Origin of the sequence: Pseudomonas sp. P129 (assembly GCF_020312195.1) — a bacterium.
Taxonomy (GTDB): Bacteria; Pseudomonadota; Gammaproteobacteria; order Pseudomonadales; family Pseudomonadaceae; genus Aquipseudomonas; species Aquipseudomonas fragariae.
Genome location: NZ_JAGPYS010000012.1, coordinates 1 through 57671, shown reverse-complemented (window position 1 = coordinate 57671; position 57671 = coordinate 1). Strand labels below are relative to the sequence as shown.

Annotated in this window: 52 protein-coding genes, 1 tRNA gene and 2 pseudogenes (1 of these 55 running past the window's edge); 29 read left to right on the top strand and 26 right to left on the bottom strand. The window is 58.3% G+C overall.

Going from position 1 to position 57671, the window contains the following annotated elements; translation table 11 throughout:
* The 5 genes from KBY02_RS21940 to KBY02_RS21920 all read right to left on the bottom strand — a co-directional run.
* Window positions 1-895, bottom strand: the 5' portion of a protein-coding gene (locus tag KBY02_RS21940) for a methyltransferase (RefSeq protein WP_225650746.1). The gene continues 377 nt to the left of window position 1, outside the view; the window shows 895 of its 1272 coding nt (coding positions 1-895); it begins with the start codon at window positions 893-895; its stop codon lies beyond the left edge, outside the window.
* Window position 896: 1 nt separating this feature from the next.
* The gene (locus KBY02_RS21935) at window positions 897-1586 is read right to left on the bottom strand and encodes an ABC transporter permease (protein ID WP_003318320.1); all 690 of its coding nucleotides are present in this window, start codon (window positions 1584-1586) and stop codon (window positions 897-899) included.
* Complete coding sequence (locus KBY02_RS21930; protein ID WP_003342249.1) at window positions 1583-2278, bottom strand: ABC transporter permease; 696 nt, start codon at window positions 2276-2278, stop codon at window positions 1583-1585. The genes KBY02_RS21935 and KBY02_RS21930 overlap by 4 nt, the downstream gene beginning before the upstream one ends.
* 66 nt (window positions 2279-2344) lie before the next feature.
* Complete coding sequence (locus KBY02_RS21925; protein ID WP_011269301.1) at window positions 2345-3109, bottom strand: ABC transporter substrate-binding protein; 765 nt, start codon at window positions 3107-3109, stop codon at window positions 2345-2347.
* A 13-nt stretch (window positions 3110-3122) separates the two neighbouring features.
* Window positions 3123-3896, bottom strand: a complete 774-nt coding sequence (locus KBY02_RS21920; RefSeq protein WP_004407276.1) for an ABC transporter ATP-binding protein — start codon at window positions 3894-3896, stop codon at window positions 3123-3125.
* A gap of 525 nt (window positions 3897-4421) precedes the next feature.
* Between KBY02_RS21920 and gabP the strand changes: the two genes are divergently transcribed.
* Window positions 4422-5813, top strand: coding sequence for a GABA permease (gabP, locus tag KBY02_RS21915; protein ID WP_225650745.1), 1392 nt, complete (start codon window positions 4422-4424; stop codon window positions 5811-5813).
* A 57-nt stretch (window positions 5814-5870) separates the two neighbouring features.
* Here gabP and KBY02_RS21910 read toward each other — a convergent pair whose 3' ends face one another.
* The 9 genes from KBY02_RS21910 to KBY02_RS21870 form a co-directional block, all read right to left on the bottom strand.
* Complete coding sequence (locus KBY02_RS21910; RefSeq protein ID WP_004407280.1) at window positions 5871-6356, bottom strand: hypothetical protein; 486 nt, start codon at window positions 6354-6356, stop codon at window positions 5871-5873.
* Window positions 6357-6499: 143 nt separating this feature from the next.
* Window positions 6500-7846, bottom strand: a complete 1347-nt coding sequence (locus tag KBY02_RS21905; RefSeq protein WP_225650744.1) for a methyl-accepting chemotaxis protein — start codon at window positions 7844-7846, stop codon at window positions 6500-6502.
* Between the two features lie 312 nt (window positions 7847-8158).
* Complete coding sequence (locus tag KBY02_RS21900; RefSeq protein WP_003318312.1) at window positions 8159-8437, bottom strand: lipoprotein; 279 nt, start codon at window positions 8435-8437, stop codon at window positions 8159-8161.
* A 266-nt stretch (window positions 8438-8703) separates the two neighbouring features.
* On the bottom strand, window positions 8704-9606 hold the full coding sequence (locus KBY02_RS21895; protein ID WP_024640511.1) for a hypothetical protein: 903 nt from the start codon (window positions 9604-9606) through the stop codon (window positions 8704-8706).
* A complete protein-coding gene (locus tag KBY02_RS21890; protein ID WP_223886377.1) occupies window positions 9599-10171 on the bottom strand; it encodes a DUF6932 family protein in 573 nt (190 codons plus the stop codon). Before KBY02_RS21890 ends, KBY02_RS21895 begins: the two co-directional genes overlap by 8 nt.
* Before the next feature lie 462 nt (window positions 10172-10633).
* Window positions 10634-10709: transfer RNA gene (locus tag KBY02_RS21885), tRNA-Phe, on the bottom strand.
* A gap of 101 nt (window positions 10710-10810) precedes the next feature.
* Window positions 10811-11083, bottom strand: a complete 273-nt coding sequence (locus KBY02_RS21880) for an oxidative damage protection protein (RefSeq protein ID WP_002555777.1) — start codon at window positions 11081-11083, stop codon at window positions 10811-10813.
* Window positions 11080-12147: an A/G-specific adenine glycosylase gene (mutY, locus tag KBY02_RS21875; protein WP_011269294.1), complete on the bottom strand. Its 1068-nt coding sequence runs from the start codon at window positions 12145-12147 to the stop codon at window positions 11080-11082. The genes KBY02_RS21880 and mutY overlap by 4 nt, the downstream gene beginning before the upstream one ends.
* Before the next feature lie 93 nt (window positions 12148-12240).
* Complete coding sequence (locus KBY02_RS21870; RefSeq protein WP_004407303.1) at window positions 12241-14466, bottom strand: AsmA family protein; 2226 nt, start codon at window positions 14464-14466, stop codon at window positions 12241-12243.
* Between the two features lie 498 nt (window positions 14467-14964).
* Here KBY02_RS21870 and KBY02_RS21865 point away from each other — a divergent pair, with 498 nt between their 5' ends.
* The 7 genes from KBY02_RS21865 (at window position 14965) to hisF (ending at window position 21266) form a co-directional block, all read left to right on the top strand.
* Window positions 14965-16626, top strand: a complete 1662-nt coding sequence (locus KBY02_RS21865) for an OFA family MFS transporter (RefSeq protein ID WP_011269292.1) — start codon at window positions 14965-14967, stop codon at window positions 16624-16626.
* 216 nt (window positions 16627-16842) lie between these two features.
* Window positions 16843-18042, top strand: a complete 1200-nt coding sequence (locus tag KBY02_RS21860; RefSeq protein WP_011269291.1) for an aromatic amino acid transaminase — start codon at window positions 16843-16845, stop codon at window positions 18040-18042.
* Window positions 18043-18135: 93 nt separating this feature from the next.
* On the top strand, window positions 18136-18729 hold the full coding sequence (hisB, locus tag KBY02_RS21855; RefSeq protein WP_002551454.1) for an imidazoleglycerol-phosphate dehydratase HisB: 594 nt from the start codon (window positions 18136-18138) through the stop codon (window positions 18727-18729).
* On the top strand, window positions 18729-19367 hold the full coding sequence (hisH, locus tag KBY02_RS21850) for an imidazole glycerol phosphate synthase subunit HisH (protein WP_003318304.1): 639 nt from the start codon (window positions 18729-18731) through the stop codon (window positions 19365-19367). Before hisB ends, hisH begins: the two co-directional genes overlap by 1 nt.
* A gap of 4 nt (window positions 19368-19371) precedes the next feature.
* A complete protein-coding gene (locus tag KBY02_RS21845) occupies window positions 19372-19632 on the top strand; it encodes a DUF2164 domain-containing protein (RefSeq protein ID WP_004407310.1) in 261 nt (86 codons plus the stop codon).
* 106 nt (window positions 19633-19738) lie between these two features.
* Complete coding sequence (gene hisA, locus KBY02_RS21840; protein WP_003372206.1) at window positions 19739-20476, top strand: 1-(5-phosphoribosyl)-5-[(5-phosphoribosylamino)methylideneamino]imidazole-4-carboxamide isomerase; 738 nt, start codon at window positions 19739-19741, stop codon at window positions 20474-20476.
* 19 nt (window positions 20477-20495) lie between these two features.
* Entirely contained in the window at window positions 20496-21266 is a 771-nt protein-coding gene (gene hisF / locus KBY02_RS21835) for an imidazole glycerol phosphate synthase subunit HisF (protein ID WP_002551458.1), read from the top strand.
* A 56-nt stretch (window positions 21267-21322) separates the two neighbouring features.
* On the opposite strand, the gene KBY02_RS21830 is transcribed toward hisF, so the two are convergent.
* Window positions 21323-22660, bottom strand: a complete 1338-nt coding sequence (locus KBY02_RS21830; RefSeq protein WP_318654157.1) for a serine protease — start codon at window positions 22658-22660, stop codon at window positions 21323-21325.
* 414 nt (window positions 22661-23074) lie between these two features.
* Between KBY02_RS21830 and KBY02_RS21825 the strand changes: the two genes are divergently transcribed.
* The gene (locus tag KBY02_RS21825; RefSeq protein ID WP_058399546.1) at window positions 23075-23830 is read left to right on the top strand and encodes a substrate-binding periplasmic protein; all 756 of its coding nucleotides are present in this window, start codon (window positions 23075-23077) and stop codon (window positions 23828-23830) included.
* A gap of 4 nt (window positions 23831-23834) precedes the next feature.
* Here the strand turns inward: KBY02_RS21825 and KBY02_RS21820 are convergent, their stop codons facing one another.
* From KBY02_RS21820 to gpmI, 6 genes are all read right to left on the bottom strand, one after another.
* The gene (locus KBY02_RS21820; protein ID WP_225650767.1) at window positions 23835-25337 is read right to left on the bottom strand and encodes a trypsin-like serine peptidase; all 1503 of its coding nucleotides are present in this window, start codon (window positions 25335-25337) and stop codon (window positions 23835-23837) included.
* Between the two features lie 197 nt (window positions 25338-25534).
* Window positions 25535-27358 (bottom strand): M60 family metallopeptidase, encoded by a 1824-nt coding sequence (locus tag KBY02_RS21815; RefSeq protein ID WP_225650742.1) that lies wholly within the window; start codon window positions 27356-27358, stop codon window positions 25535-25537.
* 251 nt (window positions 27359-27609) lie between these two features.
* Window positions 27610-28392: a divergent polysaccharide deacetylase family protein gene (locus KBY02_RS21810; protein ID WP_004407320.1), complete on the bottom strand. Its 783-nt coding sequence runs from the start codon at window positions 28390-28392 to the stop codon at window positions 27610-27612.
* Between the two features lie 3 nt (window positions 28393-28395).
* The gene (locus KBY02_RS21805; RefSeq protein WP_225650741.1) at window positions 28396-29733 is read right to left on the bottom strand and encodes a S41 family peptidase; all 1338 of its coding nucleotides are present in this window, start codon (window positions 29731-29733) and stop codon (window positions 28396-28398) included.
* 33 nt (window positions 29734-29766) lie between these two features.
* Window positions 29767-31092: a murein hydrolase activator EnvC family protein gene (locus KBY02_RS21800; protein WP_011269286.1), complete on the bottom strand. Its 1326-nt coding sequence runs from the start codon at window positions 31090-31092 to the stop codon at window positions 29767-29769.
* Between the two features lie 152 nt (window positions 31093-31244).
* Window positions 31245-32798, bottom strand: coding sequence for a 2,3-bisphosphoglycerate-independent phosphoglycerate mutase (gene gpmI / locus KBY02_RS21795; RefSeq protein ID WP_225650740.1), 1554 nt, complete (start codon window positions 32796-32798; stop codon window positions 31245-31247).
* 156 nt (window positions 32799-32954) lie between these two features.
* On the opposite strand from gpmI, the gene KBY02_RS21790 reads away from it, so the two are divergent.
* Genes KBY02_RS21790 through secB form a run of 3 tightly spaced genes read left to right on the top strand, consistent with a single transcriptional unit; the run spans window position 32955 to window position 34151 of the window.
* Window positions 32955-33368, top strand: a complete 414-nt coding sequence (locus KBY02_RS21790) for a rhodanese-like domain-containing protein (RefSeq protein ID WP_024642259.1) — start codon at window positions 32955-32957, stop codon at window positions 33366-33368.
* A gap of 2 nt (window positions 33369-33370) precedes the next feature.
* Entirely contained in the window at window positions 33371-33622 is a 252-nt protein-coding gene (grxC, locus tag KBY02_RS21785) for a glutaredoxin 3 (protein WP_225650739.1), read from the top strand.
* 40 nt (window positions 33623-33662) lie between these two features.
* Window positions 33663-34151: a protein-export chaperone SecB gene (gene secB, locus KBY02_RS21780; RefSeq protein ID WP_003372189.1), complete on the top strand. Its 489-nt coding sequence runs from the start codon at window positions 33663-33665 to the stop codon at window positions 34149-34151.
* A 61-nt stretch (window positions 34152-34212) separates the two neighbouring features.
* Here secB and KBY02_RS21775 read toward each other — a convergent pair whose 3' ends face one another.
* On the bottom strand, window positions 34213-34668 hold the full coding sequence (locus KBY02_RS21775; RefSeq protein WP_004407330.1) for a tRNA (cytidine(34)-2'-O)-methyltransferase: 456 nt from the start codon (window positions 34666-34668) through the stop codon (window positions 34213-34215).
* Here KBY02_RS21775 and KBY02_RS21770 point away from each other — a divergent pair.
* The 8 genes from KBY02_RS21770 to KBY02_RS21735 all read left to right on the top strand — a co-directional run bounded on the left by KBY02_RS21770 (window position 34667) and on the right by KBY02_RS21735 (window position 42895).
* Complete coding sequence (locus KBY02_RS21770) at window positions 34667-35107, top strand: hypothetical protein (protein ID WP_004407332.1); 441 nt, start codon at window positions 34667-34669, stop codon at window positions 35105-35107. The two genes, KBY02_RS21775 and KBY02_RS21770, sit on opposite strands and share 2 nt — an antisense overlap.
* 1022 nt (window positions 35108-36129) lie before the next feature.
* Window positions 36130-37482: an OprD family porin gene (locus tag KBY02_RS21765; protein WP_024640520.1), complete on the top strand. Its 1353-nt coding sequence runs from the start codon at window positions 36130-36132 to the stop codon at window positions 37480-37482.
* A gap of 168 nt (window positions 37483-37650) precedes the next feature.
* Entirely contained in the window at window positions 37651-38289 is a 639-nt protein-coding gene (locus KBY02_RS21760; RefSeq protein ID WP_003318285.1) for a peroxiredoxin, read from the top strand.
* 522 nt (window positions 38290-38811) lie between these two features.
* Window positions 38812-39777: a sulfonate ABC transporter substrate-binding protein gene (locus KBY02_RS21755; protein WP_004407337.1), complete on the top strand. Its 966-nt coding sequence runs from the start codon at window positions 38812-38814 to the stop codon at window positions 39775-39777.
* A gap of 28 nt (window positions 39778-39805) precedes the next feature.
* Window positions 39806-40603 carry an aliphatic sulfonate ABC transporter permease SsuC gene (gene ssuC, locus KBY02_RS21750; RefSeq protein WP_004407339.1) on the top strand — a complete coding sequence of 266 codons (798 nt, stop codon included), beginning with the start codon at window positions 39806-39808 and terminating at the stop codon, window positions 40601-40603.
* Window positions 40600-41412, top strand: coding sequence for an aliphatic sulfonates ABC transporter ATP-binding protein (gene ssuB, locus KBY02_RS21745; RefSeq protein ID WP_003427335.1), 813 nt, complete (start codon window positions 40600-40602; stop codon window positions 41410-41412). The genes ssuC and ssuB overlap by 4 nt, the downstream gene beginning before the upstream one ends.
* A gap of 26 nt (window positions 41413-41438) precedes the next feature.
* Entirely contained in the window at window positions 41439-41654 is a 216-nt protein-coding gene (locus tag KBY02_RS21740; protein ID WP_002555770.1) for a TOBE domain-containing protein, read from the top strand.
* 134 nt (window positions 41655-41788) lie between these two features.
* Complete coding sequence (locus tag KBY02_RS21735; RefSeq protein ID WP_225650738.1) at window positions 41789-42895, top strand: RHS repeat-associated core domain-containing protein; 1107 nt, start codon at window positions 41789-41791, stop codon at window positions 42893-42895.
* Between the two features lie 29 nt (window positions 42896-42924).
* Here KBY02_RS21735 and KBY02_RS21730 read toward each other — a convergent pair.
* Window positions 42925-43135 (bottom strand): annotated as a pseudogene (locus tag KBY02_RS21730) (TetR/AcrR family transcriptional regulator); the annotation flags it as partial.
* A gap of 103 nt (window positions 43136-43238) precedes the next feature.
* Here KBY02_RS21730 and KBY02_RS21725 point away from each other — a divergent pair.
* Window positions 43239-44318, top strand: a complete 1080-nt coding sequence (locus KBY02_RS21725; protein ID WP_225650737.1) for an RHS repeat-associated core domain-containing protein — start codon at window positions 43239-43241, stop codon at window positions 44316-44318.
* Window positions 44319-44360: 42 nt separating this feature from the next.
* On the opposite strand, the pseudogene KBY02_RS21720 reads toward KBY02_RS21725, so the two are convergent.
* Window positions 44361-44444: pseudogene (locus KBY02_RS21720) on the bottom strand (TetR/AcrR family transcriptional regulator); the annotation flags it as partial.
* 102 nt (window positions 44445-44546) lie between these two features.
* Here KBY02_RS21720 and KBY02_RS21715 point away from each other — a divergent pair.
* On the top strand, window positions 44547-45626 hold the full coding sequence (locus tag KBY02_RS21715) for an RHS repeat-associated core domain-containing protein (RefSeq protein ID WP_080278018.1): 1080 nt from the start codon (window positions 44547-44549) through the stop codon (window positions 45624-45626).
* Window positions 45627-45657: 31 nt separating this feature from the next.
* On the opposite strand, the gene KBY02_RS21710 is transcribed toward KBY02_RS21715, so the two are convergent.
* Together KBY02_RS21710 and KBY02_RS21705 are read right to left on the bottom strand one after the other, a co-directional pair.
* Entirely contained in the window at window positions 45658-46302 is a 645-nt protein-coding gene (locus tag KBY02_RS21710; RefSeq protein WP_024642508.1) for a TetR/AcrR family transcriptional regulator, read from the bottom strand.
* A 458-nt stretch (window positions 46303-46760) separates the two neighbouring features.
* Window positions 46761-48137 carry a glutamine synthetase family protein gene (locus tag KBY02_RS21705; RefSeq protein WP_003413528.1) on the bottom strand — a complete coding sequence of 459 codons (1377 nt, stop codon included), beginning with the start codon at window positions 48135-48137 and terminating at the stop codon, window positions 46761-46763.
* Window positions 48138-48731: 594 nt separating this feature from the next.
* Between KBY02_RS21705 and KBY02_RS21700 the strand changes: the two genes are divergently transcribed.
* From KBY02_RS21700 to KBY02_RS21670, 7 genes are all read left to right on the top strand, one after another.
* Window positions 48732-50090 (top strand): glutamine synthetase family protein, encoded by a 1359-nt coding sequence (locus KBY02_RS21700; protein ID WP_002555767.1) that lies wholly within the window; start codon window positions 48732-48734, stop codon window positions 50088-50090.
* Between the two features lie 68 nt (window positions 50091-50158).
* Complete coding sequence (locus KBY02_RS21695) at window positions 50159-51523, top strand: aspartate aminotransferase family protein (RefSeq protein WP_024659815.1); 1365 nt, start codon at window positions 50159-50161, stop codon at window positions 51521-51523.
* A gap of 143 nt (window positions 51524-51666) precedes the next feature.
* Window positions 51667-52764 carry a polyamine ABC transporter substrate-binding protein gene (locus tag KBY02_RS21690; protein WP_024659814.1) on the top strand — a complete coding sequence of 366 codons (1098 nt, stop codon included), beginning with the start codon at window positions 51667-51669 and terminating at the stop codon, window positions 52762-52764.
* 171 nt (window positions 52765-52935) lie between these two features.
* Window positions 52936-54030, top strand: coding sequence for a polyamine ABC transporter substrate-binding protein (locus tag KBY02_RS21685; RefSeq protein WP_004407351.1), 1095 nt, complete (start codon window positions 52936-52938; stop codon window positions 54028-54030).
* A gap of 55 nt (window positions 54031-54085) precedes the next feature.
* Window positions 54086-55228 (top strand): polyamine ABC transporter ATP-binding protein, encoded by a 1143-nt coding sequence (potA, locus tag KBY02_RS21680; RefSeq protein ID WP_011269271.1) that lies wholly within the window; start codon window positions 54086-54088, stop codon window positions 55226-55228.
* Window positions 55225-56145, top strand: a complete 921-nt coding sequence (locus KBY02_RS21675; protein WP_003372160.1) for an ABC transporter permease subunit — start codon at window positions 55225-55227, stop codon at window positions 56143-56145. Before potA ends, KBY02_RS21675 begins: the two co-directional genes overlap by 4 nt.
* Complete coding sequence (locus KBY02_RS21670; protein ID WP_004407356.1) at window positions 56142-57023, top strand: ABC transporter permease subunit; 882 nt, start codon at window positions 56142-56144, stop codon at window positions 57021-57023. Before KBY02_RS21675 ends, KBY02_RS21670 begins: the two co-directional genes overlap by 4 nt.
* Window positions 57024-57671 lie beyond the last annotated feature (648 nt).

Genomic DNA, 57671 nt, shown 5'->3' with positions numbered 1-57671 from the left:
TCGAGATGTCGCGTTGACGACGTACGCGCGCGCCGGCTGTCACGGTTTCACTGAGCGGCAGGCCGAGCTCGTCTCGCGACAGCTTCAGGCCGGACGCCTTGCCCTCGCTGGACAGCGCCTGATAAAGGTCGTGCCGGGTACGGTTGTAGCAGCACGGCGCAATCGCCATACGCCGACAGCCCGTCTGGCTGGCCAGCTCCATCAACTGAATGTGCAGGTCGCCGCAGGCATGCAGCGCCACAGGTGTATGTTCGGGTTGCAGGTAGCGCCATGTGTCGTCGGCCATGACATCCTGCTGCACATGTCTGGCGTCGATGCCTTGCCGCGTGCTCAGGGCCAGGCCTGCTTCGATCAGCGCCGGATCCTTCTCCAGGCAGGTCAGACGCTGGCCGGGCCCGGTCAGGCGGCGCCCCAGGTGGCCTTTGCCAGCGCACCAGTCCAGCCAGTGAGTCGCGCTGTCACGCATGTCCAGATGGCTGGCGAAGGCTTCGATCTGCTGCCACTTGCGCCCCGGCACATCGACGCTCATGCGCGCCTCGACTGGCTGCAGGGCGTGCACGGGCAGTTCGGCGACGTGGCTCAGCGCGACCGCTTCGGCGGCCAGTTGCTTGAACGGGAAGGGCGCGTCGAGGTGTTCCGGGTGATTGTGCGCGGCCTCGGCCTGTTCCAGCGTGCGTTGCCGCAGCCAGAGCGCGAGGTCCGGGTATTTGTCTTCCCAAGGCAGGGAGAGGTGCGTGAACGGCTTGGGCCGCCACAAGGCCTGATGCGCGAACAGGAAGCTGTCCAGCGCACCTAAGTGGCTGCCGAGGTGTTCATCCTGCAAGCGAGGTTCAGAGGGCATGGTGGCGGACTCGTATGGCAAGGTGCTGACTGGATCGACGCCAGCACCTTTCATATCAGCGCCCTTGGCTTGCGTCTACACGCAATAGTTTTTCCAGCAGCCGGAAGCCCTGCACCAGCACGAAGGTCATGACCAGGTAGAACATGCCGGCGGCGAAGAAGATTTCCACCGGCAGGTAGGTGCGGGCGATGATCGTGCGTGCCATGCCGGTCAGTTCCAGCAGGGTGACGGTGCTGGCCAGCGCACTGGCCTTGAGCATCAGGATCACTTCATTGCTGTAGGCCGGCAGGCCGATGCGTGCCGCGCGTGGCAGGACGATATAGAAGAGCGCCTTCCATTTCGACATGCCCAGTGCCCGTGCCGCTTCGACTTCACCTGGCGGCACCGCCTGCATGGCGCCGCGCAGGATTTCGGCGATGTAGGCGGCGGTGTGCAGGGTCATGGTCACCACGGCACACCAGAACGGGTCGCGCAGGTACGGCCACAACGCACTCTGGCGCACCGATTCGAACTGCGCCAGCCCGTAATAGACCAGAAACAGTTGCACCAGCAGTGGTGTGCCGCGGAAGAAAAAGATGTAGGCGTAGGGCAGGGCACGCACCGGCCAGTGACGCGATGCGCGGGCGATGCCCATCGGGATGGCAAGGATCAGCCCGGCGATGACGGCAATCGCCACCAGTTCCAGGGTCAGGGTTGCGCCCTGTGCCAGGCGTGGCAGCCACTTGATGATGACTTCCCAGTTCATGACGCGCTCCTCAGAAAGCCGCGACTGGCGCGTTTTTCAAGGAAGTACATGCCGGCCATGGCCAGCACGGTCAGGCCCAGGTACATGAAGGCCGCGACCATGTAGAAGGTGAACGCTTGCTTGGTGAAGCCCACGGCGATCTGCGCGTGGCGCATGATTTCTTCCAGGCCGATCACCGAGACCAGCGCGGTGTCTTTCATCAGAATCATGAACAGGTTGCCCAGGCCGGGCAGGGCGATGCGCCACATCTGCGGCAGGACCAGTTTGAAAAGGATGCGCGAGCGTGACATGCCCAGCGCGAGCCCGGCTTCGCGGTGGCCTTTGGGGATGGCCAGAATCGCGCCGCGAAACACTTCGGTCGCGTAGGCACCGAAGCAAATGCCCAGGGCGATGACCCCGGCAGCAAAGGCGCTGAGGGCCAGGTCGGGAATGTCGAACAGTTTGCCCAGGGCGCGCATACCGTTGACGGTGCCGAAGTAAATCAGCAACACCCAAAGCAGTTCGGGAATGCCGCGTACCAGGGTCGAGTAGGTACTGCCCAGCCATTGCAGCGGCTTGTAGGGCGAGGTCTTGGCCAAGGCGCCGAGCAGTCCGAGCACCAGCCCCAGGCACAGGGCCGAGAGAGCAAGCTGGACCGTCATCAGCGCGCCAGCCGCAAGGGCCGGGCCGAATCCGTGGAGATCAATGTTCATGGGCAGGCTTTGTCAGGGCCGGTCGCCGCGCTTCGACAGCAAGCGGCGGCGACGCGGTCAGGTGAATCAGAGGATGCTGAAAGGGAAATACTTGTCGTTGATCTTCTTGTAGGTGCCGTCAGCGATGATTTCTTTCAGGGCCGCGTTCAGGCGCTCGCGCAGGGCGTCGTCACCCTTGCGCACGGCGATGCCGATCTTGTCGTCTTCCACGACAGGCTCGCCCTTGAACTCGAAGTTCTGACCGGCTTCGCTTTTCAGCCATTCGAAGCTGACGTATTTGTCGGCCAGCATGGCGTCGACGCGACCGGAGGACAGGTCGAGGAAGGCGTTTTCCTGAGTGTCATAGAGTTTGGCGTCCATGATCCCGAGCTTGTCTTCCAGCCAGGTGGCGGCCAGCGTCGAGCGCTGTGCACCCACTGACTTGCCGGCAAGGCTCTCTTTGGCTTTTTCCACGCTCGATACGTCAATCGAGGAGGTTTTCGGCGCGATGAATTGCAGCTTGTTCGAGTAATACGGGTTGGTGAAATCGACCACCTGCTTGCGCTCTTCGGTGATCGACAGTGACGAGATCAGGAAGTCGAACTTGTTGGCCATCAACGCCGGGATGATGCCGTCCCAGTCTGACGTCACCGCTTCGCACTCGACTTTCATCTTGGCGCACAGGGCCTGGCCGATTTCATAGTCGAAGCCTACCACCTGGCCACTCGCGTCCTTGTTGTTGAACGGCGGGTAGGCCCCTTCGATGCCCATTTTCATGGTTTCAGCAAAGGCACTGCCGCTGAAGGCAAGGGTGGCCGCTGCGATCAGCAAGATCTTTTTGTACGATTGCATGGGTGTTGCTCCGTTAGCGGTGACTCGACATGAATTGTTTGCACCTTGCCGACAGCGGGTTTTCGAATACTTGCTGCGGTGTGCCCTGTTCTTCGACCATTCCCTGATGCAAAAACACCACTTCACTTGATACCTGACGTGCAAAATTCATTTCGTGGGTTACCAGCAGCATGGTCCGGCCTTCTTCGGCCAGTGCGCGGATGACGCCGAGTACTTCCTGAACCATCTCCGGGTCGAGGGCCGAGGTCGGCTCGTCGAACAGGATAACCCGTGGTTGCATGGCCAGCGTACGCGCAATGGCGGCGCGTTGCTGCTGCCCGCCGGAAAGTTGCGCGGGGTAGGCATGGCGCTTGTCGGCGATACCTACCTTGGCCAGCAGCTCTTCAGCCACCGCAATGGCCTCGGCCTTGCTCTGACCGAGGACGCGACGCGGGGCTTCGATGATGTTATCGAGCACGCTCATGTGCGGCCACAGGTTGAAATTCTGGAACACAAAGCCGATCTGGCTGCGCAGACGATTGATCTGCCGGTTATCGGCGGCAATCAGATCGCCATTGCGCGCTGCCTTGAGCTTCAATTCTTCGCCGGCCACCAGAATCTGGCCCTGATGCGGGTTTTCCAGCAGGTTGATGCAGCGCAGCAACGTGGACTTGCCGGAACCGGAGGAGCCGAGGATCGATATGACGTCGCCGTCGCGAGCCGTCAGCGAGATGCCCTTGAGCACCTCGAGCTGATCGTAGCGCTTGTGCAGGTTGCGGATTTCCAGGGCGGGCGTGGCCTCGGCCATGTGGGGTCCTCGTTGAAGTGTGCGCGCTGGCTGCCAGCGAACGCCAAGCTAGCACAGCGTTTAAAGGACAACCATCGACGTATTGTGTCCAGCGTGGAGGCGCTCGACGGGTTGTCTCATCTGGGCAGCGGACGGTCGCAAGAAGGCAAGCACGATGCCCTGTAAAACAGGGGCGTGCGCGAAAAAGGCGCGATGTTGCCAGCTTTGGCCGGGTGTTGGAAGTAGCATTTGCTGAGCGGCGGTCTGATTTCTGCACCATGTTTGCGCTTTGAGGAAGGTTTGGGGCATTTTTGGTGCGTGCATGTAGACGAATCTGAGGCGTTTGGTAACAAATCCTACAGACGGCGCAGAAAAGCCATCGTCCTGCAGGCTTCACGGGTCAAGCCACAGGCCTCGTATTCTCTAAGCGACGTCGTTTTCGAAATATTTTGGCGCAATTCTTGCGTCAAATATAAAGAACGGCACCGTAGGTTTCTTTTTACGTAACGCTCCGGTGTGCCTCGCTCGTCTTGCACAGGTGGTTTTATGAGCAGTACCGCTAACTCTTCCGAGCTCGAACAAGGGCTGAAACCTCGACACATTACGATGCTGTCGATTGCTGGCGTGATTGGCGCCGGGTTGTTCGTCGGCTCCGGCCACGCGATTGCCGAAGCCGGGCCTGCCGTGCTGCTGGCGTATGCCGCGGCGGGTACGCTGGTGGTACTGGTGATGCGCATGCTGGCCGAAATGGCCGTTGCCTCGCCGGATACCGGTTCGTTTTCAACCTATGCCGACCGCGCTATCGGTCACTGGGCCGGCTTCACCATCGGCTGGCTGTACTGGTGGTTCTGGGTGCTGGTGATTCCACTGGAAGCCAACGCCGCTGCAACCATTCTGCATGCCTGGTTCCCCAATATCGCGATCTGGGTGTTCACGCTGGTCATCACGCTGGTGTTGACGGCAACCAACCTGTTCAGCGTGAAGAACTACGGTGAATTCGAGTTCTGGTTCGCGCTGATCAAGGTGGTGGCAATCATCGCGTTTGTGGTGCTGGGTGTTGCGGCGATCTTCGGTCTGCTGCCCACCAGCAACGTCAGCGGTGTCAGCCACCTGTTCGATACCGGCGGCTTCCTGCCAAATGGTATGGGCGCGGTATTGGCGGCGATGCTGACCACCATGTTCTCGTTCATGGGCACCGAGATCGTGACCATCGCCGCGGCCGAGTCCAAGAACCCTGGCAAGCAGATCACCAAGGCCACCAATTCGGTGATCTGGCGGATCTTCCTGTTCTATCTGGTTTCGATCTTCATCGTGGTGTCGCTGGTGCCGTGGAACGATCCGCGCCTGGCCGAGGTGGGTTCGTATCAGACCGTGCTCGATGCAATGGGCATTCCGAACGCCAAGCTGATCGTCGACCTGGTGGTCCTGGTCGCCGTGACCAGCTGCCTGAACTCGGCCCTGTACACCGCTTCGCGCATGCTGTTCTCGCTGGGCAAGCGCGGCGATGCACCGTCCGTGTCCAAGCGCACCAGCAAGGGCGGTACGCCTCACTGGGCGGTGATCATGTCGACTGCGGCGGCTTTCCTGACCGTGTTCGCCAACTACATCGCGCCGGCGGCCGTGTTTGATTTCCTGCTCGCCAGCTCCGGTGCCATCGCACTGCTGGTGTACCTGGTGATCGCGGTGTCGCAGCTGCGTATGCGCCAGAAGCGCATTGCTGCGGGCGAGGCCATCGACTTCAAGATGTGGCTGTTCCCATGGCTGACCTGGGCAGTGATCGCGTTCATCGTCGCGGTGCTGACCATCATGCTGCTGCAGGAAGAGCATCGCCTCGAAATCATCGCCACCGGCGTACTCAGCCTGTTGGTGATCGGCGCTGGCCTGATCGTATCGCGTCGTCGCAAGGACGGTCGCGTGGGCGCTGCTGCGCTGGGTTGATCGCGCCCTTGGGCGCATGACCCTCGTGCCAATGCCGCGCATTGGCACGATCCTCAATCAGCGTGCGGCTCTGGTCTCTCTCTTCATCAGCAGGCCGGACGCCAGGGTGTAATCCTTCTGGAAGGCAGGGCTTTCGATCCACTCGATCGCGCTGTCTTCGTCTTCATCGTGGTACATGGCGCGGTACACGATAAGCAGGCCCATCATGAAGTCCGTGGCCGGGTCTTCGTCCTCTTCGGAAATCACCAGTGCCAGCACCGGGTACTGCAGGAAGACGACGCACAGCGCGAGCTGGCTGATGGCCTCGGCTTGCTTCATGGCCGTGAACAGGTCGTCGTAGTCGGCCGGGTCAAAACCGTTCTCGACAATGTCGCTGAAGTCGAAGGTATTGAGGTCGAGTTCAACGTCGTCGAACGGCTGGTTGACCAGCGCCGAGGCGAATACTGGATGAACCAGGCTGGTTGCAGCCTTGCCCGAGCGGTTCTGCTTGGCCTTGATCTTTGCGCGCTTGGCACGTTTTTGCTGCTTGTCTGGCGAGGCCATGAGCGGTCCTTTGGCTGGCGTGGGGTGCAATGGGCGCTATTGAAGCGCAGACGCGCCTGATAACCAAGGTTTGTGCAGTAATCAGCGGTCAATAAAAAACCCGCAGCGCGCGGGTTCTTGATTGGCGCGGCGCTACCGAAGCGTCAACGCTTGCCCGGTTTTGCAAACGCTTCAGCTTCGTCCATGCGCGTGGCGAACATGTTGACGGCCTCGACTGCATCGCTTGCGCCATCGCGGATCTGCACGATCACCTGGCCGGCCTGATCGGCCAGTGTCACACCACGAATGGCTCCTTCCTGCGTGGCGTCCATGCTCGCCACGGCTTCGCGTGTTTCGGCGAGGATCTTGCCAATCATTTCGGCAATCTCGGTGGTCGAGCCGCTGGTACGTCCCGCCAGTTGCCTGACTTCGTCGGCCACCACGGCAAACCCACGGCCCTGATCCCCCGCGCGTGCCGCCTCGATGGCCGCGTTGAGCGCCAGCAGGTTGGTCTGATCGGCGATGCCGCGAATGGTGTTGACGATGGCGGTGATCTGCTCCGAGCGATCGCCCAGTTGACTCACCAGCTTTGCCGATGCGCCGATGTTTTCGGAGATCTGACGCATTTCCCGCGCGGTTTCCTGAATGACCAGGGTTCCCTGTTCGGCCACTTTCTCGGTTTCTGCCGAGATGTGATAAGCGCGCGACGCACCGTGCGCGTCAGCTTCTTGTTTTTCGACGCGCTGGGTAATGTCGCTGGCGAACTTGACGATTTTGTAGAGTTTGCCGTCGACATCGAAAACCGGGTTATACGTCGCTTCCAGCCAGACAACCCGACCCTGTTTGCCGATACGTTTGAACTGGTCGCCGATGAACTCGCCGTGGTTCAGCTTGCGCCAGAACTCGTTGTATTCCGGACTGTTGACCAGTGTCGGCTCGCAGAACGAGCGATGGTGTTTTCCCTTGATCTCGGCCAGCGCATAGCCCATGACGTTCAGGAAGTTGTTGTTGGCGGTTATCACATTGCCGTTGGGTTCAAATTCGCAGATAGCCATCGCCCGGTCGACAGCGGCGAGCTTGCTGCTGGTTTCGTTCTCCAGCATCACGCGTGTGGTGACGTCCAGGGCGTACTTGACCACCTTGACGACGTTGCCCTGCGCATCCGTCACCGGGTTGTAGCTGGCTTCGAGCCAGACGCTGTGGCCATTCTTGCCGACGCGTTTGAAGGTGCCCGAGATGAATTTTCCGGCCTTCAAGGATGCCCAGAGATCCGCATACTCGCGGCTGCGGAGCATTTCCGGCTCGCAGAAGTCGCGATGTGTCTTGGTCGCCAGCTCTTCAGCCCGATAGCCCATCGCCGCGAGGAAGTTATCGTTGGCCCGGAGGATCTTGCCGTCGAGACCCAGCTCGACCACCGCCATCGATTTTTCCAGCGCGCTTGTCAGTCCTTTGAGTCCATCTACCTGGGCCTTCATGGCCGTCAGCTCAGCTTTGTTCTTATTTCCGAACATAACGTGCCCCTAGGTGTGTTTGCGGACTTACTGTGATGAGGCTATCGACACCAGAACCTGTGGCGTTAATGCATGAGTGCAATAATCCTATAAATAAATCAAGTGATTTTTTGGCGTCAGATATTGTGCGATTTTTTTAACGAGAACGGCGCGTCGGGAATGGGGATCGAATCTGTTCGAAAAGGGCTTTGCCCGTCAAATTCCGGGCAAAGAAAAGCCCGCGATGGGGGAGCGGGCTTAAGGATTCACACTTGGGAGCAGCTCTACAATGACGCGGCCGCTGTGAAAACTTTGTGAAGAGTTTTCACTGTTTTACTTTTTTTCAGGCTGAATGGTATTGGTCACTTCGGAGGTCGGCACGAAGGTCTTCGACTCTTCGGCAGCCGCTTCCTTGGACTCGGCTTTGTCCTTGGCCGCTTCGGTGTTCTCTTTGGCCGCTTCGTTCACTTTGTCCTGAGCAGACTCCATCTTCTCCTGGGATTTCTCCTGATGCGCCTGAGCGTCCTGTGCCTTCTGTTCGGATTTGCTGTCGCAGGCAGCCAGACCGAGAGTGGCGGCGAGGATGAGGGCGGAGGCAGTTAACTTGAGCACGGAATTTTCCTTGTGGAAGCAAATGTATGGCTTCGAGGGTGGGCAGGGAAAATTAGTTCAATGGGATGGAGGTGGCAGGGCTCTGGATGGCTGGTCTTGAGGCGGTCGAAGCATCGTTTCGCACCTGTGGCCGAGCGCTATCTGGAAGCGATTCTGGTTGATACCTTTCTTCGCAGATTGACTGTACATGACCTCGGCATGTCGATATTCAAGGATCGGATCAGGGAGGGAGAAATGAAAAGCCCAGCTGCAGGCTGGGCCAGTATTTACCAAGGAAGTTTGGAAATTGTGTATCTCGGCCTGCCATTTCCCACTGTTCTCGCGCTCACGCCAATAGTGAATGTCTGATTTAGCCGGGTGTTAATTATTGCCGGGTTCTCGATTGCGGCAGCAATCCGTCCGTGGATAATTGTGCCTTCCTGGGTTTTGAACTCGAAACGACGTTCGGCAGGAAAGGCGCCAAGAAATTCGCCACTGAACTCGATATCGGTTTCAGTGATGTTTTCCACGCTCAGGCGCGATCTGCTAATGCGAACCTGATCGACGCTGGTAAAGGAAAATACGTGGTCTCTGGTTGTTACGGAGCAGTAGGCTTCATAGGCTATTAGCTTGTCCAGATACTCTGAGACCGTGGCAATAGCCCTTGTACCAAGCCTCGACGCTGGCTCTGACAACTCCTCATCACCCTTGGTGGATGCTTCAAGAAGTTCTGCAACCAGCTCGAAAGCTTGCGAGACGGGCGTAGTCCCCTCCAGCGTGAGCTGAGGGTCACCACTTGGCGCTTCCTCAAATTCAAAACCAAATGAGCCCAGTGCCGTCCCTGTGATCAGTATCTGGTTTTGAGCTTTGTTTGGGATTGGCCCAAAGTCATTCAGAACGCCGCTTATAGAGGCTGCAATAGCCGATACCACATCGGAAAATTTTGTGGTTACCGCGGCCCCGAACTCAGCACCTATACCGTGTACTCCTCTGACTGGAGTTCCGCGGTAAGTAACCACTGCTTTAGCGGGTGAGAATGCGCCGCGGCCAGGCTCTCGAAGACTTGCGCCTACCTGATTCTTCCTGGCTTGCAGCGAAAGGCGTGAAAGGTTGCTCAGACCTGGCTTCTGCGCGATGCGGTCCAGGAAACCGATTTCTGCCTGTGCGTGAGTGAATTCAGTTCTATTCATTCTGGAGCTCCCGCTTTCGAATCCCCAAAAGGTCGGCCGCAGCTTGGTCATGCAATGGATCGAGTTTCACGCTCAGAAATCCTTTCCATTGCTGAGATCTTCTGTGCGACCACATACTGTACCAGTACGCCGCAAGCTCAATGAGTGTTTCGGGTGGGTCAGAGAGCAGATTTATATAAAAATCGACTCTATACGATGTCTTGATCCATTCTGTGTCTGTCAGCTTTTGAACATCATCAGCGGTCAATGATTGCTGAATGGCGGCTGACACATCGGCGAATGTCACAACATCCATATCATTGGGCGGACGGCCCTCCAGCATCTCCACGTTCTCCATGAAGCTGCCGTTAAGCCACTGAATGCCCGAAACGATACCCATGCGATGGATTTCAGATCGATGAGACAGGAAGCCCTCAAGCACCTCGCATCTTTCTAAGGTAGTCGAGAAGCGATCAATCAACCGCTTTACGTCTGTCGGATAGGGCGCTCGCTCAAAAGATGTCGGATTCCGCTCGTTGATCGGCGGAATTACCCCCTGATGATCCCATAGTGGTATCAACTTCACCTCCGTGTGCCATGGTCCAGCCGAGCAAGCCAGCTGCGTTGTCTATTGCAGTTCACACCCGCCGGTTCGTTGGCTTGCCGATACCCTTAGCGCGCCAGATGACTTGGCTTCCCCTTCGGGAGTGCATGTGTGCACTCTGTCATGCAGTGCAAAATGCGAGCAAGCGAAAACGTTGTACGCAAAGTTTCGAGCGCTCGCGCGTCAGCAGACTTTCAGGGCTGGATAGACGATGCCTGCTTCAGCGAGCATAGCCCCCAACGACCATAGGTATCAGCCGCTGCTCAGCAATTTAGCTACGTGCTGAATGATTGGCATCGTTCGGTGGTCGAGCTTGTCACTGGACGGGTTGTGTGCCGAACTTTGGGCATACGATGAGGGTTAGGCCCAGACAACAAAAAGCCCGCACGAGGCGGGCTTTTTGTGTGCTTTCAGGTGTGCTTGGCATCACCTGAAAACGGAAGGTGGTGCCCAGAGACGGAATCGAACCGCCGACACGGGGATTTTCAATCCCCTGCTCTACCGACTGAGCTATCTGGGCAACGGGGCGCATTAGACGTGTTTTTCAGGAGGTCGTCAAGCGTGTTTTTTAAAAAATTTGAATTATTACCGACGCTTACGACCTTCACTGCGTGAAACGCTTTATTTTTCGGGGGGAACGTAGCCTTCGGCCTGGGCGTATTCTTCGCCGGAGAGAAACTTGTCCATCTCGGTCTGGAGGAATTTACGGTCCTCGGCGTTCATCATGTTCAGGCGACGCTCGTTGATCAGCAGGGTCTGGTGTTTCTGCCAGTCGGCCCAGGCTTTCTGCGAGACGTGGTTGAAGATGTCTTCGCCCTTGGCTCCCGGATATGGGGCGCGTTCCAGGCCGGGCAGTTCTTCTTTGTATTTGCGGCACATTACGGTGCGGGTCATGACGACTCTCCTGCGTTCAATACGTCGGCTGCGCGTTTGAGCAGCTTTTTCACCGGGGCGGCAAGGCCCAGGCGTGGCGGGGTGGCGAGGTTATACCAGAGCCAGTCGGCCTCGGCCACGTGATCGGCGGACTCGCGGACCTTGACCAGCCAGGGTTCGATGCTCAACTGGAAGTGGCTGAAGGTGTGGATAAGTCCCGGCAGTTCATGGTGCTCGCCCAGTTGCAGCGCGTGTTGCGTGGCCAGGTGCTGAAGGTCATCGAAGTCGTCCAGTTCCGGCAGGCTCCACAGGCCACCCCACAAGCCACTGGAAGGGCGGCGATAAAGCAGGATCGCGCCGTCTTCGTTGGCGAGCATCGGCATGAGCGTGCGTTTCTGCGGCACGGTCTTGCGCGGCTTGGGGATCGGGTAGCGCGTTTCCAGGCCCAGCATGTGCGCCTCACAACTGCGCTCCAGCGGGCAGAGCAGGCAGCTGGGTTTGCTGCGGGTGCAGAGTGTCGCCCCCAGGTCCATCATCGCCTGGGTGTAGTTGTTGACCCGGCTGTGCGGCGTGAAGCGTTCAGCGGTGGCCCACAGCTGCTTGGCCACCTTCGGCTCGCCGGGGTAGCCCTCTTGCGCGGTGAAGCGCGCCAGCACGCGTTTGACGTTGCCATCGAGGATCGGCGCGCGAATGCCCATGCTCAGGCTGGCGATTGCGCCTGCGGTGGACAGGCCGATGCCGGGCAGCAGAATGAGCTTTTCGACATCACGGGGAAACTCGCCGCCATGCTCGGCGACGACGATTTTTGCCGTTTTCTGCAGGTTCCGGGCGCGGGTGTAGTAACCCAGCCCGGTCCACAGGTGCAGCACTTCATCCTCAGGCGCTTCGGCCAGCGCCTGCACGGTCGGCAGGGCCTCCATGAAGCGGTCGAAGTAGCTCAGAACGGTGCTGACCTGAGTCTGCTGCAGCATGATTTCCGATACCCAGACCCGGTACGGCGTGATGTCTTGTTGCCAGGGCAGGTCATGTCGGCCATGACGGTCGTACCAGTCCAGCACGGCGCTGGAGAATTGTTCGGGTTGCATGGCCTGGAGGGCTCTCGTCGAGATGTGATTCGGGATATGAAAGGGTGCGCCAACGGAGCGCCGCGAAGGCGCTCCTGAGCAGTCCACCTTGCCCTAGCGTTTGAACAGGCCCTTGAGGGCGTCCTTGAGCTCGGGGCTGACCTTGTCACCGAGTTTGTCGTTCAGCTTGTCCTCAAGCTTCTCGCTGATCCGGTCGCCCGCCAGTTTCGCAGCGATCTGGCCGACGCCTTCCTTGTCCAGACGGCAGGCCTTGGCACCCAGTTCCAGCGGGCCACGGCACTGCACCGGCCACTCGATGCCGACAAAGCGCGGGTTGACCTCGCAGGCCGGGTCCGGCATGTCGCTCTTGTCGCCTTCAACGATGATGCCGACGCGGTAGTTCATGCCCAGCACGCGCAGGTCGACGTCGCCGTTACCGTTGACGGCCATGCCAGGCGTGCGGACCTTGAGGTCCGGGTTGCTGGCGACGCCATTGCGTATCACCAGATTGCCGTTGAGCTGCTGGAAAGGGGTGTCCTTGGCACGCGGTTCGCCGCTGAGCGTCTTGCGGTTGAGGATCGAAATACCCTTGCACAGCTGCTGCTCCAGGTTGGCATTGACCAGTACGCCGTTATTGAGCGCAAAGCTGGCGGTGCCGTTCAGGCTGTCGATCAGGGCTTTTTCGCTGTTGCCTGTGCCAGTCAGGTTGCTGTCGAGGGTCAGCAGGCCGCGCACTGGCGGCGTCTGCCCCTGGCTTTCCAGAACGCGTTCGACCGGCACTTTGGCAATGCGCGTCTGCACCGTGGCCACAGGCGTGTCCGGACGCGCGTCCAGATTGCCCTTGACCTCGAAATTGCCGTTGTACAGGTCGCCACTCAGCGTATCGACTTTGATAACGCCACCGTTGGCCTGGGTCTTGAACGCTGCGTTGTCGATGGGCAGTTTGTTCAGGGTCAGTTTGCCGAAGCTCAGGTCAGCCTCGACATCCAGCGTACGCAAGCGCTCCAGCGGCAGCAGTTTTGCAGTGCTCCAGGCGGCCTTGGTCGGTTGTTCGGGCAGCGGCGAGTCGCCCGCAGCGGCGGCGGCTTCACCGGACTGCACCTCGGATTTGCGCGCGGCCTTGGCACCTTTGCTTTCTTCGCTTTCAGCCGGACGATAGCGGTCGGCGTCGAAGGTATCGCCCTTGAGCTGGACACGCAGCGCCTGTTTGGCGAAGTCGTCCACCGCGATGCGCCCCGTGAAGCTGCTGTCGTCGACTTTCAGGTTGAGGTTTTCCAGCGCAAGGCTGGTAGGCGTACCTGCCAGACGCGTGACCATTTCAACCTTGCTCAGCGCGCCCTCGGACATGGCTGGCAGCGGCTGGCCGATGTTTTCGAAGAACGCGCGCAGATCGAGCTGGGCAATGGACAGGCCGCCGCTGATCTGCGGTGTTTTGTCCAGATCGCGGGCACGCAGTTCGCCGAGTGCACGCAACTGGTTGGCCGATACTTTGAGGCTGTTCCATTCGGCGATATTGGCAGCCAGGTCGACGAGCAACTGGCCCTGCGCCGAGAAGGTCACGGTCTTGCCTTGCAGCGGCTCGCCGGCGACTTCACCGGACAGGCGCATGTCTTCGAATTGATAACGCTTGAGCACGCGGTCCATGCGCAATTCGCCGACCAGCTCGGTCTTGGCGCGCACGACGGGCTGGTTGGTGCTCAGGAACGCCGTCAGTTTGATCGGGATATCGGACGCCTCACGAATCGGCCCGGTACTCAACTGAATGCTCTCGGCCATGAAGGTCCGGCCTTTTCGGGCATCGCTGTAATCCACGCGGGCGTTGTTGACGGTCAGGCTGTCGATATCCAGGCGGATCGGCTGGGCAGGGCGATCCGCTTTGGGCGCGTCCGGAGCCGGGGCCGGTGTTGTCTCGCCAGGTGTTTCAGTGCTTGCCACGGCTGGCTTGCCGATGTCTTCCCAGTTGCCATGACCGTTTTCATCACGGTGCAGGGTCAGGTTCAGGCCTTCGACGCGAATGTCGCTCATCTGTACCTGGCGACGCAGCAGTGGCAGAACACGAACGGACAGGCCGAGCATCTGCACATCGGCGAACGGCTGATCGGGAGCGGTCAGGGTGGCGACATGGGCGTCGTGCAATTCCAGGCCGAGCCAGGGGAACAGGCTCCAGCCGATATCGCCATTGAGCGTCAGCTCGACGTTGGCCTTGTCGCGTGCCAGCTGGCGAATCTCGTCTTTGTAGTCGTTGGGATCAAACAGGTGGGTCAGGGCGAAGCCGAGAGCCACGATGATCAGCAACAACCCGAGAATAAACAGCCCCAGGATTTTGCCGAACGCTTTCATGGGCGAGTCCTTGTGTCGATGTTCAAAAATAGCCCACGAGTATACCGCTCTGACGAGCCGACCGGGCTGCGGATACCATTATTGCTGTCTGGCCTCCGGTTCGGGACGCTGGCGCCACGCGCCATTACGCCAGGGAGCAGATGAAAAAATGCGAGTCGTCTAGTCGCGATATATCTTCCAAGTCTTTTCAAGCCGGCCGAACGGCCACACAGGTGCTGGCCCAACTAAGCCCAAGGCAGGTTTTCGTGAGTGCTTAATTGATTGCATCTATGGGGCCATAGAGCACGTGGATTAGCGTATGAAAATAGATAATAAAAAGCATGTAGTGAGATGCTTATTTGCCATCAGACAGTGATAGTCTCCGTTTTTGCTGGCCAGGGTGCGTCTTTTTGTCACGTATCCGGAGAACCTGCCGATAAAACAGACATGGCCGCTCGGCACTGAGTCTGTGGCGGACCAGCGGACCATCTGCGAGCTTCACACATTGGGGTAATTATAATGAGCACAAGCACAGCCTTGGGCGGCGAAGCCGTTCAGCCTGCGTTCTTGTCCAAAGAGCGCATTATCGCCAAGCCAGGTTTCAACCGTTGGCTTGTTCCACCTGCAGCACTGGCCATCCATCTTTGTATCGGTATGGCTTACGGCTTCTCGGTATTCTGGTTGCCGCTGTCGAAGGCTATCGGTGTTACGGCACCTGTCGCTTGCACACCGGACATGGGTTTTTTCGCGCAGATGTTCGCGTCGACCTGTGACTGGCAGATCTCCATGCTGGGCTGGATCTACACACTGTTTTTCATCTTCCTGGGTTGCTCGGCTGCCATTTGGGGTGGCTGGCTGGAGCACGCAGGTCCACGCAAGGCGGGTGTGGTTTCGGCCCTCTGCTGGTGTGGTGGCTTGCTGATTTCCGCACTGGGCATTTATACGCACCAGATCTGGCTGATGTGGCTGGGCTCGGGCGTGATCGGCGGTATCGGTCTGGGGTTGGGCTATATCTCCCCGGTATCGACCCTGATCAAGTGGTTCCCGGACAAGCGCGGCATGGCGACCGGCATGGCGATCATGGGCTTTGGCGGCGGCGCGATGGTGGGTGCACCGCTGGCTACGGCTCTGATGGGGCACTTCGCTTCGGCTGAAAGCGTTGGCGTATGGCAGAGCTTCGTGGTGATGGCGGTGATCTACTTCATCTTCATGATCGGCGGTGCACTGGGCTACCGCGTTCCGCCAACCGGCTGGAAACCTGAAGGCTGGACCGCTCCGGCTGCCAAGGCCAAGAACTCGATGATCACCAACCGTCACGTGCACGTCAGCGTGGCCTGGAAAACACCGCAGTTCCGTCTGGTCTGGCTGGTGCTGTGCCTGAACGTATCGGCCGGTATCGGCATCCTGGGCATGGCCTCGCCGCTGCTGCAGGAAGTATTCGCCGGCAAACTGCTGGGCGTCGACCTGACCTTCAGCCAGCTCAATGCCGATCAACTGAAAGCCATTGCTGCGATTGCTGCCGGCTTCACCGGTCTGTTGAGTCTGTTCAACATCGGCGGTCGTTTCTTCTGGGCTTCGTGCTCGGACTTCATCGGTCGCAAGGCAACCTACTTCGTGTTCTTCGCACTGGGCTTCCTGCTTTATGCGTCGGTTCCGACCCTGAGCCATATGGGTAGCATCGCGCTGTTCGTGGCTGCGTTCTGTATCGTGCTGTCGATGTACGGTGGCGGTTTTGCGACGGTTCCGGCTTATCTGGCAGACCTGTTCGGTACGCAGATGGTCGGCGCGATTCACGGTCGTCTGCTGACTGCCTGGGCTGCGGCCGGTGTGCTGGGTCCGGTACTGGTCAACTACCTGCGTGAGTACCAACTCGCCCACGGTGTTGCACGTGCCGACGCCTACGACATCACCCTGTACATCTTGTCGGGCCTGCTGGTACTGGGCTTTATCTGCAACCTGCTGATTCGTCCGGTTGCCGACAAGTACTTCATGACCGACGCCGAACTGGCGGCTGAACAAGCCATCGGTCACGACAAGGGTGCCAACGCCACGACTTCACTGGAGTGGAAAGCCTCCGACAGCAGCAAGCCGCTGGTCATCGCCGCCTGGCTGGCCGTAGGCATCCCGCTGGCGTGGGGCGTCTGGATTACCCTGCAGAAAACCGCAGTGCTGTTCCACTAAGAGCCTGCCGGTAACTGAAAAGCGCTTGCACCTCGGTGCAGGCGTTTTTTTTTGCCTGGGTTTTGGGTGCACTGCGCTTTTGATCATCGCGCCCGGATTTTATTCGTCGCGATAGTCATATTCAGTTGACCCTATGTACTCGATGCACTGCCCGTTCCGGTGCATACGCTGCTACATTAGTCAGCCCTGATTTTATTGCCCGAAGGAGTTGTTTGCATGCTAGCCCACGTGGAGTCATACGCCGGTGATCCGATCCTTTCGCTGATGGAGACCTTTGGCAAGGACCCGCGTGCGGACAAGGTCAATCTGAGCATCGGCCTGTATTACGACGCACAGGGCCGCATTCCGCAGTTGGCATGCGTAGCAACGGCACAACAGCAGCTGGCCGAAGGCGAACAGGCAGCGTCCGTGTACCTGCCGATGGAAGGCCTGGCGGCGTATCGGCAGGCAGTGCAAACCCTGTTGTTCGGCGCCGATCACCCGCTGGTTCAGGCCGGCCGCGTCGCCACCATTCAAACCGTGGGCGGCTCGGGCGCGCTGAAGATAGGTGCCGATTTCCTCAAATATGCGTTTCCGGACTCGCAGGTCTGGGTGAGTGACCCGACCTGGGAAAACCATAACGCGCTGTTCGGCGGGGCGGGCTTCAAGGTCAATGCGTATCCGTACTTTGATGCCCAGACCGGCGGCGTCAGGTTCGAGACCATGCTCGACACGGTGCAGGGGCTGCCGGCGCAGAGCATCCTCCTGCTGCACCCGTGCTGCCATAACCCGACCGGTGCCGATCTGACGGTGGCGCAATGGGACCGCCTGATCGAAGTGATCAAGGATCGTCAGCTCATCGCCTTCCTGGATATCGCCTACCAGGGCTTCGGCAAAGGCATCGACGAAGACGTCTATGCCATCCGGGCGATGGCCAACGCAGGTATCACCACGCTGGTCAGTAACTCGTTCTCGAAAATCTTCTCGCTGTATGGCGAGCGGGTAGGCGGGCTGTCGGTGGTCTGTGAGGACACGACGTCGGCGGCCAATGTGTTCGGCCAGCTCAAGGCAACCGTGCGCCGCAACTACTCCAGCCCGCCTGCACATGGCGCGTTTCTGGTCTCGAAAGTGCTCAACACGCCGCACTTGCGCGAGCAGTGGCTGGGTGAAGTCGAGGCCATGCGCCTGCGTATCATCGACATGCGCACGCGGCTGGTCGAGGTGCTGGCGCAGAAGGTCTCCGGCCACGATTTCAGCTTTATCCTCAGGCAGAACGGGATGTTCAGCTACACCGGTCTGACCCCGCAGCAGGTCGACGAACTGAAAGATGTTCACGGCATTTACATGCTGCGCAGTGGCCGGGTGTGCATGGCAGGTTTGAATGAAGGGAATATCGACAAGGTATGTAACGCAATCGCGAGCCTCTTCGCCCGTTAAATACCCTGCTGGTCGTCTGTTTGCTTCATGGCGGGCGCTTCTGGGCCTATAATGCTCGCCTTTTTTTCGCCCAATGATTTTGCGGAGCTGGTGATGGCCGAACGTAAGGCGTACGTCGAGCGCAATACTCTGGAAACCCAGATCAAAGCCTCGATCAACCTGGATGGTACCGGAAAGGCCCGATTCGATATCGGCGTGCCTTTTCTTGAGCACATGCTCGACCAGATCGCCCGGCACGGGCTGATCGATCTGGACATCGAATGCAAGGGCGACCTGGCAATCGACGATCACCACACGGTGGAAGACGTCGGTATCACCGTGGGCCAGGCGTTCAGCCAGGCGATCGGCGACAAGAAGGGCATTCGTCGCTACGGCCACGCCTACGTGCCGCTCGACGAAGCGCTGTCGCGCGTGGTCATCGATTTCTCCGGGCGTCCGGGCCTGCAGATGCATGTGCCGTATACCCGCGCCACTGTAGGCGGCTTCGATGTGGACCTGTTTCAGGAGTTCTTTCAGGGCTTCGTCAACCACGCGAACGTGACGCTGCACATCGACAACCTGCGTGGCACCAACACTCACCACCAGATCGAGACCGTGTTCAAGGCGTTCGGTCGTGCGCTGCGCATGGCGGTCGAGCTGGATGAGCGTATGGCCGGGCAGATGCCATCCACCAAGGGTGTGCTCTGATGCAGACAGTTGCGGTCATCGATTACGGCATGGGCAACCTGCACTCTGTCGCCAAGGCGCTGGAGCATGTGGGCGCAGGCCGTGTGCTGATTACCAGTGACGCCAAGGTGATTCGCGAAGCCGATCGCATCGTTTTTCCGGGTGTGGGCGCGATTCGCGACTGTATGGCCGAGATTCGCCGTCTGGGCTTTGATTCGCTGGTTCAGGAAGTGAGCCAGGACCGTCCGTTTCTGGGTATCTGCGTCGGCATGCAGGCGTTGCTCGACAGCAGCGAAGAGAACGGCGGCGTGGACTGCATCGGCATGTTTCCCGGCCAGGTAAAGTTCTTCGGCAAGGACCTGCATGAAGAGGGCGAGCACCTGAAAGTGCCGCACATGGGCTGGAACCAGGTCGCTCAGGCGGTGGATCACCCGCTGTGGCATGACATTCCGGATCAGGCGCGTTTCTACTTCGTGCACAGTTTCTATATCGATGCCGCCAATCAGCGTCAGGTGGTCGGGCGTGGCCACTACGGCCTCGACTTCGCCGCTGCGCTGGCCGACGGTTCGCGCTTCGCCGTGCAATTCCACCCTGAAAAGAGCCATACCCACGGCCTGCAGTTGCTGCAGAACTTCGCCGCCTGGGATGGTCGCTGGTAAGCGCATGAGCAAAGCCAAGGGTAAACCGCCGATCCTGACCCTCTCGCCCGAGCACGAGCAACAGGCGATCGACAAGCTCAAGCGCCTGTTCGCAGAGCGCTTCGAGCTGGAACTGGGCTCGTTCGAAGTGGCTGAAGTCCTCGAGCTGTTCACTCGCGAGATTGCTCCGCATTACTACAATCGCGCCATTTTCGATGTTCAGCAGCAGCTCAAGGAGCGCTTCGAGAGCATCGAAAGTGACGTGTGGGCACTCGAAAAGAATTAGATAAAGCAGCTTCAAGCGTTGAGCTTCAAGCCGCAAGAATCAGTGAGTACGCATACTTGCAGCTAACCGCTTGCAGCTTGCCGCTCTTTCAGACCAAGGAATAAGCATGCTGATTATCCCCGCTATCGATCTCAAGGACGGCGCTTGCGTGCGTCTGCGTCAGGGCCGGATGGAAGATTCCACGGTGTTCTCCGATGACCCGGTGGCCATGGCCGCCAAATGGGTCGAAGGTGGTTGCCGCCGTCTGCATCTGGTCGATTTGAACGGTGCGTTCGAAGGTCAGCCGGTCAACGGTGATGTGGTCACGGCCATCGCCCGACGCTACCCGAACCTGCCGATCCAGATCGGCGGCGGCATCCGTTCGCTGGAAACCATCGAGCATTACGTCAAGGCGGGTGTGAGCTACGTCATCATCGGCACCAAGGCCGTCAAAGAGCCCGAGTTCGTGGCCGAAGCCTGCCGTGCGTTCCCCGGCAAGGTGATTGTCGGTCTGGATGCCAAGGACGGTTTCGTCGCCACCGACGGCTGGGCTGAAGTCAGCTCGGTGCAGGTCATCGATCTGGCCAAGCGTTTCGAAGCCGATGGCGTGTCGGCCATTGTCTACACCGACATCGCCAAAGACGGCATGATGCAGGGCTGCAACATTCCGTTCACCGCGGCATTGGCGGCTGCCACGCGGATCCCGGTGATCGCTTCGGGTGGCATCCATAACCTGGGCGACATTCAGGCGCTGCTGAATGCGAAGGCTCCGGGCATCATCGGTGCAATCACCGGCCGTGCGATTTACGAAGGCACGCTGGATGTGGCCGAAGCTCAGGCGCTCTGCGACCGCGAACAACGCTGAACAGCTGGAGATTGACCCTGTGGCCCTAGCCAAACGCATCATCCCTTGCCTGGACGTCGACAACGGTCGAGTGGTCAAGGGCGTCAAGTTCGAGAACATCCGCGACGCAGGCGATCCGGTGGAAATCGCTCGTCGTTACGATGAGCAGGGTGCCGACGAAATCACCTTCCTCGACATCACCGCCAGCGTCGATGGCCGTGACACCACGCTGCATACCGTCGAGCGCATGGCCAGTCAGGTGTTCATCCCGCTGACCGTCGGCGGCGGCGTGCGTACCGTGCAGGACATCCGCAACCTGCTCAATGCCGGTGCCGACAAGGTCTCGATCAACACGGCCGCGGTGTTCAACCCCGAGTTCGTCGGTGAAGCCGCCGCGCGTTTCGGGTCGCAGTGCATCGTGGTCGCTATCGACGCCAAGAAGGTCTCCGGTCCGGGCGAAACCCCGCGCTGGGAAATCTTCACCCACGGCGGGCGCAAACCCACCGGGCTGGACGCGGTGCTCTGGGCGAAAAAGATGGAAGACCTGGGCGCTGGCGAGATCCTGCTGACCAGCATGGACCAGGACGGCATGAAGAACGGCTTCGATCTGGGCGTCACGCGCGCTATCAGTGATGCACTGGGTATTCCGGTGATTGCTTCGGGTGGCGTCGGCAACCTCGAGCACCTGGCTGCCGGTGTCATCGAGGGTCACGCCAGCGCTGTGCTGGCGGCGAGTATTTTCCACTTTGGCGAATACACGGTTCCCGAGGCCAAGGCCTACATGGCCAGCCGCGGGATTGTCGTGCGCTGAGTCGCCATAGCGGTCAGACGAGCGCACCTTTTTCATCGTTGGTGCGCTCGTTTATTTCAGCCTTCCGAAGCCTGTTCTTCTGACGCCTGTTCCTGTAGCAGGTCCGTGCGCGGTGCGGACGGATGACCCGCTTCGTCCCTGGCCATCGTGCAGAGCTTGATCGGAAGCAGTTTCGGGCTGATGCTGAAGTTGTAATAAACCGTTTTGTAGCCTGATAAATCGGCGCAATCCGTGAGTTCGGGGGCGCCGAATTTGTAGGCGTGATTGGCGTGTGTCGGCAAGCCAGAAATGAAGTTTATCTGGTGCTTGCCGTTATCCAGCCGTTCGATGTTTACATGGGGAGCAGGCGTTTGATCTGCCTCGACCAGTTCGACGGTATGGATGAACGCATTTTCCCTGACACCCGGTGCTGCCCCCTGATTACCATTGTGGCCCGCAATGCACAGCGAATAAATGCCGGGCTCTGTGCCGATAACAGCATTGATATGCGCGGTACGGGCATCCCTGGAGCTTTTATAACCGTCCGGTTCGCGACACTCAGCGGGATTACGCGTGGCCTTGAACTTGAACATCGAGGTATTGACGGTGAACGCCATGTTCCAGCGCGGGGCAATCACGTCCCCGTTCTTATCGCGTTCGAGCCTGATGTAGTGCTTGCGATAGTCCGGATTTGCCAGCGTCAGTTGCGCCGCGGATTGTAGCGTGCACGCGGGGCGGTTAATGTCGAAAACCCCGTCGGCAAAGCAGGCAGACAGCGAGTCTATCGGGCTTGCATAGTTGGTATCGACACGCCACGAAGCCTGTCCGTCATTGACCTCGCACGGCGAGTCGGTGAAGCAACGGCTTTGCTCCGCAGCACCTCGGGTGGTGGTGCCCATGATGCCGATGATCCTGTTTGTATAGCGGTCTACGAGGGGGCTGCCCGAGCTTCCCGGTAACACGTCTTCGCATCGATTGCTCAGGTTGGCATTCCAGGCGTAAGGGTGTTCGACGATGTTTACCACCGATTCCAGTTTGCAGGCGGACAAACGCAGCGTATAGCCGGTGGCTGTCAGAGGGGCGCTGACAGACAGCACGTCCATGCCGACGGTAGGCGCCTGTTGCGCCAGTGCCAGCGGTTTAATGCCGTCCTTGAACAAGCGGGACAACGTTGTGTCCAGTTCCAGCAGAGCGAGGTCTGTACCGCGCAGGCTGCTCCATTTGATTCTCTTCAGCGCATAGCTCTTGCGATTTCTGGATATGCCCTTGAAATAATTGAATTCGACATGCCCCTCTATTTCCAGATCAACACCCAACTGGCCTGGCTGGGTGTAAGTGCAATGGCCACTGCTCAATACGTAGGCGGGTACATCAGGGCTGTCGACCTGAGGGTTGCCACGAGAATCGATGAGCACTGCAGTGCACATGCGGTTTCCCCGACTTTCCATACGGCCTATGCCATTCCAGTGATCAAACCTGCCATCCTCGTTCTCCAGCAGCAAAGAGGGTGTGAAGGATGCCATTCCCTGGCCGTAGTCGATGTGTTGTGCAGACGCGACGTTCGTCATCGAGACCGCAAGTACAGCCAGAAAAACCCGTCTTTGAATATCCATCATCATTCCTTGATAAGTGGTGTCAGGTGCCTGTCATTCAATGAAATTCTGCTGTGCCGCGTGAGGTAAATAGTTATTGAGCCTGAGGGGCTTCACGACGGTGCGGATAGCGCTCATACCGAAGTTGTCCATAAGCGACATCGCGAAGTACCGGGCTAGACAGTGCGCCGGGTTCACGGCACTCTGCATGCGTCGTTCACGATCGAGTGCCGGAACATGTTCAAACGCCTACTGCTTGCACTGATCGGGATCGGTGTCTTGTCGAGTGAAGGTGTCCGGGCCAGCGAGTCGACGCCTTATTCCATGGTGTTGCTGACCGAGAACTTCCCGCCGTTCAACATGGCGGTCGACGGCAAGAATTTCGCTCAGGAAAACAACATCGACGGTATCGCCGCCGAGGTGGTGCGCGAGATGTTCAAGCGCGCCAATATCGGCTACAGCATGACGCTGCGCTTTCCGTGGGACCGGGTCTACAAACTGGCCCTGGAAAAGCCCGGTTACGGCGTGTTTTCCACGACCCGCCTGCCCGAACGGGAAAACCTCTTCAAATGGGTCGGCCCGGTAGGTTCCTACGACTGGATCATGTTGGCGCGCGGCGACAGCCCGATCACCTTGACGTCGCTGGAGCAGGCCAGGGATTACCGTATCGGTGCCTACAAGGGCGATGCGATTGGCGAGCGTCTTAAAACCATGGGCTTGAATCCGATTCTGATGTTGCGTGACCGCGACAACGTGAAAAAGCTCGCCAACGGCCAGATCGATCTGTGGGCGGTGGGTGATCCAGTGGGCCGCTATCTGGCGAAGCTGGAAGGCGTCACGGGCTTCAAGACGGCGCTGCGTTTCAACAGCGCCGAACTCTACCTGGCGGTCAACAAGAGCACCCCTGACGAGGTTGTCAGGCGCCTGCAAAAGGCCCTCGATCAGATGCGCGCCGAAGGCTGGGTCGATGCCGTCAAGGCGCGCTATCAGTAATCGCTCAGCCTGCTGCGGGCGACGGGATGATGTCTTCGCGCAAGGCGGATGGCTGACCGTTGATATCGTGGGCGTAGGTGCAGATCTTCAACGGCAACGACTTCGCGCGTAATGTCAGATCGCGAAATTGTGGCTTGAAGCCTTCAGGGGCAGAGCAGTCGGTGGTTTCCGGCTTGCCCATTTTGACCGTGTAGTAGTCGATCAGCCGGTGCTCGTGCGACCAGACGACCGATGTCGCGCCAGATCGATTTGTGCCGATCTCCATTTGCGGTGCCGGCGTGGGGCCTGCCGGTTGCAGCTCTATGCCAAGCGTCAGTGCGTTGCGCATCAGACCGATGCTGGAGCGTTGTTCGGCCGAAGACACACCTACCATGCACAGCCAGTTGATGCCGATCTGTTTGTCCACAGGGTCATCGATGGTCGCGTCCTGCGAGCTGATGGTATGGCTGTAACCCACCGGGTCTTCGCACTGCATGGCCGAATCGACCTTCTTGTAGCGATACAACGGCGTGTTGACCATGAAGCGCAAGTCCCAGGATGGATAGACATTCCTGCCCTCGGCATCCAGTTGTACTCTGGCATGCTGCGCGGGCTGCCGGCCCAGCGTTTCAAAATCGACCGAGAAGGCTGGAAACAGATCGCAGGTCGCCGGGTCCGTACTCAGCGTGCCGCTGACAAAGCACTTCTTCAGCAGCGTGACCGGGTTGCCATAGTTGCTGTCGGCGATCATTGGCGGAAAGCCGGGTATTTCTTCACTGAGGTCTTCGCTCGGGTTATCCGACGAGGCCTGATTGGTGAGGTTCATCACCGCATAGAGCTCGCCGCTGTCGCGGGTCAGCAGCGGACTGCCGGACGCGCCCGTACCGACATCCCGGCACTGATTACGGACGGTATGACGCCAGACCCAAGGCGGCTCCATGATCACCTCCGATGTCTGGTGAACACAGGCCGCCATGCGCAGATGCCCGGTCTCCTTGTCGAGCGGTGCGCCCACCCACAAGATAGCGCGACCCTGTTCGGGCATTTCCGCGGCGAGCCTGATGGGTTGAATGCCGTCGTTGACGAGCGTTTCAAGCGTGGGCTGCAGCTCGACAATCGCCAGGTCCACACCCTGCATGCTGCTCCAGTTGACCCGCTTCAATGGATAGCTGCGGGCGGTGCTGTCGGTGAAAAAATTGAACTGCACGCTGCCTTCGATTTCGCCATCGGTGATGATCACGCCATTCTGGCGATTGATACAGTGGCCGCTGGTGAGTACGTAGGCGGGCGCGTCAGACGGGCTGTCGACGCTTCGGCTATCGATCAGCGTCGCCGTGCAGTTTGACCCTGACCTGCTGTTGATACGGCCGATGCCGTTCCAGTGGTCGCGTGAGCCGTCGGCGTTGAGCAGGGCTATCGAAGGTGCGAGAGCCATCAGCCCTTCGCCCAGGTCTGCAGGTGTGGCGTGGATGGAAAAAGGCAGCAGTGCGGCAATGCAGCACGCCCCCGTCATCATGGTCGGTTTCATCATCAATCCCTGATAAATGTGTCTGGGCCCCCATCATGGGAACACCTTCCTTTAAGCCGGAATTGACACGTTTATCAAGGCTGAGACGGTGGTGGACACGGAAAGCAGATTTGGCTTACGTCTGGTCTTGAACCTGCCGACGCAATCCGGGCGTATTCATGTACTTACCTCTGCCAAGCCGAGCTGATCCATGACAGTCAAACCCGATTCAAGTAAGGCCTGATGGCAGCCAGCCGCTGTGACGGGTAAGGAAATCCAAGGGCGTTCACGGCAATCCATACGTCGGTATCCGTGAGTTTGAGTAAGCCCCAATCGGCAAAAAACTCGGTCAGGTTACGTTTGGCGGCGATAGACGCAGTCAGTACGAAGTATTTAAGACCCAGGGCCTCGCCTGGATGTTCTCTGATGTAACGATGCCAGTCTGGCAGGAAGTCCTCGCCTAATCCCTTGCGAAGCTGTTCAAACATTGCCAAAGGGTCGGATTCAGGCGCCCCGTAGATTTTTTCAGTGCGTGGTAACGCCAGCCAATTCACGGTGCCATTCCACCGCTCTGGAAGTACATAGGTGTATTCGTTGATGTAGTGTCGTCCTACAGCAAGGGCATAAAGATTGACGGTGATTTCGCCAAACAGGCCGTATGAGTTGTAAGAGGTTTGATAATGGTGTCCGTACTCGTGCAGCGTGACCCATCGCTCAGCGGCCAGCCCTCCGAGTAGAGCCTCATTGAACTCACCGATCGCTTCTCTGTAGGGCAAGGCAATGCAACCTGTGGTCGCATGGGGAATTTTGCTGGCGGAGCCTTCCACCGCATAGATCAACAAGCGAGACCTTGTGTGAATGGGTGCAGAACCGTCGAACCCGCTGACTTCTGCCTCCAGCCGCATGACTTCTTCGTGAGAATGCACTATGGCACTGGGTTCGACATCAGAAAACTTGAGCGCCGTGCTTCGAAATGCTGCCACTACTATGTGCGTACCCACTAGCTCGACCTCAGGCGCCTTGGTGAGTAGAAGCATTTTTCGCCACTGGGTCGCTGTAATCCCATTGACATAGTAGGGCATCGGAATGGCGCCACTTCCGAAGATAACCCTTGCTACGCCCGGCCTGGAGCCGATCAGGTTACGGATGTGAATGGCACCTCCCAAGGGGTCTCGAATAATGTTTATTCCTCGGGTCAGAGGCCGCGCTCGCATGTTCTCGGACTGCTCTGACGGATCGTCGCGGTCAGCCAGGCCTTGTGTACCGACCAGCAAGGTCAGATTATCGACGTTGCCCCATACCCGTACCTCGAACTCTTGTCCTGCGAGCGCAAAGTAGCCGGTTGGCTGATAGTCCGCCTTGCGTATTCTCCAGGACATTGCCGCCTGCTCGGCAGCAGCGTCCTGCATTGGTTGAATAAGCACGGAGCGCGGGTGAGGGAACTCGAGCGTTGAATCCAGTGCATAAGAGCAAATATTTTTATCATGGCTGCATATTCGAACACGCAGGGTATCGGCGGTGTGCAGATAAGCAGACGGTACGGCCGGGTTGGAAAAGACCCCGCCGCTGACGATACCGATGCCTTTCCATTCCGAATCGGAAAACGCTTCCACCAGCCCCGACTGCATAGTGGTAGAGCCGCTGACTGACAGGCTGCCGTCGTTGTTCTTGTGCGATGACAGGCGGGTCAGTATCGGACGGACTCGAAACGTGGTGTCAGAGTCTGGAAAGCCGGCGACACGCAGGCGAATGTGGTCAGGGTCTAAGAGATAACTTGCAGGCACATCCGGATTGAGTATGCCCATGGCAACCGAGCCGATGGAGGCCCAGGTGCCATCGGCTCTAAGCGCCTCTACCGTCGCCCCGTTTGCGCCGTAGACCATGACGATGACCTCGACGCGATCATCTGAAACTGCCGTTATGTCGACTGCGACAATTGAAACGGCTTGAGTTGCCTGCGGTTCGGAATCCTCTATGGAGGTGCCGCAGATGAAGCCCTGCAGCGCCCTTGCGCCAGCGACGGCTGAAGTGAAATCGTTCATCGAATGATTACCTGTTGCTGCTTGAGCGCTTAATGCTCAAGCGAGAAATAGTGAGCAGATACGGGCTTGGGCGGCGATGCCGCCAGGCTCGTGCCTGCGATCTCTCGTACAACAGCTGGAGTAGCGAATGCAGTCAGACACTCTCTGCGGTCGCATGGCCGTCCTGCTCAAACCGAGTAAGCGCAGTGTGGGCCTGTCCTTGCTTGGAAGGTACTGACAGAACTGACAGGGCGGTGCAGTGGTTTGCTGCGTCAGCGATAAATCCCGTTCTTGCCATGCGCCGCACTCGCCTGATTGCCGCGTTCGCCGATCATGCTGCGCAGGTCGATCCATTCGACGCCTTGTGCCTTGAGGTTGGGCAGTTCGCGTTCCAGTACGTCCAGCGTGACAGGGTAGGGGTGTCCGATCACCACGGCAGAACCATATTTGCGGGCGATTTTTATCGCGGTCTGCAATTGGCGGGTGATGGCTTCTGCGGTGCGTTCGTCGTCCAGGAATACGTCACGCGAGACGCTGGCCAGACCGATGCGCTGCGCTTCGGCGGCCGCCACGGTTTTCGCGCTGGTGCGGCTGTCGACGAAAAACAGGTGACGACGCTGTAGCTCGGCCATCAGCCAGGTCATGGCGACCGGCTCGGCGGTCATCCGGCTGCCCATGTGGTTGTTGATGCCGGCTGCGTACGGCACTTTCAGCAGGGCAGCATTGAGACGGCTTTCCAGCTCAGGCAGTGGCAGCTCGGGGTGCCAGGCGTAAGGACCGGTCGCGGGGTCCATGGGCATGTGCAGCATGACCGTTTTGCCTGCGCGATGAGCCTGGCGGGCAAACTCGGTGGCATGCGGGGTGTCGGGCATGATTGCCAGGGTGACCGGGCCGGGAAGCGCCAGTGTGCGGCTGTCGCGCTGCGGATTCTGGCCCAGGTCATCGATGATCAGGCTCAGGTAGGCCTTGGACGGTTTGCCGCTGTTCTCGGCTGGCGCTGCATGGGCAGCGCCAGTGATCGAGAGGGTCAGCAATAACAAAGTTAGAAAGCGCATCCGTCAGTTGCCGCGGGTGATACTCAGCCCCTTGAGCAGGCTGAGCGCCTGGCTGAGCTGGAAGTCGTCATCCTGCGGACGCGCCTTGGCGGCTGCGCCACTCTTGACGGTCGGTTTGTCTGCGCCGCCGTTGCCATTGCCCAGGTGACCCAGCAGGTCGGCTTCCTTGTAGTTCTCGCCGTCCGCTTCGTTGGTGACCTTGGCCCGACGTACCACGATGTCCGGGTTGATGCCCTGGGCCTGGATCGAGCGGCCGTTCGGCGTGTAGTACAACGCGGTAGTGATCTTCAGGGCGCGATCGTTGTTCAGCGGCAGGACGGTCTGCACCGAGCCTTTGCCGAAGGTGTCAGTGCCCATCAGGATGCCGCGTTTCTGGTCTTGCAGGGCACCGGCAACGATTTCCGATGCCGAGGCGCTGCCGCCGTTGATCAGCACCACCAGTGGCACGCCTTCGCTGGCGTCTGCCGGGTCTGCCGAGAAGCGCAGTTCGGAGTTAGCAATGCGGCCTTTGGTGTAGACGATCAGGCCTTTGGTGAGGAAGTGATCCGCCGCCTGCACGGCCGATTGCAGCACGCCGCCCGGGTTGTTGCGCAGGTCGAGAATCAGGCCGCTCATCTTCTTGCCGTTGTCCTTGCGGAATTTGGCCAGCGCCTTGCCGACTTCGTCACCGGTCTTGACCTGGAACTGGGTGATGCGGATATAGCCGTAGCCATTTTCCAGCATCTGCGCCTTGACGCTCTTGACCTGAATGGTTGCCCGCGCCAGGGTCACGTCAAACGGCGTGCCGCCATCGCGGACCAGCGTCAGGGTGATCTTTTCGCCGATCTTGCCGCGCATCTTGTCGACCGCTTCCTGCATGTTCTGGCCCTGGGTCGGCGTACCGTTGATCTTCACGATCAGGTCGCCTGCCTCGATGCCAGCCTTGGAAGCCGGTGTGTCGTCGATGGGCGAAACCACCTTGACGAAACCGTCCTCGACGCCGACTTCGATGCCCAGCCCACCGAACTCGCCGCTGGTGCTTTCCTGCAGCTCCTGGAAATCTTCCGGGCCGAGGTAGGCAGAGTGCGGATCAAGGTTGCTGAGCATGCCTTTGATGGCGTTCTCCAGCAGAGTCTTGTCGTCGACCGGCTCCACGTAGGCCGCCTTGACCCGGTCCATGACCTCGGCAAAGGTGCGCAACTCGTCGAGCGGCAGCGGCGGCTTTGCGGCGGCGTTGGTTTTGGCGGGCGAGACTGCTGCAGGCGTGGCTGGCGCGGTCTTTTCGGCAGCTTGCGCCAGAGGCGCGCCGATAACGATGGCAATTGCCAGGGCCAGCGAGGTGAGGCGGGACAAATGCAGCATGTCTAACGAACTCCTACAGATATTGACGCCGACTTATCCTTGAGTGCGGCACCATTGGGCCGGATCGCTGGGGCGACCCTGCTGACGAATAGCAAAGTACAACGCTGCCGTGTCCTGACCGCCACTATTGCCGACCGTGGAAATCGCTTCACCGGCTTTTACAATGTCGCCTGCCGACTTGAGCAGGCTCTGGTTGTGCCCGTAAAGGGTCAGATAACCGTTGCCATGGTCGAGAATGACCAGAAGCCCGGCACCGCGCAACCAGTCGGCGAACACCACTCGTCCGCCATGCACGGCACGTACCTGGCTTCCGGCTGCGGCGCTGATCATGACGCCGTCCCATTTGGTCCGTTCGTCATCACCGCGGGCTTCACCGAAACGCGCAAGCAGTCGACCATCGATAGGCCATGGAAGTTTTCCCTTGGCCTCTGCAAACGGTCCGCCGTAGGAAACACCGGCACTGGAAACGACTGCGCCGGGGGCTTTGACCGGGCGACGCGGTGCCGGTTCATCATCGCTTTTTCTACTGCTGTTGTTGCTGTTGTTGCGGGCGACGGCTTCAGCTTCGCGCTGACGCTTCTCTTCCGCCTCGCGGGCTGCGACCAGCGCCTTCTGGCGAGCTTCTTCGGCTTCACGTGCCTGGCGGGCCAGGGTTTCTTCGATGGTCTTGAGGACTTTGGCCAGGTCGGCCTGATCCTGCTGCCGCGCCTGCATTTTCTGATCGCGGGCCTTGTAGTCCTGATTCAGCTTGGCCAGTGCCTGCTGACGTTCCTGACGAACCTTGGCCAGTTCTTCGCTCTGGCTGTCCAGGTTGCTTTTCTGCACCAGCAGCTGGGCCTGTTGCAGGTCGATGTCTTTTTCGACATTGGCCAGCTGGCGCAGGGTTTCGTTGAAATTGCGTAGCTGCTCCAGGCGCGCCTGGCTCAGGTAATCGTAATAGGTGAGGGTTCGCGCGAACTTCTCGGGATGTTGCTGGTTGAGCAGCAGCTTGAGGTATTCCTGACGGCCACTCTGGTAGGCGGCGCGGGCCTGGATGGCGATCAGGCGTTGCTGTTCAACGCGGGCGCTGTTGAGTTTCTTTTTTTCACTGTCGAGCTTTTGCAGCTCGGTTTCCGTCTTTTTTAGTTCCTTTTGCAGGACCTCGACCTGCTTTTCCAACTTGCCCATTTCGGTTTCAGTGGTGCGCAGGTCCTTCTGGACGCCTGCACGTTCTTCCTGAAGCTTGCCCAGGACTTTTTGCAGCTCCGCCACATCCTGACGCGCAGCATCTATCTGTTTTTGGGTTTGCACACGCTCGTCTTCGGCAAACGCCGGATTGAGCAGGCAGATCAGAGCAAGGGCAATCAAGGCGCGAAGCATGTGGGTGGGCGATACCGAGGAATTGTGAGAAAAAATGTCAGGCCTAGTATGCCCGCCATGCGCTGCAAAAAAAACGCCTCGCAGCCACTGCTTTGAGGCCTGAAACATAAAAAACCGGCCTTGCCTGATGGCTAAAGGCCGGTTTTTCCGGATTACTCGGCCACGAGGATCGAGTGACCAGTCATCTCTTGCGGTTTCTCCATGCCCAGCAGGTGCAGCATGGTCGGCGCGACATCGGCCAGAACGCCGCCTTGGCGAACTTTCAGCTGACGTTTGCCGACATAAACGAACGGCACCGGCTCGGAGGTATGCGCAGTGTGCGCCTGTCCGGTGGAGTCGTCGGTCATCTGCTCGACGTTGCCGTGGTCAGCGGTAATCAGCGCCTCACCACCGACTTTCTCCAGCGCCTCGGCGATGCGCCCGACACACACGTCCAGGCATTCCACAGCCTTGATCGCGGCTTCCATGATCCCGCTGTGGCCAACCATGTCGCCGTTGGCGTAGTTGACGACGATCACGTCATAACGCTGATGTTCGATGGCATCGACAATTTTGTCGGTCACTTCCGGTGCGCTCATCTCCGGCTGCAGGTCGTAAGTGGCGACTTTCGGCGACGGGATCAGAATGCGCTCTTCACCCGGGAACGGTTCTTCTCGGCCGCCGGAGAAGAAGAAGGTGACGTGGGCGTATTTTTCGGTTTCAGCGATGCGCAGCTGGGTCTTGCCGTTGTCCGCCAGGTACTCGCCCAGCACGTTTTTCAGGCTGCCCGCAGCAAAAGCGGACGGTGCAGGAATGCTCGCCGCGTACTGGGTCAGCATCACGTAGTTGACCTTCGGCTGACGGGCGCGCTCGAAGTCCTTGAAATCGTCTTCGACGAACACACGAGTCAGTTCACGAGCGCGGTCGGCACGGAAGTTCATGAACACCACCGCGTCGCCATCTTCCACGCGGGCGGCTTCGCCGATGCGGGTGGCTTTGACGAACTCGTCGTTCTCGTCGCGTGCGTAGGCGGCTTCGAGCCCGGCAACGGCGCTGTCGGCGTGGAAATCGGCGGTGCTGTCGACGATCAGGTTATAGGCAGAGGAAACCCGGTCCCAGCGGTTGTCACGGTCCATGGCGAAGTAGCGACCGACGATCGTAGCAGTGCGACCGACGATCGTAGCAGTGCGACCCTTGCCCAGACGGGCAAAGGTTGCGTCCATCAGCTCGAGGGATTTCTTCGCGCTGCGCGGTGGCGTGTCGCGACCGTCGAGGAAGGCGTGCAGGTAGATTTTTTCTGCACCGCGTTTGACCGCCAGTTCTGCCATCGCAACCAGATGGTCCTGGTGGCTGTGTACGCCGCCATCGGACAGCAGGCCCATGATGTGCACGGCCTTGCCGGCGCTGACAGCTTTATCCACAGCGGCGCAGATGGTCGGGTTTTCGAAGAACTCGCCATCGCGAATCGCTTTGGTCACCCGAGTGAAGTCCTGATACACCACGCGGCCGGCACCCAGGTTCATGTGCCCGACCTCGGAATTGCCCATCTGCCCGTCCGGCAGACCGACGTCCATGCCCGACCCGGAAATCAGGCCATTGGGCATGGTTTGGTAGAGACGATCCATGACCGGCATCTTCGCGGCCAGAATGGCATTGCCCTTGTGGCTTTCGCTGTGTCCGAAGCCATCCAGGATGATAAGAACCAGAGGTTTTGGCGTGGCAGTCATAGAACCCACTCGATGCTGATTGGATAAAGAGATGAACAAAGTACAAGGGAACGGCATTTTAAGGACAAGTTCAAACGGCGTCACTGTCGTACGGACTTTGGCCGACCTTGGCTGCTGTGTATACTGGCCGACATTTTAACGCCCTGGAACCTACTGATGGTTGCTCACCTGCTTGAATTCGCCACTAACCACTATTTGATCACCGGTGCCTTCGTCATTCTGCTGGGACTGCTGATTGCTTACGAAATGAGCAAGGGCGGCGCCAGCCTGAGCACTCGCGAGCTGACCGCGCTGGTCAACAGCGATCAGGGCGTGGTCATCGACGTGCGCTCGAAAAAGGATTACGCCGCAGGGCACATCGTCGGCTCCCTGAATTTCCCGCAGGACAAGGTACTGACCCGTACCGCCGAACTGGAGAAATACAAGGACAAGACGTTGATCATAGTCGATGCAATGGGGCAGCATGCTGGCACCACCGCCCGCGAGCTGCTCAAGTCCGGCTTCAAGGCGGCCAAGCTGTCCGGCGGCATTTCCAGCTGGCGCGGCGATAACCTTCCTCTGGTGAAGTGAACATGGCTCAAGTCATCGTCTATTCCAGCGACTACTGCCCGTATTGCATACGTGCCAAACAGGTTCTGCAGAGCAAGAGCGTGGCCTTCGAGGAAATCCGGGTCGACGGCAAGCCGCAGCTGCGTGCCGAAATGACCCAGAAGGCCGGTCGTACTTCCGTACCGCAAATCTGGATCGGTTCGACCCACGTGGGCGGCTGCGATGACCTGTTCGCTCTGGAGCGTGCCGGCAAGCTCGATGCGCTGCTGGCCTGATACCCCTTAATCTTTCAGCCTAATCTGACAAGGATCCGAGATGACCGATCAACCGAACAACGACGCCGTTGCCAACGAAGAAAACGGCCCACAATTCTCCCTGCAGCGTATCTACGTTCGCGACCTGTCGTTCGAAGCGCCAAAAAGCCCGGCAATCTTCCGCCAGGAGTGGACGCCGACCGTCAGCCTGGACCTCAACACCCGTCAGAAGCAGCTGGAAGGCGATTTCTACGAAGTCGTGCTGACCCTGTCCGTGACCGTCAACAATGGCGACGAAGTTGCCTTCATCGTTGAAGTGCAACAGGCCGGTATCTTCCTGATCAAGGGCCTGGACGACGGCGCAATGAGCCACACCCTCGGCGCATTCTGCCCGAACATCCTGTTCCCTTACGCTCGCGAAGCCATCGACAACCTGGTCGTACGTGGCTCGTTCCCTGCGCTGATGCTGGCTCCGGTGAACTTCGACGCCCTGTACGCGCAAGAACTGCAGCGCATGCAGGAAGCTGGCGAAACGCCGACTGTTCAGTAAGCGTTACCGCTGCAAACAAAAAGCGCCTTTCGGGGCGCTTTTTTGTGCATGGTCGCTCGGTCTAGGCAAACCCGTGCTGACGCCATGCTTCATAGACAGCCACGGCCACCGTGTTGGACAGATTAAGGCTGCGGCAGCCTTCGCGCATGGGCAGTCGCAAGCGATGCTCGCTGCTCAGCGAGTCAAGAATATCGGCGGGCAGGCCACGGCTCTCCGGACCGAACAGAAAGGCATCGCCTGGCTCGAAGCTCGCATCATGAAAAGGCCGAGAGCCTTTGGTGGTGAAGGCGAACACCCTCGGGTTGCCGATCTTCTCCAGACAGCTTGCCAGGTCAGCATGTGTCTGCAGCGTGGCATACTCGTGATAGTCGAGCCCGGCACGACGCAGGCGCTTGTCGTCCAGCTCGAAACCCAAGGGTTCGATCAAATGCAGGGTGCAGCCACTGTTGGCGCATAGCCTGATGACATTGCCGGTATTCGGCGGAATTTCTGGTTGAAAAAGGATGACGTGAAACATGCACGGCTCCGAACGAAAGGACGGGATGCATTCTACCCTTGAAGAGGACCCGAGACCGAAGCTATGGCCGCGTGTTCTTGGCTCCATGGCGATTGTCGGGTTTACCGTGGGCACGATTATCGGCCGCCTGCAGCAGCCTGACCCGGTCGAACTGGAGCAGATCGAAGAATTGCCTGCCGGTCTGGCGCTCTGGTTCAACGAAGAACCGAAGTATCGCGGCGCGACAGTCGATGGTGCAGTGGTACTCAACGTCGATGCGTCAGGACAGCCGTGGACGGGCCAACTGAGGTTCGACAACAGGATTGCGCGCTGGAAGGTAGAACGTGGAGAGAAGGGGTTGGTGCTGACGCTCCTGGCAGCCCGTCCACTTCATGGCGACTGGCGCACTGAGAAGGTGGACGGGCGCTGGAGACTGGAGGTCAGTCTCCGGGAGGAATAAAAGAGGGGAATCCCCGGCCTGCCTGTACCAAGGTCCCCAAAACTGGCGATGTAATACCTATTGCAGGGGGCGTGCCAGTTTTCAAATCGTTTCAGAAAAAACGTGTTCGCGTGAGAAGCGGATCCTCCCTGCGTGAGGCCATGCTTTATTCCTGCAACACATAACTCTTTGAATTATAAATATTTATACATGTTGCTCGTGTGCCGGAAGTGATTTGGCTATAGAGTGGAGTCGTAGTGCCGCGTCGTTCCTCCTTGATAACGCAGTACACGTTCCAGCCTTCCGGTTTTCCAGAAGCGCACTCAATTTGCGCACCACTAGCGTGCAGAAACCCATACTGATGCACTCGTCCATCCGAACTCGATGATGGATCTTCGCCCCTCACGTGCACAAATGAGCCGTTTGCGCATTGGCCAATCGGCTGGCTGCCATGGCGCCCGACACCAGAATTGCCTTTTTGTTCACATGGACTACAGTGAGGGACGGCTCTGAAGGCCGAAAAATGCTTGAAAATGGCCCAAAAAAGCAAAGTGAAAAAAATTTTTTGTGCTTGAACACGGTGCGCCGTCAAAGTGATGACAACTGTCACATTAACTGACTAATCTCCCCGAAGTTCCCGTAATACAAGGCTTTCGCCAGTTTTGCATCAGCACTCTGCTGGCGGGGATCGAGGCCGGTGAAGGTGCATTTTTCCGGTCGGGGGCACGAAAACGATAGATCTGACGAACGGTACCAAAATAAGTTTTGGGAAATGGGTAGTCAGGTCGATACACTCCGTGACGTCTTTGCTGACACGAGTTGTGACATATGACTGGATGTTCTCAAGATTCCAGCAACGGTTTCTTCAGCGCATAAAAACATTGCACCGACGTGTTGGCATCGACCAAAGCGGTCTAGTCAAAAGTCAGGGCGAACAGAATCCATTGATCTCGGATCGGGACTGTCGCCTATCGCTAATCCGTGGGTCAGGGCCAAGCCCGGCACCATGGATATAAAAAATTAGATTCACGAGGAGCGTAGTAATGAAGAAGTCCACCCTGGCTTTGGCCGTCACCGTTGGTGTATTGGCTCAGCAGGCCAGCGCAGCTGGTTTCCTGGAAGACAGTAAAGCGTCCGTCAGTTCTCGTACCCTGTATTTTGACAACGATTTCCGCGAAGGCACTACCCACAACAACCGTGAGACGGCCACTGGCCTGAAATTCGACTACCTGTCGGGCTTCACTCAGGGCACCGTTGGTTTTGGTCTGGACCTGCAAGGTCTGGTCGGTGTTCACCTTGACGGCGGCCGTGGCGCCCACTCCGGTGCATTGAATGGCGGCATTCTGCCTACCGACAGCGATGGTTCTGCTGTCGACGAGTGGAGCCGTCTGGGCGCCAACGGCAAGGTACGCTTCTCGAAAACCGAGCTGAAAGTCGGTAACGCACTGGCACCTAACCTGCCAATTCTGGTCAGCAACGACGGTCGTCTTCTGCCTCAGGCGTTCCAGGGCGGCATCCTGACGTCCAAAGAGCTGGACAACGTGACCTTCACTGCTGGTCAATTGAGCAAGTCCATCGGTCGTGCTTCGAGTAACTGGACTGATCTTTCAGTTAACGGCGCTTCTCAGTCCAGCGACGAATTCCGTTTTGCTGGTGCTGACTGGAAAGTCACCAAAGACCTGACCCTGCAGTACTACTACGCCAATCTGGAAGACTTCTACAAGCAGCACTTCCTGGGTTTGGTTCATGTTTACCAGATCGACAGCAATCAATCGTTCAAGACTGATCTGCGTTACTTTGACAGCAGCTCCGACGGTAAGAACAGCAGCGGCGCTGCTGGTTATGGCTTCAACAACAACAGTGGTTACGCCAAGACGCCTGGTGAAGTTGACAACCAGACATGGTCTGCCATGTTCACCTACTCTCTGGGCGGTCACGCACTCATGGTCGGTCACCAACAAGTTGGTGATGACGGCGGTTTCGTGAACTTGAACCAAGGCGCTGTCGTAAACGGTCACAACCGCGCAGAAGGCAATGGCGGCGCTAGCTTCTATCTGTTCACTGACTCGATGATCAACAGTTTCAACCGTGCCGGTGAGAACACCACGTTCGGTCAATACTCGTATGACTTCGCCAAAGTCGGCGTTCCAGGCTTGAAAGCAGCTATCGCTTACCTGCACGCAGACGACATCCGTGACCGCACTACCGGTAAAGAAGAATACTCGGAGTGGGAAACCGACATGCGCGTTGACTACGTGATCCAGAGCGGTCCGATGAAGGGCTTCGGCACTACATTGCGTCATGGTACCTACCGTGGCGATAACGACCTGAACGCTTCCACTACCAACATCGACCAGACCCGTCTGATCTTCAACTACACCTACAACTTCATGTAGTGTATTGAGGCTTAAAGGAACCCCGCCCTATGCGGGGTTTCTTTTGCCTGTTTTTTGATATTCCTGGCAGGTCTATCGGGTGCATTATTTATTCTTTTTAACTTCTCTCGACAGGGCGCACAGTGGTGCTATACCAAGGCCTTCCCGATACAGACAAGGAGCAACACCATGACACTGCGACTTGGCGACATAGCCCCTGATTTCGAACAGGAATCCAGTGAGGGGCGTATACGTTTTCATGAATGGCTCGGCGACAGCTGGGGTGTGTTGTTTTCTCATCCGGCTGACTTCACGCCGGTGTGCACCACAGAACTGGGCTTCACTGCCAAATTGAAAGACGAGTTCGCCAAGCGTGGCGTGAAAGCCATTGCGCTGTCGGTGGACCCGGTCGATTCGCACATCAAGTGGATCGATGACATCAACACCACGCAAAACACCCTGGTCAACTTCCCGATTCTGGCCGATGCCGACCGCAAGGTTTCCGACCTGTACGACCTGATTCACCCCAATGCCAACGACACACTGACTGTGCGCTCGCTGTTCGTGATCGATCCGAACAAGAAGGTGCGTCTGACCATTACCTATCCGGCCAGCACCGGGCGTAACTTCCACGAGATTCTGCGCGTTATCGACTCCCTGCAATTGACCGACAACTACAAGGTCGCCACGCCCGCCAACTGGGTGGACGGTGATGACGTAGTGATCGTGCCGTCGATCAAGGACGAAGCCGAGATCAAGCAGCGCTTTCCCAAGGGCTACAAGGCGGTCACCCCTTATCTGCGCCTGACACCACAGCCAAACCGCTGATTTTCGATCTACCAAGCGTGGGGTTATTCGGGCCGATTTATCGGCCCTTTTTTATTGCGCCCTCATAGCCGCCTGCTACGTCGCTCGATCAAGCGCGGACGCAGAGCGTCCAGAACGGCATACCCACGCGGAGCATGGGTACGATAGTTACAGGGTTATCGTTCCTCACGCTCCAGCGTGGGAATGCCTGTCGTGACGCTCTGCGTCACAAATCTTCGTCGCGCTGCAGAATCAGGATCGGACGCGGAGCGTCCAGAACGGGCATACCCACGCGGAGCATGGGCACGATAGTTGGGATTATCGTTCCTCACGCTCCCGTGGGAATGCCTGTCGTGACGCTCCGCGTCACAGGTTGCCAACGTACAAGAACGAACACTTTTATATATTCATTTATGGAATAACTAAATGAATAAATAAGATTTATAGATATAAAAAAGGGCTGTTAATGTCGTGCCTATTCCCACCTTGCTCCTTCGTAACCGGTCGAGCAGGGGATCACCCCAAATAGGTAAAGGAGCGCATATGCGCACTGTCATTTTGCGTCGAGGCCTTGTTGCGCTGTTTGCTGCTGCGGTCGCTCTTGGTGCGGTCACTCAGGCCCAGGCGGAAGATCTGCGCATCGGTTACCAGAAGTACGGCACGCTGGTGCTGCTCAAGGCCAAGGGCTCGCTGGAGAAGCGTCTGGCCGAGCAGGGCGTGAAAGTCCAGTGGACCGAGTTCCCTGGTGGTCCTCAGCTGCTTGAAGGCCTGAACGTAGGCTCCATCGATTTCGGCGTCACCGGCGAAACGCCGCCGGTCTTCGCTCAGGCCGCGGGCGCGGACCTGCTGTATGTGGCCTACGAGCCGCCAGCACCGACCAGTGAAGCCATTCTGGTCCCCAAAGACTCGCCGATTACCTCGGTCAAGGACCTGAAGGGCAAGAAAGTCGTCCTCAATAAGGGCTCGAACGTCCATTACCTGCTGGTCAAGGCACTGGAAGATGCCGGCCTGAAATACACCGATATCCAGACCGTCTTCCTGCCTCCGGCCGATGCGCGTGCGGCTTTCGAGCGTGGCAGCGTGGACGCCTGGGTCATTTGGGACCCGTACCAGGCCGCTGCTGAAAAGCAATTGCAGGCGCGCACCTTGAAAGATGGCACCGGTATTGTCGACAACCATCAGTTCTATCTCGCCACCAAGCCGTACGCACAGAAAAACCCCAAGGTCATTCAGGCCTTGGTCGAGGAGGTCCGTGCGGTGGGGGAATGGTCCAAGGCCAACCCCGATGAAGTGACCCAACAGGTCGCACCGTTGCTGGGGCTGCCGGCCGACATCACCCTGACCTCGGTGAAGCGTCAGGGCTACGGCGCGCAGTTCCTTACCCCGCCGGTAGTGGCGGCACAGCAGAAAATCGCCGACACCTTCTACCAGCTCAAGCTGATTCCAAAGCCGCTCAGCATTGCTGACGTAGTCTGGACACCTCCTGCTGCTGTTGCTCAAGCACAGTGATCGTCAGGCCCTTCGAGGAGACAACTCCATGAGCCTCAGTGCTTCGCAACGCATCGTTCACCGACTGGCGCCCTGGGCACTTCCAGTCCTGTTGCTGGCAGTCTGGCAGCTGTCGGTCAGCGCCGGCTGGTTATCCACACGCATTCTGCCCGCGCCCAGCGCGGTCATCGAAGCCGGCATAAACCTGGTCGCCAGCGGCGAAATCTGGACCCATCTGGCAATCAGCGGCTGGCGCGCCGGGATCGGTTTCGCCATCGGCGGCGGCATCGGTCTGGCGCTGGGCTTCATTACCGGCCTGAGCAAATGGGGGGAGCGTCTGCTGGACAGCTCGGTGCAGATGATCCGCAACGTGCCGCACCTGGCGCTGATCCCGCTGGTCATCCTGTGGTTCGGCATCGACGAGACCGCCAAGATATTCCTCGTTGCGCTGGGCACCCTGTTCCCGATTTACCTGAACACCTACCACGGCATCCGCAACATCGATCCGGCGCTGGTAGAAATGTCCCGCAGCTATGGCCTGTCAGGTTTCAGCCTGTTTCGTCATGTGATCCTGCCGGGCGCCATGCCTTCTATTCTGGTAGGGGTGCGCTTTGCACTGGGCTTCATGTGGCTGACGCTGATCGTCGCGGAAACCATTTCTGCCAGCTCCGGCATCGGCTACCTGGCGATGAATGCACGGGAATTTCTGCAAACCGACGTCGTGGTGCTGGCCATTGTGTTGTACGCCGTACTCGGCAAGCTGGCCGATCTGGCGGCGCGAGGCCTGGAACGTGTCTGCCTGCGCTGGCACCCGGCCTATCAAACGAGCAAAGGCGGTGCCGCATGACCAGTCTGAAACAGCAACCTCCACACTTGCTGCGTGGCATCCCGCTGGCGGTACGCAAACTGAAAAAAGCGTTCGGCGCCCGTGAAGTGCTCAAGGACATCGACCTGCACATTCCGGCCGGTCAGTTCGTCGCCATCGTCGGCCGCAGCGGTTGTGGCAAAAGCACCCTGTTGCGCCTGCTCGCCGGCCTCGACAAACCAACGCAAGGCCAGCTGCTCGCCGGCTCTGCGCCACTGGACGATGCCCGCGAAGATACGCGCTTGATGTTCCAGGAAGCGCGCTTGCTGCCCTGGAAAAAGATCATCGACAACGTCGGCCTCGGCCTGAGCGGCGACTGGCGGGCGCAGGCCCTAGAAGCGCTTGAAGCCGTCGGCCTTGCCGAGCGCGCCAACGAGTGGCCTGCCGCATTGTCCGGTGGTCAGAAGCAACGCGTTGCCCTGGCCCGCGCGCTGATTCACAAGCCACGCCTGCTGTTGCTCGACGAGCCGTTGGGTGCGCTGGACGCCCTGACCCGGATCGAAATGCAGCAACTGATCGAAAAACTGTGGGGCCAGTATGGTTTCACGGTGCTGCTGGTGACCCATGACGTCAGCGAGGCCGTGGCCATTGCAGACCGTGTGATCCTGATCGAAGAAGGGCAGATCGGCCTTGATCTGCTGGTCGACCTGCCACGCCCGCGTGTTCGTGGTTCGCATCGCCTCGCGGCGCTGGAGGCCGAAGTGCTCAACCGCGTGCTGGCCCTGCCGGGTTCGCCACCTGACCCGGAACCGTTTTCGCCACTGCCCACGCAATTACGCTGGGCAAATTAACCCTGATCCCCAAAGGAAGACATGCCATGACTATCAAAGCCATCAACGTTCGCAACCAGTTCAAAGGCACCATCAAGGAAATCGTCCACGGCGATGTACTGTCGGAAATCGACGTACAGACCGCATCGGGCGTCGTGACCTCGGTCATCACCACCCGCTCGGTCAAGGAGCTGGAGCTGGTCGTCGGCAGCGAAGTCATCGCCTTCGTGAAGTCGACTGAGGTCTCCATCGCCAAGCTGTAAACGATGGGCAAAAAACACCCCGGACGGTTGTAGCCCTCCGGGGTTTTTTGCTGTTTACCTAGCAGTTATGCGAGGTAGGCGGCGTATCAGTATTGCTGGATGCTGAAGGCTGATTCCCTCCGAAGCATCTGGCCATGACCTCTTCAAATCAAGCAGTGTTATGCCGCTACAGTTATGACCCACTGGACCGTCTGGCGTCCAGTTCGCCGGCAGGGCAGGCGGATATTCAGCGCTTCTATCAAAAGAACCGCCTGGCGACCGAAATAGAGGGTGCATCACGACGCACGGTCTTTCAGCATGAAGACCTGTTATTGGCTCAGCAGCGGCATGTCGATGGTGTGGTGGACACGACGCTTCTTGCGACCGATCAGCAACGTTCTGTCCTGCGGGTTGTGGATAAGTCCGGGATCGAGCCTGTAGCGTACAGCGCCTATGGCCATCACCCGGCGGAAAGCGGGTTGACCAGTTTGCTGGGGTTCAATGGCGAGCGGCGTGATCCGGTTACCGGGCATTACCTGCTGGGAAATGGGTATCGGGCTTATAACCCGGTGTTGATGCGGTTTAACAGCCCGGACAGTTTGAGTCCGTTTGATGAGGGCGGGTTGAATGCCTATGGGTATTGTGGAGGGGATCCGGTTGGGGTTGTGGACCCCTCCGGTCATATCACAATCGTTGCTATAAGAGCAATAAGCAAGGTTGGTTTCTTGTCTTTTAGAAAAGCCAGGATAAGATCCAGGCCTATTACGAGTAAAGTAAAGCATTTAATTTCTCAGAATGTTCAAACGAGTATTGTAAGTCATACGGGTACAATCCCGATTTCTTTGTCATCCAGTGCTGGTATTTCAACTAGACCGATGGGCTCCGCCCATGCGGCGCTGGCGCCTTATTCGGCTGTCGGCGTAGAATTAACAGTTGTCCCTAGAGCAGGAATAATTGAGAAGATGTCTGATCCGTCTTATCTCAGCCGAATGAAATCTTGGGTTGATAGAAAAGCCAGTCCGGTAGTTTCTCCAAAATTCAGGACTGCAAGCAAAAGGCTTGAATTGCATAAGCGCAAGGTTGAAGGGGCCTCAATACTTTATGATTTTTACAAAGAAAAGACCAAGTCTGGGCGGCGAATCAAGATGTATTCTGCGTCAAAGACGAGGTATGAAAAAACTTTAAATGAGTACCGCGATGTGCTGAAAGGCTATAAAGAAGAATACAATATAGCTCATGCATCAGAGATTCGGGATATGTGACCGGACCCGCTTTAAGTAATTTCGCTATCTTAGGCGCAAGACATCCTCACCAAAAACATCGGCAAATACAATCCCAAACAAGTATCAAACACCCGCATCCCTTCCTCAGCCATGCGCGGTGTGACCTCGTCATGTAACTGCACTGACCGCGCATACACCCGATCCCCCCAGCCCATCGCCGCCTACATCATTCGGCAATGCAGGCAGCTTGAGGCGGCGATCAAAGACCTCAAGCCTGATGCTTTCAGGCTCGAAGCCGAGCGTTTACCTAGCATTTATGCGAGGTAGGCGGCGTATCGGTTTTGCCGGATGCTGACGGCTGGTTCTATTTGAAGAAGCTGCCATGATTTCCCCCAACCAGACAGTGCTGTGCAAGTATCGCTACGACCCACTGGACCGTCTGGCTTCCAGCTCGCCGGCAGGGCAGGCGGATGTGCAGCGCTTCTATCAAAAGAACCGCCTGGCGACCGAAATAGAGGGTGCATCACGACGCACGGTCTTTCAGCATGAAGACCTGTTATTGGCTCAGCAGCGGCATGTCGATGGTGTGGTGGACACGACGCTGCTTGCGACCGATCAGCAACGTTCTGTCCTGCGGGTTGTGGATAAGTCCGGGGTTGAGCCTGTGGCGTACAGCGCCTACGGTCATCACCCGGCTGAAAGCGGCCTGACCAGCCTGCTGGGCTTCAATGGCGAGCGGCGAGATCCGGTGACCGGGCATTATCTGCTGGGGAATGGGTACCGGGCTTACAACCCGGTGTTGATGCGGTTCAACAGCCCGGACAGTTTGAGTCCGTTTGATGAGGGCGGGTTGAATGCGTATGGGTATTGTGGAGGGGATCCGGTGGGAGTTGTGGATCCGTCGGGGCATATGCCATTTTCAATTCTCATACAGGCGGCAGACATGATTGAAAAGTTCGGTCCGCAAGCAGCTACTCTTATTGCACAGCGCGCTCTGCAAGGCGTCAGCCCTGCTGCGCGTGTTTTAGGGGGCAAACATACTCCTGCGGCTGTACCATCCTTGGTATCTAAAAAGGCAAGTAAGCTACCGTCCGCGTCCGCCTCTACGTCTACTTCGTCGGCTAAATCTGTTTCGAGTCGCAGGCGGACTGAGCAGCGTAGGACGTTGGAACTAAAAAGGAAAAATTTAATTAATGGACTTTCGACTAGATTGCCTATTGATGAGAGTTCCGCAAAGAGACGGTATGAAAGGTTTGAGGGGCGCGTAAGAGACGCTGAGTATCTAATAGAACATTACACGAAAAACCCTGAGAGAGTTAAGCATAGTATAATTAATCCGTCCCAGTCGCGAGAGCTTTTTGGAGCGAAGCTTGTTAACGCAGAAACTAATTTTAATGCATACCGTAAAAAATATATCGAAAAATTCGGTGAGTACGTTCGGGATCCGCCTAAAGATAAATAATATCGCTGTCTCAGGTCCGCTTCACTAAAAAAATGGCAAATACAATCCCATCGCCAGCGCAAATACGCCTACATCATCCGGCAGTACAGAGCGCTGGATGTGGAGATCAAAAACCTCAAGCATGATGCTTTCAGGCTCGAAGCCGAGCGTTTACCTAGCATTTATGCGAGGTAGGCGGCGTATCGGTTTTGCCGGATGCTGACGGCTGGTTCTATGTGAACAACTGCCATGGCCTCTCTCGACCCGATAATGCTGTGCACGTATCGCTACGACCCGCTGGACCGTCTGGCCTCCAGCTCGCCGGTTGGGCGGGCGGATGTGCAGCGCTTCTATCAAAAGAACCGCCTGGCGACCGAAATAGAGGGTGCATCACGACGCACGGTCTTTCAGCATGAAGACCTGTTATTGGCTCAGCAGCGGCATGTTGATGGTGTGGTGGACACGACGCTGCTTGCGACGGATCAGCAACGTTCTGTCCTGCGGCTTGTGGATGAGGCCGGGATTGAGCCTGTGGCTTACAGCCCCTACGGTCACCATCCGGCTGAAAGTGGCTTGACCAGTTTGCTGGGGTTTAACGGCGAACGACGCGATCCGGTGACTGGGCATTACCTGCTGGGGAATGGGTATCGGGCTTATAACCCGGTGTTGATGCGGTTCAACAGCCCGGACAGTTTGAGTCCGTTTGATGAGGGCGGGTTGAATGCGTATGGGTATTGTGGGGGTGATCCGATTGGGTTTGTGGATCCGTCAGGGCATGCGCCGTATAACAGGCTACTCAGACGGGCACTAGAAAATGCACGCTTGAAATCACCTAGCCGGAAAGATCGAATATCTACCCGTTTGTTGAGGGTGCTTGGCAAACGCTCAGAAGCGCCTCCTTCACGGGAAGGCAAGCCTTTACCTATATCACCCCTGGCATCAACGAGCGCTGCCTCATCTCCTCCACCCTCGACGACCTCAACTCTGCAAGCTCCTGATAAAGGTAGGCCGGCGATGACCACTCCAGCCATGACCTGGGAGTATAGGGTGAAGAAGGCTGAGGAGTTTCATCATCCAGTGAGCACGGCGGTGCCTACGGACTTTGAAGTGGCCAAAATCTATTTGGAGCGGCACCTTAAAAGACTGCTGGACGTAGAAAATACCATACTTTTTTATAAATCCAATCGGGCTGTAGATACCGGGAATTTTATAGAGGCTGGCCCGTCGCAGTTTTATAAAGCTATCCTGTTGAGAGATATTAATGCTTTTAAAGTATATGCAGCTGGTATGTCTAGAAAACACCGTAAGGCTATACGTAAACAGCGTTAATAACAGTATTACACTCAGTCTCTACAAACGGTCACTGCAGTGGTGATATTTTTCTCTTCACCAAAAACACCGGCAAATACAACCCCAAATACGCATCAAACACCCGCATCCCTTCCTCAGCCATGCGCGGTGTGATCTCGTCATGCAACTGCACCGACCGCGCATACACCCGATCCCCCAGTTCCATGGCCAGCGCAAATACGTCTACATCGTCCGGTAACGCGGGCAACTGGAAGTGGCGATCAAACACTTCAAGCATTAAGTGCCCCAGTTCAATGTCGTGCTGTCGGTCGGCCTGGTTGATTTCGGTCAGGCCGTGCTGGGCGAGGATCAATTGGCGGGCGGCGGCGTCGGCGTTGTAGATGGCCAGCATGCGCAGCTCGACGATGCGTGACAGGTCGCGCCAGGTGGTGAGCTGGTCGTGATCGATGGGTGCCTGCAGCGAGGCGCGAAAGGCGGCGTGGATGTCGGCGGTCAGTGCTTCAAGCAGCGCGGGGACGCTGGCGAAGAAGTGGTACACCGACGAGGGCGGAATGCCGGCGCGCTCGGCAACGCTGTAAATCGACAGGCTGGCCACTCCTTGTTCGGCAAGCAGCGTGCGGGCGGCGTCGAGAATCGAATCGATTCTGGCCTGGCTGCGTGCTTGAGGTTTGCGAGGAGTGGCGGCGCGTGTCATGGGCGTGGCTCTTGGTTGGGCTGCAGGCATTGTAAGGGATTCTGACGGGATGAATCGCTGCCGTCGCCAAACGATTATTGCTCCCACGCTCCACGCTCGTCGGTATACACAAATCTAACTGTTTATCGTGCCAATGCTCCGCGTTGGCATGCAGTTCGTGACGCTCTGCGTCACAAATCTTCAGTCTGGCGAGATAGCGTGCGTAAATGAAACTCGGGCTTTAAGAGTGCCGCAACTCGTACAGCCTGAAGTAGGCGTCAACGCTCCACTGTGTGACGCGGAGCGTCACGAACTGCATTCCCACGCTGGAGCGTGCGGAACGATAAGCGTGCGGCCATATGATTATCGCTCACACGCGGGAGCGTGAGGAACGACAGGTGTCCGGGGGAGGGCATGCACGCCAAACCAAAACGCCGCAAGGCTCAAAGCCTGCGGCGTTTTGTGTTACTCGGCCTCAATCAGACCGTATGCAGGTACCAGTTGTACTCGAGGTCGGAGATGGAGTGTTCGAACTCTTCCAGCTCGCTCTCTTTACAGGCGACAAAAATGTCGATGTATTTCGGGTCGATGTACTTGGCCATCACCGGGTTGTCGTCCAGCTCGCGCAATGCATCGCGCAGGTTGTTCGGCAGGCTTTGTTCGTGCTGCTCGTAGGAGTTGCCTTCTACCGGGGCGCCAGGCTCGACCTTGTTGACCAGGCCGTGGTGCACGCCCGCCAGGACCGAAGCCATGACCAGATACGGGTTGGCATCGGCGCCGGCAACGCGGTGTTCGATACGTACCGCATCGGCGGTGCCGGTCGGTACGCGAACGGCGACCGTACGGTTATCCAGGCCCCAGGTCGGTGAGTTGGGCACATAGAACTGCGCACCGAACCGGCGGTACGAGTTGACGTTCGGGCACAGGAAGGCCATTTGTGCCGGCAGGGTCTCGAGCACACCGCCGATTGCGTGACGCAATGCGGCGTTCTGCTCGGGATCCTCGCTGGTGAAGATGTTCTTGCCGTCGCGATCCAGAATCGAAATGTGAACGTGCAGACCATTACCCGCCTGACCCGGATAGGGCTTGGCCATGAAGGTCGTGTCCATCTCGTGATCGTAGGCGATGTTCTTGATCAGGCGCTTGAGCAATACGGCGTAATCGCACGCCTTGATCGCGTCGGCGACGTGATGCAGGTTGACTTCGAACTGGGCCGGGGCGCTTTCCTTGACGATGGCGTCGGCAGGAATGCCTTGTTCCTTCGCGCCTTCGAGGATGTCCTGGAGGCAGTCGACGTATTCGTCGAGGTCATCGATCAGGTAGACCTGTGTCGAATGCGGTCGTTTGCCGGAGATCGGCGAGCGGGGCGGTTGTGGGCGACCGTTCACGTTCTCCTGATCGATCAGGTAGAACTCCAGCTCGAACGCGGCGCAGATGGTCAGGCCCATTTCGTCGAATTTGGCGACGACCTGACGCAATACTTCACGCGGGTCGGCGAAAAACGGATCGCCTTCGAGTTCGTGCATGGTCATCAGCAATTGCGCGGTAGGGCGCTTTTGCCATGGCTCGTTGCACAGGGTGTCGGGGATGGGATAACAGATTCGGTCAGCATCACCGATGTCCAGGCCCAGACCGGTGCTCTCCACCGTGGAGCCATTGATATCCAGAGCAAATAAAGAGGCAGGCAGGTTGATGCCCTTCTCGTAAACCTTATGGAGGCTGGTGCGTTCGATGCGTTTGCCACGCACCACACCATTCATATCTGCAATCAGAAGGTCAACGTACAGAACCTCAGGATGTTCCTTAAGGAACGCGTTCGCTTCGTTAAGCTGAACGGCACGCGGGGGTACCGACATGATGCAACACCTTTGTTGTTAAAAATATCAATCATCAATGATTGCGGATCTCAGTCAATCCGAAAGCCATGATGAAGTCAATAGAGCCTTTTTTTGCCCTAAAACTGCGCCATATGGCCTTTTTTGCTGCTATTTAGGGCGTTTTATTCCGTTTTTTACCGATGTTAAATAAAAGCTAAAGCGGCCTGTCTACTGTTTTTAACGGGCTGTTGTATAAAAAAATGAACGAGGCTAAGCTCGATCGCAACCCAGTAGAGCAACAACAGCGGGGGTCAAATGCTTCACCTTTCCCTGGTCGACACGCGACTATCAAGTCCGTACAGCGCTCATCATGCCTGTGATATCGGTGCTCGTGGTGGGTTGCCACGCATTGCGACATCCCTGAACGGCCATCGAAGCCAGTCTGCCCTGCTCTCAACGCTGGACACTACCAGTATAGCGGCGTCGTCAATGTGACCGCGGCCGTCTGGAAATCCGGCCCCGCAGCTGTCACCTTACCCCTATTCGGCGTCTGCCGAAACGAGTTGTACATCATGACGCCGATGCGTCTGGAACGCCTGATCACGATCAGGACAATAAAACCCTGAGGTATTTATGAGTACCAACCTCGACCAGCTCACCGATTGGTTGAAAGAACACAAGATTACCGAAGTCGAATGCATGATGTCCGACCTCACCGGGATCACGCGCGGCAAGATCTCGCCGACCAACAAGTTCATCGCAGAAAAAGGCATGCGCCTGCCTGAAAGCGTGCTGTTGCAGACGGTGACCGGTGACTACGTAGAGGACGATATCTACTACGAGCTGCTGGACCCGGCAGACATCGACATGATCTGCCGTCCCGACCAGAACGCGGTGTATCTGGTGCCCTGGGCGGTCGAGCCCACTGCGCAGGTGATTCATGACACCTACGACAAGCAAGGCAACCCCATCGAGCTGTCGCCGCGCAACGTGCTGAAGAAGGTCCTCAAGCTCTACGCCGATCAGGGCTGGCAGCCCATCGTGGCGCCGGAGATGGAGTTTTACCTGACCAAGCGTAGCGACGACCCTGACTATCCGCTACAGCCGCCGATCGGCCGCTCCGGGCGTCCGGAAACCGGCCGTCAGTCGTTCTCGATCGAAGCGGCCAACGAGTTCGATCCGCTGTTCGAAGACGTCTATGACTGGTGCGAACTGCAGAACCTGGACCTGGATACGCTGATCCACGAAGACGGCACGGCGCAGATGGAAATCAACTTCCGTCACGGTGATGCCCTGTCGCTGGCTGACCAGATTCTGGTGTTCAAGCGCACCATGCGCGAAGCCGCCCTCAAGCACGATGTCGCGGCGACCTTCATGGCCAAGCCGATGACCGGCGAGCCAGGCAGTGCCATGCACTTGCACCAGAGCATCATCGACATCGAGACCGGCAAGAATATCTTCTCCAACGAAGACGGGACCATGAGTGAGCTGTTTCTGAACCACGTCGGTGGTCTGCAGAAGTTCATCCCCGAGCTGTTGCCGCTGTTCGCGCCCAACGTCAATTCGTTCCGGCGCTTTCTGCCCGACACCTCGGCGCCGGTGAACGTCGAGTGGGGCGAAGAGAATCGCACCGTCGGCCTGCGTGTGCCGGATGCCGTGCCGCAGAACCGTCGCGTGGAAAACCGTCTGCCGGGTGCCGATGCCAACCCTTATCTGGCCATCGCCGCCAGTCTGCTGTGCGGCTTCATCGGCATGGTCGAAGGCATCAACCCGAGCGCACCGGTGGTCGGACGGGGTTACGAGCGGCGCAATCTGCGTCTGCCGTTGACCATCGAAGACGCGTTGGAGCGCATGGAAAACAGCAAGACCATCGAAAAATACCTGGGCAAGAAATTCATCATCGGTTACGTCGCGGTCAAGCGCGCCGAGCATGAAAACTTCAAGCGCGTGATCAGTTCGTGGGAGCGGGAATTCCTGCTTTTCGCCGTCTGATCACGCAGAGCGCCGCCGCGGTCGAGGCGCGGCGCTCTGCCAACTGACCTGATCAAAGGAAGTGCTGCATGAGTGCCAACAACCCGCAAACCCTCGAATGGCAGGCCCTGAGCAGCGAGCATCACCTGGCACCGTTCAGCGACTACAAACAACTGAAAGAGAAAGGCCCGCGCATCATCACCCGTGCCGAGGGCGTTTATCTGTGGGACAGCGAGGGCAACAAGATCCTTGATGGCATGTCCGGCCTGTGGTGCGTGGCCATCGGTTATGGCCGCGAAGAACTGGCCGACGCAGCCAGCAAACAGATGCGCGAGCTGCCGTACTACAACCTGTTCTTCCAGACCGCCCACCCGCCGGTGCTGGAACTGGCCAAGGCCATCTCCGACATCGCTCCCGAGGGCATGAACCATGTGTTCTTCACCGGTTCAGGCTCTGAAGGCAATGACACGATGCTGCGCATGGTTCGTCATTACTGGGCGCTGAAAGGCCAGCCGAACAAGAAAACCATCATCAGCCGCGTCAATGGCTACCACGGCTCCACCGTCGCCGGTGCCAGCCTGGGTGGCATGACCTACATGCACGAACAGGGCGACCTGCCGATCCCGGGGGTGGTGCACATTCCACAGCCGTACTGGTTCGGCGAAGGCGGCGACATGACGCCGGACGAGTTCGGCATCTGGGCGGCCGAGCAACTGGAAAAGAAAATTCTCGAGCTGGGCGTCGAGAACGTCGGTGCGTTCATTGCCGAGCCGATCCAGGGCGCAGGCGGTGTGATCGTCCCGCCAGATTCCTACTGGCCGAAGATCAAGGAAATCCTGTCCCGCTACGACATCCTGTTCGCCGCCGATGAGGTGATTTGTGGCTTCGGGCGTACCAGTGAGTGGTTCGGTAGCGATTTCTACGGCCTCAAGCCGGACATGATGACCATCGCCAAAGGCCTGACCTCCGGTTACGTACCGATGGGCGGCCTGATCGTGCGCGATGAAATCGTTGCGGTGCTCAATGAGGGTGGCGATTTCAATCATGGCTTTACCTACTCCGGGCACCCGGTGGCGGCCGCGGTTGCGCTGGAGAACATCCGTATCCTGCGCGAAGAAAAGATCGTCGAACGGGTCAGGTCGGAAACGGCACCGTATTTGCAAAAGCGTTTGCGTGAGTTGAGCGATCATCCACTGGTGGGTGAAGTCCGCGGTGTCGGGCTGCTCGGGGCCATTGAACTGGTGAAGGACAAGACCACCCGCGAGCGCTATACCGACAAAGGCGCGGGAATGATCTGTCGAACCTTCTGCTTCGACAATGGCCTGATCATGCGGGCTGTGGGCGATACCATGATCATTGCGCCACCGCTGGTGATCAGTTTCGCGGAAATCGATGAGTTGGTAGAGAAGGCGCGCAAATGCCTGGATCTGACGCTGGCGGTGTTGCAGGGCTGAAAATGCCAAAAAAAGCGTCGATTCAAGCGCAATGTGCATTGTTTGAGGGGGCTTCGGCTTGAAAGCCTGCCCAGGAAGTTGCCAGACTAATGGCTACACGCCGCTAACTGACGGTCAGTGATAAAAATACATTGGAGCTACGCATGAAAAAATTTGGCAAGACCCTTCTCGCGCTGTCCCTGATGGGCGTTGTGGCCACTGCTGCGCAGGCCGATGACAAAGTGCTGCACGTCTATAACTGGTCCGATTACATCGCGCCGGACACCGTTGCCAAGTTCGAGAAAGAATCGGGCATCAAGGTGGTCTACGACGTTTTCGACAGCAACGAGACGCTGGAAGCCAAATTGCTCGCTGGCAAATCCGGCTATGACGTGGTCGTGCCATCCAACAACTTCCTGGCCAAGCAGATCAAGGCGGGCGTTTATCAGGAGCTGGACAAGTCCAAACTGCCGAACTGGAAGAACCTCAACGAATCACTGCTCAAGGCCGTGTCGGTCAGCGACCCGGATAACAAGCACGCATTCCCGTACATGTGGGGGTCGATCGGGATCGGCATCAACCCGGACAAGGTCAAGGCCGCTCTGGGTGCTGACGCGCCAGTCAATTCCTGGGACCTGCTGTTCAAGCCCGAGAACGCTGCCAAGCTGAAATCGTGCGGCATCAGCTTCCTCGACTCGCCGACCGAAATGCTGCCGATTGCCCTGCATTATCTGGGCTACCCGACCGACTCGCAGGACAAGAAGCAGCTCGCCGAAGCTGAAGCGCTGTTCATGAAGATTCGTCCGTCGATTGGCTATTTCCACTCGTCCAAGTACATCTCGGACCTGGCCAACGGCAACATCTGCGTAGCGGTCGGTTACTCGGGTGATATCTACCAGGCCAAATCCCGTGCTGCCGAAGCCGGTGGCAAGGTGAAGGTTGCCTACAACATTCCGAAAGAAGGCGCCGGCAGCTTCTATGACATGGTCGCCATTCCCAAGGATGCCGAAAACGTTGAAGGTGCCTACAAGTTCATGAACTTCCTGATGAGGCCGGAAGTCATGGCCGAAATCACCAACGCCGTGCGCTTCCCGAACGGTAACGCGGCGGCTACGGCGCTGGTCGACAAGGAAATCACCAGTGACCCTGGCGTTTATCCACCTGCCGACGTACAGGCCAAACTGTATGCAATCGCTGACCTGCCTGCAGCTACGCAGCGAATCATGACCCGCAGCTGGACCAAGATAAAGTCAGGTAAATAAGCCTGTCATCAAACCTGTGGATGCTGCGTAGCCTCGGCTGCGCAGCCTCCAGCAGACAGGAATATTGCCTAAACCTTTGCTGGTTGGACGCATAGACGGTAAGTTGCGCGCCGGTTTGGTTTTCCGGACGCCCTCCGGCGCTCAGGCCCCTCTGTTAAAAGGACTCATTCTTTGTCTATTTCTATTCTTTCCAAAGCCTTGCTGGCGGCTGCCGGCCTGACACTGACCCTCAGTGCCCAGGCTGAGTCCACCGTGCATATTTATAACTGGTCCGACTACATCGGCAAGACCACCCTGGCGGACTTCGAAGCCACCACCGGCATCAAGCCGATGTACGACGTGTTCGACTCCAACGAAACCCTGGAAGCCAAGCTGCTGGCCGGGCGCACCGGTTACGACGTGGTCGTGCCGTCCAATCACTTCCTCGGCAAGCAGATCAAGGCGGGTGCGTTCCAGAAGCTCGACAAGTCGCTGCTGCCCAACTACAAGAATCTCGACCCTGCGCTGCTCAAGCGTCTGGAGAAGAACGATCCGGGTAACCAGTACGCCGTGCCGTACCTGTGGGGCACCAACGGCATCGGTTACAACGTCGAGAAGGTCAAGGCCGTGTTGGGCGTCGACAAGATCGACTCCTGGGCCGTGCTGTTCGAGCCGGAGAACATCAAGAAGCTCTCCAGCTGTGGCGTAGCGTTTCTTGATTCTGCCGATGAAATGTTGCCAGCGGTGCTCAACTACCTTGGGCTGGACCCCAACAGCACCAAGGAAGCCGATTACAAGAAGGCCGAAGCCAAACTCATGGCGATTCGTCCTTACGTGACCTATTTCCACTCGTCCAAATACATCACCGATCTGGCCAATGGCGACATCTGCGTTGCCGCAGGTTTCTCGGGCGATGTGTTCCAGGCCAAGGCTCGTGCAGAAGAAGCGGGCAAGGGCGTGAAGCTCGCCTACAGCATCCCGAAAGAGGGCGGCAACCTGTGGTTCGACATGCTGGCCATTCCGGCTGATTCGAAAAACATCAAGGAAGCCAGCGCCTTCATCAACTACATGCTCGACCCCAGGGTGATCGCCAAGGTCAGCGATGAAGTCGGCTATGCCAACCCCAATCCCGCCTCCGGCGAGTTCATGGACCAGAAAATCCGTACTGACGCAGCGGTCTACCCGCCTCAGGAAGTGTTGGACCGGCTGTTCGTGAACAGCGAGTTGCCACCCAAGGTGCAACGTCTGATGACCCGCAGCTGGACCAAGGTCAAGTCGGGCAAATAAAAATCCAGCACCCGGCCATATGGGCCGGGTTGCCTATCTGTTGGGAGTTTCACCCATGGCAGTTGCCTCCGGCGCCTACAAGAAAGCCCTCGAAGGCGGTCAGCAACCCAAAGAGGTGCTGGTCAGGATTGATCGGGTCACGAAAAAGTTCGACGAGACGATCGCGGTGGACGATGTGTCCCTGCAGATCAACAAGGGCGAGATCTTCGCCCTGCTTGGCGGCTCTGGCTCCGGCAAATCGACACTGCTGCGCATGCTGGCCGGGTTCGAACGGCCGACCGAAGGCCGCATCTACCTCGACGGCGTCGACATCACCGACATGCCGCCGTACGAACGCCCGATCAACATGATGTTCCAGTCCTACGCGCTGTTCCCGCACATGACCGTGGCGGACAACATCGCCTTCGGCCTGAAGCAGGACAAGCTGGGCAAGCCGGAAATCGAAGCCCGCGTGGCGGAAATGCTCAAGCTGGTGCAGATGACCCAGTACGCCAAGCGCAAGCCGCATCAGCTCTCGGGTGGTCAGCGTCAGCGCGTGGCCCTGGCTCGTTCGCTGGCGAAAAAGCCCAAGCTGCTGCTGCTCGACGAGCCGATGGGTGCGCTGGACAAGAAACTGCGTTCGCAGATGCAACTGGAGCTGGTGGAGATCATCGAGCGCGTCGGCGTGACCTGCGTGATGGTGACTCACGATCAGGAAGAGGCCATGACCATGGCCGAGCGCATCGCCATCATGCACCTGGGCTGGATCGCGCAGATCGGCAGCCCGATCGACATCTACGAGACCCCGACCAGCCGTCTGGTCTGCGAATTCATCGGCAGCGTCAACCTCTTCGAAGGTGACGTGATCGAGGACATGGAAGCCCATGCGCTGATCCGCAGTCCCGAGCTGGAGCGCAATATCTATGTCGGCCACGGCGTCAGTACGTCGGTGGAAGACAAGCACATTACCTACGCACTGCGTCCGGAGAAGCTGCTGATCACCACCGAGCAGCCAGGCTTCGAATACAACTGGTCGCGTGGCAAGGTCCACGACATCGCCTATCTGGGCGGTCATTCGGTGTTCTACGTCGAGCTGCCGGGCGGCAAGCTGGTGCAGTCGTTCGTCGCCAACGCCGAGCGTCAGGGCGCACGGCCTACCTGGGGCGATGAAGTCTACGTGTGGTGGGAAGACGACAGCGGCGTGGTACTGCGCTCATGAAAATCCGCAAGATCAAGCGCGCGTTCGAGCGCATAAAGCCCAACGGGCGGCAGATGGTCATCGGCGTGCCGTTCCTCTGGCTGTTCCTGTTCTTTGCTCTGCCGTTTCTGATCGTGCTCAAGATCAGCTTCGCCGAGGCCGACGTCGCGATCCCGCCGTACACCGAAATCTTCAGCTACGCCGACGAAAAGCTGCAGATGGTCCTCAACTTCGCCAACTACACCTTGCTCAGTGGCGATGATCTGTACGTTTCGGCCTATCTGGGCTCGCTGAAGATGGCCTTCATCAGCACCTTGCTGTGTCTGCTGATCGGCTATCCGATGGCCTACGCCATCGCCAGCGCGCGCAAGGACCTGCAAACCGTGCTGTTGCTGCTGATCATGATGCCGACCTGGACGGCGATCCTGATCCGCGTCTACGCCTGGATGGGCATCCTCAGCAACAACGGGCTGCTCAATGCATTCCTTATGTGGCTGGGCCTGATCGACGCGCCGTTGCAGATCCTCAACACCAACCTGGCGGTGTACATCGGCGTGGTCTATTCCTACCTGCCGTTCATGATCCTGCCGCTGTACGCCAACCTTGTGAAGCACGACACCAGCCTGCTGGAAGCCGCGTCCGACCTGGGTTCGAGCACCTTCAACAGCTTCTGGAAAATCACCGTGCCGCTGTCCAAGAACGGCGTGATCGCCGGCTGCATGCTGGTATTCATTCCGGTGGTCGGCGAGTTTGTGATTCCCGAGCTGCTCGGCGGCCCGGAAACCCTGATGATCGGCCGCGTGCTGTGGCAGGAGTTCTTCAACAACCGTGACTGGCCGGTGGCTTCGGCGCTGGCGGTCATCATGCTGCTGGTGCTGATCGTGCCCATTATCCTGTTCAACCGCAGTCAGGCCAAAGAACTGGAGGGCAAGGCATGAACCGCTTTCGATTCTCGAACCTGATGCTGGTGCTGGGTTTGCTGTTCATCTATGCGCCGATGGTGATTCTGGTCATCTACTCGTTCAACGCCTCGCAACTGGTGACGGTCTGGGGCGGCTGGTCGGTGAAGTGGTACGTCGGCCTGCTGGACAACTCGCAACTGATGGGCTCAGTGATGCGCTCGCTGGAAATCGCCTGCTACACCGCCGTTGCTGCGGTGGCGCTGGGGACCATGGCAGCGTTTGTGCTGACCCGCATCAGCCGCTTCAAGGGCCGCACGTTCTTTGGCGGGCTGGTCACAGCTCCCTTGGTAATGCCGGAAGTGATCACCGGTCTGTCGCTGTTGCTGCTGTTCGTGGCCATGGCGCAGATGATCGGCTGGCCGCAGGAACGCGGCATCATGACTATCTGGATCGCGCACACGACGTTCTGTGCGGCCTACGTGGCGGTGGTGGTGTCGGCGCGCCTGCGTGAGCTGGACCTGTCGATCGAAGAAGCCGCAATGGACCTGGGCGCCCGTCCGTGGAAGGTGTTCTTGCTGATCACTATCCCGATGATCGCACCGTCGCTGGCAGCCGGGGGCATGATGTCCTTCGCTCTGTCGCTGGACGACCTGGTACTCGCCAGCTTCGTTTCCGGGCCCGGCTCGACCACCTTGCCAATGGAAGTGTTCTCAGCCGTGCGTCTGGGTGTGAAGCCTGAAATCAACGCCGTGGCGAGCCTGATCCTGCTGGCCGTGTCACTGGCGACCTTTCTGGTCTGGTTCTTCACCCGCCGCGCGGAAAACAACCGCAAGCGTGCGATCCAGCAAGCCATCGAGGAAAGCGCGGCAGACGCCTGGAAACAGCCTGATCCGAGGCGTGCTCCAGCGGCGTGAAGACCTGATTGCGCGCGATACACAAGTCCGCTCCTGATTCTGCCCTCCGGGCGTGGGAGCCAACTTGTTCGCGAAGATGTTGGTCGCAAGTCCGCTCTTGATTCTGCCCGCAGGGCGTAGGAGCGAACTTGTTCGCGAACTGCCGGGGACCGGCAGCAAAGCTAGCGACCTCGGTTGTGCCTGATGTACCGTACGTGACGGTTTCACTGTCGGTTCCCAACAGTTCGCGAGCAAGCTCGCTCCCACGCCCTCCGGGCAGAAGCCCCATTTCCGGGCCCGGTACAGAGAGTGTCGCTACGCCCCCTGCACCAGCCGCAAAACGCCTGGAAGCAGCCTGATCGGGGCGATACACAGATTCTGCCCGCAGGGCGTAGGAGCGAACTTGTTCGCGAACTGCCGGGGACCGGCAGCCAAACCAGCGACCCCGGTTGTGCCTGATGTACCGCACGTGACGGTTTCACTGTCGGTTCCCGACAGTTCGCGAGCAAGCTCGCTCCCACGCCCTCCGGGCAGAAGCCCCATTTCCGGGCTCGGCGCAGAGAGTGTCGCTACGACCCCTGCACCAGCCGCAAAACGCCTGGAAGCAGCCTGATCGGGGCGATACACAGATTCTGCCCGCAGGGCGTAGGAGCGAACTTGTTCGCAAAC

Coding starts and splice junctions, on each gene's coding strand:
- KBY02_RS21935 (WP_003318320.1), bottom strand. CDS start 1,586: ATGAACTGGGAAGTCATCATCAAGTGGCTGCCACGCCTGGCACAGGGC.
- KBY02_RS21930 (WP_003342249.1), bottom strand. CDS start 2,278: ATGAACATTGATCTCCACGGATTCGGCCCGGCCCTTGCGGCTGGCGCG.
- KBY02_RS21925 (WP_011269301.1), bottom strand. CDS start 3,109: ATGCAATCGTACAAAAAGATCTTGCTGATCGCAGCGGCCACCCTTGCC.
- KBY02_RS21920 (WP_004407276.1), bottom strand. CDS start 3,896: ATGGCCGAGGCCACGCCCGCCCTGGAAATCCGCAACCTGCACAAGCGC.
- gabP (WP_225650745.1), top strand. CDS start 4,422: ATGAGCAGTACCGCTAACTCTTCCGAGCTCGAACAAGGGCTGAAACCT.
- KBY02_RS21910 (WP_004407280.1), bottom strand. CDS start 6,356: ATGGCCTCGCCAGACAAGCAGCAAAAACGTGCCAAGCGCGCAAAGATC.
- KBY02_RS21905 (WP_225650744.1), bottom strand. CDS start 7,846: ATGTTCGGAAATAAGAACAAAGCTGAGCTGACGGCCATGAAGGCCCAG.
- KBY02_RS21895 (WP_024640511.1), bottom strand. CDS start 9,606: ATGAATAGAACTGAATTCACTCACGCACAGGCAGAAATCGGTTTCCTG.
- KBY02_RS21880 (WP_002555777.1), bottom strand. CDS start 11,083: ATGACCCGCACCGTAATGTGCCGCAAATACAAAGAAGAACTGCCCGGC.
- mutY (WP_011269294.1), bottom strand. CDS start 12,147: ATGCAACCCGAACAATTCTCCAGCGCCGTGCTGGACTGGTACGACCGT.
- KBY02_RS21870 (WP_004407303.1), bottom strand. CDS start 14,466: ATGAAAGCGTTCGGCAAAATCCTGGGGCTGTTTATTCTCGGGTTGTTG.
- KBY02_RS21865 (WP_011269292.1), top strand. CDS start 14,965: ATGAGCACAAGCACAGCCTTGGGCGGCGAAGCCGTTCAGCCTGCGTTC.
- KBY02_RS21860 (WP_011269291.1), top strand. CDS start 16,843: ATGCTAGCCCACGTGGAGTCATACGCCGGTGATCCGATCCTTTCGCTG.
- hisB (WP_002551454.1), top strand. CDS start 18,136: ATGGCCGAACGTAAGGCGTACGTCGAGCGCAATACTCTGGAAACCCAG.
- hisH (WP_003318304.1), top strand. CDS start 18,729: ATGCAGACAGTTGCGGTCATCGATTACGGCATGGGCAACCTGCACTCT.
- KBY02_RS21845 (WP_004407310.1), top strand. CDS start 19,372: ATGAGCAAAGCCAAGGGTAAACCGCCGATCCTGACCCTCTCGCCCGAG.
- hisA (WP_003372206.1), top strand. CDS start 19,739: ATGCTGATTATCCCCGCTATCGATCTCAAGGACGGCGCTTGCGTGCGT.
- KBY02_RS21825 (WP_058399546.1), top strand. CDS start 23,075: ATGTTCAAACGCCTACTGCTTGCACTGATCGGGATCGGTGTCTTGTCG.
- KBY02_RS21820 (WP_225650767.1), bottom strand. CDS start 25,337: ATGAAACCGACCATGATGACGGGGGCGTGCTGCATTGCCGCACTGCTG.
- KBY02_RS21815 (WP_225650742.1), bottom strand. CDS start 27,358: ATGAACGATTTCACTTCAGCCGTCGCTGGCGCAAGGGCGCTGCAGGGC.
- KBY02_RS21810 (WP_004407320.1), bottom strand. CDS start 28,392: ATGCGCTTTCTAACTTTGTTATTGCTGACCCTCTCGATCACTGGCGCT.
- KBY02_RS21805 (WP_225650741.1), bottom strand. CDS start 29,733: ATGCTGCATTTGTCCCGCCTCACCTCGCTGGCCCTGGCAATTGCCATC.
- KBY02_RS21800 (WP_011269286.1), bottom strand. CDS start 31,092: ATGCTTCGCGCCTTGATTGCCCTTGCTCTGATCTGCCTGCTCAATCCG.
- gpmI (WP_225650740.1), bottom strand. CDS start 32,798: ATGACTGCCACGCCAAAACCTCTGGTTCTTATCATCCTGGATGGCTTC.
- KBY02_RS21790 (WP_024642259.1), top strand. CDS start 32,955: ATGGTTGCTCACCTGCTTGAATTCGCCACTAACCACTATTTGATCACC.
- grxC (WP_225650739.1), top strand. CDS start 33,371: ATGGCTCAAGTCATCGTCTATTCCAGCGACTACTGCCCGTATTGCATA.
- secB (WP_003372189.1), top strand. CDS start 33,663: ATGACCGATCAACCGAACAACGACGCCGTTGCCAACGAAGAAAACGGC.
- KBY02_RS21770 (WP_004407332.1), top strand. CDS start 34,667: ATGCACGGCTCCGAACGAAAGGACGGGATGCATTCTACCCTTGAAGAG.
- KBY02_RS21775 (WP_004407330.1), bottom strand. CDS start 34,668: ATGTTTCACGTCATCCTTTTTCAACCAGAAATTCCGCCGAATACCGGC.
- KBY02_RS21765 (WP_024640520.1), top strand. CDS start 36,130: ATGAAGAAGTCCACCCTGGCTTTGGCCGTCACCGTTGGTGTATTGGCT.
- KBY02_RS21760 (WP_003318285.1), top strand. CDS start 37,651: ATGACACTGCGACTTGGCGACATAGCCCCTGATTTCGAACAGGAATCC.
- KBY02_RS21755 (WP_004407337.1), top strand. CDS start 38,812: ATGCGCACTGTCATTTTGCGTCGAGGCCTTGTTGCGCTGTTTGCTGCT.
- ssuC (WP_004407339.1), top strand. CDS start 39,806: ATGAGCCTCAGTGCTTCGCAACGCATCGTTCACCGACTGGCGCCCTGG.
- ssuB (WP_003427335.1), top strand. CDS start 40,600: ATGACCAGTCTGAAACAGCAACCTCCACACTTGCTGCGTGGCATCCCG.
- KBY02_RS21740 (WP_002555770.1), top strand. CDS start 41,439: ATGACTATCAAAGCCATCAACGTTCGCAACCAGTTCAAAGGCACCATC.
- KBY02_RS21735 (WP_225650738.1), top strand. CDS start 41,789: ATGACCTCTTCAAATCAAGCAGTGTTATGCCGCTACAGTTATGACCCA.
- KBY02_RS21725 (WP_225650737.1), top strand. CDS start 43,239: ATGATTTCCCCCAACCAGACAGTGCTGTGCAAGTATCGCTACGACCCA.
- KBY02_RS21715 (WP_080278018.1), top strand. CDS start 44,547: ATGGCCTCTCTCGACCCGATAATGCTGTGCACGTATCGCTACGACCCG.
- KBY02_RS21710 (WP_024642508.1), bottom strand. CDS start 46,302: ATGACACGCGCCGCCACTCCTCGCAAACCTCAAGCACGCAGCCAGGCC.
- KBY02_RS21705 (WP_003413528.1), bottom strand. CDS start 48,137: ATGTCGGTACCCCCGCGTGCCGTTCAGCTTAACGAAGCGAACGCGTTC.
- KBY02_RS21700 (WP_002555767.1), top strand. CDS start 48,732: ATGAGTACCAACCTCGACCAGCTCACCGATTGGTTGAAAGAACACAAG.
- KBY02_RS21695 (WP_024659815.1), top strand. CDS start 50,159: ATGAGTGCCAACAACCCGCAAACCCTCGAATGGCAGGCCCTGAGCAGC.
- KBY02_RS21690 (WP_024659814.1), top strand. CDS start 51,667: ATGAAAAAATTTGGCAAGACCCTTCTCGCGCTGTCCCTGATGGGCGTT.
- potA (WP_011269271.1), top strand. CDS start 54,086: ATGGCAGTTGCCTCCGGCGCCTACAAGAAAGCCCTCGAAGGCGGTCAG.
- KBY02_RS21675 (WP_003372160.1), top strand. CDS start 55,225: ATGAAAATCCGCAAGATCAAGCGCGCGTTCGAGCGCATAAAGCCCAAC.
- KBY02_RS21670 (WP_004407356.1), top strand. CDS start 56,142: ATGAACCGCTTTCGATTCTCGAACCTGATGCTGGTGCTGGGTTTGCTG.